Origin of the sequence: uncultured Aquimarina sp. (assembly GCF_947500065.1) — a bacterium.
Taxonomy (GTDB): Bacteria; Bacteroidota; Bacteroidia; order Flavobacteriales; family Flavobacteriaceae; genus Aquimarina.
In genome coordinates this window covers 1-57671 of sequence record NZ_CANMQT010000011.1, presented here as the reverse complement: position 1 = coordinate 57671, position 57671 = coordinate 1, and the positions used below count along the sequence as shown (strand labels likewise).

Here is a 57671-nt window from a genome sequence, read left to right as displayed (position 1 = left end):
TTCGTCTCATAAAAACCTATTTTTATAACTACAATTATTAGTTGTCAAAAACAAATGAAAATATCATATACTACAGTCTTATTTTGTGCTTTTTTCACTTTACTTTTTTCAAGCTGCAATAAGTCAGAAAAAGCAAAGTTGTTTGTTCTAAAAAATGCGAACGAAACATCTATAAACTTCTCTAATACTTTAACAAATACATCAGAGTGGAATGCATTGAATTATCTCTACTTCTATATTGGAGCTGGAGTAACTAGTGCAGATTTCAATAATGATGGTTTAGCAGATCTATATTTTGTTGCCAATATGGAAAGTGATAAATTATATCTAAACAAAGGGAATCTGGAGTTTGATGATATAACCGAATCATCCGGAATAAATAATAACGATGGATGGTCTTCTGGAGTAACTAATGTAGATATTAACAATGATGGGTTGTTAGATATTTATGTTTCTAAGTTAGGAAAGCACAGGAACAAAAAAGGAAAAAACTTGTTATATGTAAATCAAGGAATTAACAAAAACGGAATTCCTACATTTAAAGAAGAAGCTAAAAAATATGGATTAGATATTGTTGGCTTTTCTAATCAAGCCGCTTTTTTAGATTATGATCTTGATGGAGATCTCGATCTATATGTTTTACACTATTCTGTATATCCCAAAAGAACATATGGAGATGCAAAAAAACGCCTCGTTAAAGATTCTCTTGCGGGTGATAAATTTTTTATAAATGACAATGGAGTTTATAAAGATGCAACTGCCCAATCAAATATTTTTAGCAGTATTATTGGGTATGGCCTTGGTGTTGCTGTAAGTGATATTAACAATGATGGTTATCCAGATATTTATGTTGGAAATGATTTTTTTGAAAATGATTATCTATATATAAATCAAAAAAATGGAACTTTTAAAGATATACTATCTCAAGACTTCAAAAAACTAGGTCATACTACTAATTTCTCTATGGGTAATGATATTGCAGATTTTAATAATGATGGTCGCATGGATATCCTTTCTCTTGACATGCTTTCTGATGGTTTACAAAGTTTGAAGACCACTGAAAGTGATATGAATTATCAAAATTTCAATCAATATTTGCGCAAAGGATATCACCCACAATTTATCAGAAACACTTTACAAGTAAATACCGGCAACCTTAACTTTAGTGACATTTCGTATCAAGCCGGAATATCCGGAACCGAATGGTCCTGGGCAGGATTGTTTGCGGATTTGGATAACGATGGTTTCAAAGATATTTATATAACCAATGGAATCTACGGAGCTACTAATGACAAAGATTTTGTAAGCTTTATTTCTAATGGTATTATCTCTAATCAGATTAGCACAAAAATGTCAGAAAATGATTTGAAATTAGTAGATAAACTTCCTAAAAAGCATACACCTAATTATTTATTTCGAAATAAAAATGGATTTGATTTTGAAGATATTACAGAAACTTGGTTTGAAAAAAAACGTTCTTTTAGTAATGGAGCTGTATATACTGATTTAGATAATGATGGAGATTTAGATTTAGTCACCAATAATGTGAATGAACCTGCTATGATTATGGAAAATAAAAGTAATGTGATATTACCAGATCATAATTATCTATCTATTCAGTTTGAGGGCAACAAAAATAATCGGTTTGGAATAGGAACCAAAGTTATTGCATACCTGAAAAATCAAACTATTACTCAAGAAAACTATCCGTCAAGAGGATATATTTCTGCAGTTTCTCCTAATATGCATATAGGTCTGGGAAAAGATAAAGAACTGGATTCTTTAACCATAATCTGGCCAAGAGGATCTTTTCAAACATTAAAAAATGTTACGGGAAACCAATTACTAAAGGTTAATGAAAAATCTTCTAAGAATAACTTCTACAACTCCTCCAACAGAAATGAAATAAAATCGCTCCTTACCAATACTTCTCTAAAAATCTCTTATCGTCATAATGACAATAATTACAACGAATTTAATAGAGAAATCCTCATCCCATATATGAATACAAACCAAGGACCCGAAATTACAGTTGGTGATATAAATAATGATGGTAGAGAAGATTTTTTCATCGGTGCTGCCAAAGGAAAACCAGCTCAATTATTCACACAGCAAAATGATGGTTCTTTTGTAACATTAGAAATTCCAGAAATAGACGAAACCTTGCAATCTGAGAATACGGATAATATATTTGTTGATACGGATAATGATAATGATCTAGATCTTATTATTGTCAATGGAGGAAATGAACTCGGGACATCTTCTGATTATCTTTCTGTTTATTACTTCAGGAACCAAAACGGATCATTTATTAAAGACAATTACAACTTCAAAAACCTATCGCTTAATGCCTCTGTTGTTAAATCATTTGACTTTGACAAAGATGGTGACCAGGATATTTTAATTGGTTCAAATAGTATTCCAGGAGCTTTTGGCATGAATCCTCAGAATTATCTCTTTGAAAACGATGGCTCAGGAAATTATACCGATGTTACACAAAAAATAGCTCCAGAATTCAGATCCATAGGTTTGGTTCAAGATGTAGTCTGTTCAGATATAAACAATGACGGAAAAACAGATATGATCGTAGCTGGATATTGGATGCCTATTCAGATATTCATTAACCAAAACAACACTTTCAGATTAGATGAAAAAAGTAATCTAAAAAATACACTTGGTTTTTGGAATTCAGTAAAAACTAATGACATTGATAATGATGGAGATATTGACATTATTGCCGGAAACTGGGGATTAAACACCAGACTAAGAGCTAGTCAAAAAGAACCTATAACTCTTATGCTCAATGATTTTGATGATAATGGAAAAATGGATCCTGTAATTACACATTTTTACAAAGGAACAGAAACGGTATTTAATAATAAAGATGAACTTAGTAAACAAATGCCTATTATTAATAAAAGACATTTATCATATGCTAAGTTTGCAAAAGCTAGCTTCTCGGAGTATCTACCTCAACAAAAAATCAATACTGCTATCAAAAAAAGAGTAACTGAACTACAAAGTTGTTATTTCATAAATAATGGCGATGGTACTTTTGAAAAGAAATTTCTCCCAAAAGAAGCACAAATCTCCTGTGTCAACACAATGTATATAGATGATTTTAACAATGATAATTATAGCGACATTCTCTTATCCGGAAATAATTACGAATTAAACACACAACTATCTAGATTAGATGCATTTCATGGAATGTTGTTATTGAATGACCAAAAAGGAAACTTCACAAAAGACAATGAGAGTCTATTTGAAATTCAAGGTCCTGCCCGAGATATTGAAAAAATCAGTATTAAAAACCAACAACACTACTTAGTAAGTATCAATAATGATAGTATTTGCGTACTAAGAAAAGGTTCTCAAAAATAGTTTCAATGAATAAGACGGTAGTCGAATTTCATTAAAATTGAGGTTAGAAAGAAAGATCTATTCACTTGGAATACGCATACACAAAACTTAATCAAAGTAATGTTATTATAAATAAAAATGCTGAAGACATGTACATCTTCAGCATTTAAAAAAACAACTAACTTAATTTAGTAAAACTCCTTTTCTGTTTATTGGTATACTCTTACATAGTCTACTTCCATAGTAGCCTCTGTAAAATCGGCACTAACAGCACCACCAAAATCTCCTCCCATTGCTACATTTAGAATAAAGAAAAAATCATCTCTAAATGGCAATCCGTCGGTAATAGTAAACGTATTAAACTCTACACCATCTATCTTAAATACTATTTTATCAGTATCCCACTCAGCTCTAAAAATATGGAAACCACTATCCAAACCCTCTACATCCAAAAATCTTGATGTAGTATTATCAGCTCCTGTGTTCCCTGGAAAAAATACATTAGAATATGTACGAATAGGATTGCGCCCTACATATTCCATAATGTCAATTTCTCCACAAGTAGGCCATCCCACTTGATCAATATTAGCTCCTAGCATCCAAAATGCAGGCCAAGTACCTTGTCCTAAAGCTAATTTGATTCTAGCTTCCATGGTTCCAAACCTAAACTCACGCTTACCTTGTGTTTTTATTCTTGCAGAGGTATAGGCATTACCACCAAAATCTTCTGCTTTTGCGGTTATTTTTAACAACCCATCTTCTACTACAAGGTTATCACTTCTATCGGTATAGTTTTGTAATTCATTATTCACACCCAGATCACCAGTTTCATAAACCCAATTAGCGGTATTTAAATCTGCTCCGTCAAACTCATCAGACCAAACTAAAGATTGACCAGGAAGTGGTCCAGAAATTATAAGATCTCCATCCGTAGTGTCTTCTTGTTTCAGAATATTAATACTTTTAGTGCTTTTAGAGATTCCTCCTGACACACCGATTGCCTCAACTCTGATTTCATTTTCATTAACACCAATAGCTTCAAAAGTATGTGTATACGCACCATCTAATGTTGATGCTCTTTTCGTGTCGTTAATATAAAAATCATATTTTACAGCACCTGATGCTGTTGCTGTAATATTAACCATTCCAGATCCATTACCATTAGGCATAGCAGCAGTCTGCCCCACTATATCAATAGAAACAGATAAACTATTTGGTCTATCCGCCTGAAAGACTTCATTATCTCCACTACATGACATTAAAGAGAATGATATCAAGGCAAGTGTATATTTTATAATTTTTTTCATAATTATTTCTTTTTTTTTAGCAATTGGTATTAATTAGGTAATACGACCCCACAATCTGTAGCATCCTCTACAGCTCTGAATCTCAAATACCAGGAGTTATCTCTAGCTTCTTCATCATCAAAGAAAAATATCCTTAATGAAACTGTATTACAATCGATAGCAAGTATCTCATATTTACGAGTTGCATTACCAATATAAAGCCCCATAAAACCATCACCTCCAAGTTCTATAGCTTTATCTGTAGTGAACTCTGGTAACAGTTCTGAATTAGCATTAGTAATTGCTACCGAAACAGCAGGTGGAGCGGCATCAATACATTCTGCAGTATTACTACCTCCAGGAATCCCTGGTGTATAATCATCGTGATACCAAGTATCTCCCATATTATCTGTAGACATAGATAATGTAAAATTATTAAGATCAAAGCTAAATGTCAGTTCATCATTAAATAAACAATCTTCATTAAAATCAGCTGAAGTTGGAGCCCACCAATATACCAAATCACCATCGTTCTGTGGAAGGTTTGTACCTCCTGGTCCTACTCCATAAAAACCGGGTTCATCACCTGCATCAAGTTTCCATGTTTTAGAAGAATCGACTGTTGTGCTTCCTGATAATAATGCAAAAATTGTTTTGGTAGTTTCATCGAGATCTGTAAAAACAGTAACTTCTCCCGAGGTTGACGTAGTTGTACCACCTATACCAACTGCTACAATAGTATAATTATATGTATTAAATCCTGGTGCTGCATAGTTGATTGTTACTTTTGAATCTCCGTCAAACTTAAAAGATTGAGAACTTCCATTACCCGGATATATAATATAAGTTATTATATCTTCTCCTTGTAGATCAAATAATACATTTCCAGTACCATAATCCGCATCTCCTTGATTCGGGACACTTGCTGTTACAGAGCTAATTGTGGGAGCATTTACACTACCAAATTCAAACTCTTCTTCCTGACAACCACATAATATCATAAGGAAAGAAAGAACACTTATCCTGTATATCGTTTTAAAACTTTTCATATTCATATGTTGCATTAAATTATTGTCTAATGTTATCGAAATAGAACACTTCTCCCATTCCGGCAGTTCCAAAATCGAAAAACAAATCTACTTGTGTATACGCTATTGAACTATTGAAACCAGGTGCGCTACTTAGATCAAAGGTTAGTGTATGCCATGTATTAGCTTGTGTCGCCATCACCGAAATTTCTGCAGCATCACCGGTTCCATTTTCTACTTTAAATAATATTGGAATTCCAGCTCTCGGCACCCATACATCCACACTAATCATAGTAGAAGAAGTGAAATCTATAGAATATCCTTCTCTTAATGGAATAGCCACTCCAGACCAAACTTCGGAGCCTGCCGGTTTATTTAATGTAGCAACTCTTGTAGAAGTATTTATTCCTGATATATCTGGATTATCGATTACCTGACCGACTGCATCTTCTGTTGCTGTACCTCCAAATCCAAACAAATTAAAAGTACCTGCACTACTTTCAAAATCTATTGGCAATATAGGCAGCACCTCATCTAATGTTTGTTCTCCCTGAATAATATTATCAATGTAATATGTTACATCTCCTCCATCAGCACCAAAATTTGGAAACACTACCATGTTATTAGCCGCGTTACTAGCGAACTGTGCTGCATAATCTGTTGTAGAAAAATCGTATGTTAACACTTCCCACGCATTTGTGGTAGTAGTTAACACATCCACCTCTACCGCTGAACTAGGATCTGCAAGACTCTCAAACTTAAGTTTAAAAGGCGTTCCTGCGCTAGGAGACCATACTTTCATACTAAAAGTAGTACCTGATCCAAAATTAATACCATTGGATAAACTAATAGCTGCACCTGCCCATACTTCGCTTGGACTACCATCAATCCATTGCACAGCTTTAGGACTTAGATTCCCGAAAACATCTGGATTATCAACAATAGTCACTGTTTGATTCCCTCCGAATGTATTAAACGTGTACGTCTCATCTGGATCATCAAAAGTAATCTCCAATTCTTGAGGAGCTAACACCTCAATAGTTCCCATATCCTGAGTTACAGCGGCTCCTCCGCTATATGCTATAATAGTGATTGGATATTCCCCTTCTGCTTGATACGTATGAGAAACAATATCTCCAGGAGAAATTTGCACAAATTCACCTGTAAACTCTCCAAAATACACTTCGATATACGTAGCAAAATCTGCATCAGCCTGAACCGAATATGTTAGGAAATTATTGGGATCAGGAATCACCTGAAATGTTAAATTTTCTGGTGCTTTAAAAGATACATCTATACTCTCTTTATACTCGGTGATTTGACCAATAGCATTATATGCTAAAACTGTAACCTCATAAGTTCCTTCTGCGTATGTATGCTGTGCACTTTCCCCGTTTGTCAAGAATACAGAATTTGTATTCTCATCTCCAAAAAACAATTCAAATGACAACACATTCGTTCCTAAAGGTCTTATGGTTACATCTCCAGAATTGTCATCTGAAATACTAAATAGTACATCAGAAACAGAAGCCTCTTCAGCATCTCCTATAAATGCAGTACTACTATCATCTTGTTGGCAGCCCAAAAACACTACTAAAAATGTTATCATCACTGCTATTTTTACTTTTTTCATCAGTTATTATTTCTTGAGTTATCAATTACCATCCTTCGTTTTGTATCCAATTTCCTTTTGCAAATTCTATTTCATCCTGAGGAATAGGAAATAACATATGTTTCGCCTGAAATGTCCCTGCACCATAAATTGCATCAATAACTTGCTGAGCTTTTCCTGTTCTTAAAAGATCATAATACCTATGTCCTTCTCCAGCAAATTCTAACCTACGTTCTAGTTGAATCCTATCTTCCATTGATTGCCCTGACACAGATAAATCCACAACTCCTGTTCCGTGTGCTCTATCTACAACTTGTCTTAAATAACTTCTAGCAATATTATCTTCTCCCTTTTTATTATGAGCTTCTGCCAACATTAACAAAACATCTGCATATCTCAGATATCTATAATTATGAGAAGATCGACTAAACTCATTTTCACTTTCATAATCTACCGTTTTGGTAATAATTTTCTCAAAATAAAACCCTACATCGGTACTACATCCTTTTACCACTCCACCAAACTCAGTCTCCAATGCAGCTTCATCTGCAAAACCAGTAAATTCGAAAATATCTAATATTGTTGCTGCTTTTCTACTGTCTGTGGATTCGTATTTATCTACTAAATCTGCTTGTGGTAAATTAAAGCTATATCCTCCTGCATAGGTAGCATCTCTATATCTAGGACCAGAAAACCAGGCTCCTATATTTCCTTCTTCATCCAAGAAAGAAAAATCTCCCCAATTACCTACTTTAGCACTGGAAAACTGAATTTCAAAAACTGATTCAGGTCCGTTTTCTCCTGATGGTTGAAATACATCTGAATAGTTTGGAACTAAAGAATATCCCAGAGAGGTTACCTGCTCTAAATAGCGTATTGCATTGTCCCAATCATTCTGATATAAATATACTTTACCCAACAATGCTAAAGCAGCTCCTCTGGTAGCTCTACCGGCCTGTTCCTGAGTCGTAGGCAGATTAGGGATGGCTTGTTTTAACCAGTCTTCTATTCTACCATAAGTCTCTTCTACTGGTAATCTTGGAAATTTCTCAGCATCTCCTACCACAAAGGCAGAATCTTTAAAAGGAAGCCCACCAAAATTTCTGGCTAATTCAAAATAATAAAAGGCTTTTAGGAAAACAACCTCTGCAATCATCCCACTTTTACCATCAAACTCAATTCTGTCTGCATTATCCAAAAAGAAATCACATCTATATACTCCTGCAAAAAAAGAATCCCATCGATCTCCTATTGATGTATTAGAGGGTGTATGACTAAAACGTTCTAACTCTTGATATTGAGGCTGATCGGTACATCCAATTTCTCCAGCTATTAAGGAATTATCAGACATAAACTCTCCTACAAATTGAGTCTGCCATGTAGCTTGTAGTAAATCATATGCTCCAATCAATGCTTCAAAATAATCCTGCTCTGTCTGAAAGAATTCATCGATCCCTACTTCAAACTCTGGTTCTATATTGGTAAAATCATCACTACAGGATAATGATACCATGAAAAAAGACAAGCATACGCTTAATTTTCTCCAGTGATCTGTAAATTTAATCATAGCTTTTTTTTTAAAATTTTACGTTTAATCCTAATGTCATAGTTCGAACAGATGGATAAAACCCGTTATCCACACCTCTTGATATAACATCACCTCCAAGTGCAGCAGGATCATATCCCTTATATTCAGTAAAAGTGTATACATTATTCACTGTTCCATATACTCTAACTTTTTCTATTCTAAGTTTATCTAATACATCGGATGGTAAATTATAGCCTAATTGCACATTATTAATCCTGAAATAAGAAGCATCTTCTACATAAAAACTAGACAACACTCCATTATTATTAGCCTCTGTAGTTACTCTGGGGATGGTATTACTAGAACCAGGTCCAGTCCATCTACCAAGTACATAATCCAATTGATTTACTGCTGGATTATCTCGCTCATAAGATCGTAACAACTCATTACCAACGGAAGCATAGGTATAAACACCAAGGTCAAACCCTTTATATTCCAATGTTAAATTTATACCAAGTGTAAAATCAGGAAGCGGATCTCCGATATAGGTTCTATCATCCTCAGTAATTTCTCCATCATTATTAATATCTACAAATTTCAGATCTCCAGGAGCAACTGGGGCTCCAAGATTATATAATGCATGATTATCAATTTCTGCTTGTGTCTGAAAAATACCATCTGTTTGATATCCATAAAAAGATCCAATTGGCAGACCTTCTTGGAATCTCGTAGAAGCCTGATCTAATCTAAAACCTCTTCTTTCTATAAAACCTCCTTGATTTACTTTAGTAACCTCATTATCAATAGTAGTAAAATTACCTCCTATCGTAAGCTCTAAATTTTTACTAATCTGCTTATTATAATTAATAGAAAATTCGAATCCCTTATTAACTACTGTTCCTGCATTTTGAACAGGGAACGAAGAACCTGGAGCTGAACCTCCGGATAGTCCTGTATCATCTAATCCATCTACTAGCAGATCTTCTGTAGTTTTGTCAAAATAATCTGCTACGATACTTACCTTATTGTCAAACAATTCCAAATCAACACCTACATCAAATAGTTTTGCTTCTTCCCATTTAAGGTTTGGATTAGGCAAACGTCCTGGTGCCACTCCAAAAATCACTTGATTTCCACCTCCAATAGCGTAATCCGAAGTAGCATTTATATTAGACCTGAAAGCTCCTGAAATTTGACTTAAAGCAGCATCATTTCCTACAATACCATAACTACCTCTTAATTTCAAAAAGTTTACTGTATTACTATCGTTCAAAAACTCTTCCTCGGAAACTATCCATCCTGCGGTAAAAGAAGGGAAGAAACCTGTATTAAATTCTGGCCCGAACGATGAAGATTTATCAATTCTATATAGAGCTGATAATAAATATTTTCCCTTAAAGTCATATTGCAGTCTTCCAAAGAAAGCAGATTTTGTGTTTTCATATTCATACTTACCATTAAAGTTATTAGGATTAGGTCTCTCGTCAGGATCCAAGGATGGTGAAAAAGGTGTTCCATTAGCTACGGTTGCAAATTCCCAAGAGTTAAATGGCACATCAAATGCTGAAGCCGAAATTCCATATCCCCAAAACCTTTGTGCTGTTGTTCCTAAGGTCAATGTTACTTGATGATTTTCTACAAAAGTTTTATTGTAGGTTGCCACAAAATCAAATACGTAATTATTATTTACCCGAAATTGCTCTGAGACTGTATTTTCTTCGTCTGCAACATTGGCACTTTTAGAAGGCCCATAAAAAAACGAAGGTGTAAACTGTCTAGCCTTATCACTTTGATTGGTTATATTAAAACGTGGTTTTAATCTTAAATTTGGAAAAATTTTATAATCTAAAGCGATGTTACCCGAAACTCTGGATTGATCAAAATCATTGTATGAATTTTGAAGCTGAGTTACTGGATTATAAACCTCATTAGAACTATCAGAAGAACCAAGAGTAAGCACACCATTTTCATCTCTAACTGCTAAATAAGGTTCATTATTTAGAGCATTAAAAGTTACCGATCCTAAACCATTTGCAAATACACCTTTGTTATTAGTATGTAAGTAATTTACATCCGTGGACAATTTTAATGCTGGAGATAAATCAACATTAAGTTTTAACCTCACATTATCTCTTATGTATTTGGCTTTCTTTCCGCCTATAGCACCTTCTTGATCTAGATGAGCTCCACTTAATAAATAAGAGTATTTATCTCCTCCACCGGTAACCTGAAGTGAATGGTTAGTAATTGGAGCTTCGGTAAATATTTCTTCTTGCCAATCAGTACCTCTTCCTAATGAAGCTATATTCGCAAATCGAATAGCACCTCCTCCATTAATAAATTTTTCATTCTGTATCAATCCATACTCCGTGGCATTTAATACATTTATCTTTTTAGATACATTTTGGAAGCCCGTATATGTGCTGTAAGAAAAGCTAGCTTTTTTGTTTTTCTTTCCTGATTTAGTAGTAATCAATATAACTCCATTACCTGCAGAAACTCCATATATAGCTGCTTGCGCATCCTTAAGAACTGTAAAAGTTTCTATATCGTCTGGATTAATATTATCAAAATCTGACAATCCTCCATCAATAAAAACTTGTGGTTCATTATTCACATTAGAAGAAACCCCTCTAATAGCTATATTAAAAGCCGCTCCAGGATTACCTCCTTGTTGGGTAACTTGTACACCAGCTGTTGTCCCTCTTAAACCCTCAATAGCTTTTTGAGGTTGCAATTGATCAAGAACTTCTGCTTTTACAGTAGCTACAGCTCCTGTAACTTCTTTTTTTCGTTGTGTACCATAACCAATTACAACTACGGACTCTAATTCTGCAACATCTTCTTCTAATTGGATATCCAAAACCGTAGTATCTCCCACTACAATAATAATAGTTTTGAATCCTACTGAACTAAACTCCAATGTCTCCCCTTTCTCTGCTATTAATGAGAAAAGCCCATCAAAATCAGAAGTAGCTCCCGAATTGTTACTTTTATTAATTATATTAACAAAAGGTAATGGTTCACCAGAATTCGAATTAACAGTTTTCCCCGTTACTGTGTTTTCTTGAGCAACACATAACTGTGTTGTGATAATAAATAGATATAATAATATATTCCTCATTAGGTGTAAAATATTAGCTGAAAAACAAATGAATATTTAACTGTTTTTTCACATTTATTTTACCAAAACTACAATAAAACCAACCTAATATTAGCAATACAGCAATCTTAACATTACATATACAACGAGGATATTCTTCTTAATTTTCTTAAACTTAAAAAATTATTAAAAACTTGAAAATCAAATAATTAAAATAAAAAAAACACAAGCTATTTCCTTAATCACAAACCTAAACTTCGCTTTTACATATTATAGATTTTTTCAATACAGATAACTACATAACTGTTAATATTTCATGAAGAATATCATCAAAACTGAATGGAGATAAAAAGTATATTAGAATATTATCATTGGAGTTATTACATCTTCCTAATATTCATTAATATCATGTTGGGCTATGAAAAATTAATTTTCCTGAAGTTTTTCCACAGATATTCCTATTTCTTGGATTGCTTTAAAACCGCCTGCAATATCCACCAAATTATGAATTCCTCTACTTTTTAAAATAGAAGCAGCAATTACGGAACGATATCCGCCAGCACAATGAATATAAAAAGTTTTATCTTTTGGAAATTGAGCAAAATGTTTATTAATGAAATCAAGTGGAGTATTATCAGCATCTTTAACATGTGCAGTAGAAAACTCTGAAGGTTTTCTTACATCAAAAACCGGAACATTATCAGAAAGTTTCTATTTAAAAACATCCGCAGAAATAGAATCTAAAGTATCTATTTCTTTACCAGCCTTTTGCCAAGTATCAAAACCTCCTTTTAGACACCCTAAAATATTATCAAATCCTACTCTGGAAAGTCTGGTGATAGTTTCTTCTTCTCTTAGGTGTAATCAATAATATAGATTGTTTTACATCTCCTATTAATGGACCTACCCAAGGTGCAAAACCACCATCTAAACCAATAAAAATAGATCTCGGTATATGTCCACTTACGAAATCCACATGAAAATGAGTTTCGAAAATATATTTTATACTTGCATTATTCTCTTTTGACTTTTCAATATAAGGTTTTATCTCTCTAATCGGATCTATAATAGCTACCTCTCCTTTACTTTCTATATAATATGCTCCCTGTGAAAGACAACCTGTATACATTAGTTCAATTCTCATTTTTCCTTGAAATAAATATCAAATAATTTCTCAAAGACATGATTAATTAAAAATACCGCAACCTATAGCAGTTTTATTTAAATCAAAAAACAGAGACACTTATGAACGATGACACCTTTTTGTATCTAATCTGAAGTGATATTTATCATAAATTATGATCATAATACGTCATACTTTTATGTATATATAACTAGAAATATGCTTGACAGATACTTACCAATATTTATCATCCTTGCGATTCTTTCAGAAATATTAGGAACAGTAGGTGGGTTTGGATCTTCTGTATTCTTTGTTCCTGTAGCAAATTTCTTTTTAGATTTTCAATCAGTGTTGGGGCTCACAGCATTATTTCATCTTTCCAGTAACGTAACCAAAATTGCCTTGTTTAAAAAAGGATTGGATAAAAAACTAGTTCTCACATTAGGAGTTCCAGCGGTATTATTTGTTTCTGTTGGTGCTTATTTAAGTAAATATCTGGATCCGCAAATCTTGACTTGGTTTTTAGGTTTTTTTCTTATTGGTCTGAGTCTTATATTCTTAATTTTCAAGCAACTTAAAGTAAAATCAACCACAAAAAATGCTATAATCGGAGGCTCATTATCCGGGCTAAGTGCTGGAGTTTTGGGTACAGGTGGAGCCATAAGAGGTATTACCATGGCAGCTTTTAAAATGAATAAAGATAAATTTATTGCTACCTCTGCGATCATCGACTTAGGAGTAGATTTTAGTAGAACTATTGTCTACTATTTTAATGGTTATATGAAACAGGAAATTTTGTACTTAGTTCCTTTTTTAATTGTGGTAAGCATTCTTGGCACTTGGATTGGGAAGAAAATACTAAATAAAATATCTCAAGAGCAATTTAGAAAATTTGTATTATTTCTTATTCTGGCAATTGGGATTGCTAGTATCATTGCTAATTTATGATGGTAAGAGTTTCGGAAGATATTCTAAGGCTTTCTTGTCTCTTTTCTCAAAATATTCACTGGCATATTCAGGTAACCAATAGTTATCTATAAAATTGATGAATACAGACAATAAATGATTACTATATTGTTTTACTTCTACCTCTTTTCCGTTAGGAAGTCTGTGTAAATACGTTTTGTACTCACGATTATACTGAGGAAACTTTTCTTCCAGATATTTATCAAAGTAAAGTGCTACACTTATATCGGGTCTCATCTCTTTGCCATCTAATGCATAACTAGGTAAAATATATCCTTCCTGCTCAAAACGTCCGTATAAACGTATAAAAAGTTCGCTCAAAACGGAAAAATAGCCCGGTGAAACTCGATCCCAATTATCATTAAACCTAATTACAAAATTGGGAATTTCTAAACGTTTTGTATTATAATATCCCCTAACCCTAATCAAAGGCAACACTTGATTAGTAACCCATTTCCTGAATTTTTTCGCCTTTCTGGTATTACTTCGGAAGATCAAAGCGTATAAACCACCTTCAGAAATTAAATTCGCATTCTCCTTTTTACCATCTTTATATATTTCTGTAGCAAAACGCTCTTCTGGATCCAAAGAGTTCCATACTTCATTTACATTTTCAAGTTCTAAAACAGCTGTAACATCTTCTGCAATAAACCATATTTGATTATCGATTTCTATAGATGTTAATTGTTGGAAATAATTAGCACTTTCTTTTTTGGTGATTTGTGTATCCATTGTTTCCATTTTTGACTAATAATATCAAGAAGCTCCTACATATTTAAGAAGTTCGTACACCAAAAAAGCTGGCCAAACAATAGCCTTAAGAATTCCTAACACTCCCATCCAAAAAGTAGTGGCATTACTTATATAATAGATTAATGCTCCAATAATTCCTAAACCATACACAGTGTTCGACGAGGCTTTTTTTTGTACTTTTTCTTTCATTTTGAAGGTGTTTTTATAATGCTAACTCTTTTGTATTCTTCCGATAGCGCAACTGACATAAGATCTTGCTTTTCTACCCAGATTATTTCCATCATCAACTAAAGGGTATCCAAGTCTGGTAAGTTCTTTTTGGACAGTTTCTACTCCATCATCAGTATCATAACTAAAGGAAACTGTACAGTCATTAATGTTGACAGATATATCTCTAACTCCTTTAAGATCGTGTAATTTTTTCGCTATTGTACTTTCACAGCCACTACACTTTAAATTTTGAATTTCTACAGTTGTATTCATAATTATATTTTAATAGCATAAAAATAAGAGTACAGATATCCTTTAACTATGATAATTATCAGCCTTTAAGGTACGTAAATCTGATTAATATCATTTTTATTAGAAAACCGCAAATCTATCTTTATAGGCATATTTAGTACTACATCTATGACACAATCACTGAGAATAGTAGAAAGAACAAAAGCTTTTTTTACCGAAATTGGCGACTTGTCTTATTTTTCACTTCGTTTTTTCAAAGAAGTATTCACCAGACCTTTTGAATTTCAAGAATTATTGCGCCAATGCTATCATATAGGTAACCGATCTTTATTATTAGTTGGTGTTACCGGTTTTATTTTGGGCTTAGTATTTACACTACAATCCAGACCTACGTTAATGGAATTTGGGGCTGAATCCTGGATGCCTTCTATGGTAGGCATCTCTATTGTAAGAGAAATTGGACCTGTAATTACTGCATTAATTTGCGCAGGGCGAATTGGTTCTGGGATAGGTGCAGAATTAGGATCTATGAAGGTTACTGAACAAATTGATGCTATGGAAGTATCTGGAACAAACCCTTTTAAATATCTCGTTGTGACACGCATAACAGCTACGACACTAATGCTTCCACTGCTCATTATTTTTGGAGATGCTATTGCCTTATTTGGATCGGCTATCATAGAAAACATAAAAGGTGCGGTATCCTATCAACTGTATTTTAACCAGGTTTTTGATGCAATAAAATTCAGTGATATCATTCCTGCAACCATAAAATCATTCTTTTTTGGTTTTGCTATTGGGCTTGTGGGATGTTATAAAGGATATCATTGCAAAAAAGGAACTGCCGGCGTTGGAGAAGCATCTAATTCTGCAGTTGTTTATACGTCTATGTTGTTATTTGTGATTGACTTTATAGCGGTATTTGTATCAGATATTTTTTTTGAAATCTAACCTGATGAAAAACACCACAGACATATCACCCGTTTTAGAACTCAATGAATTACGAAAAAGCTTTGGCGATAATCACGTATTGAATGGTTTTAGTTTGCAACTATTTGAAGGAGAAAACCTAGTGGTGATGGGTAAATCGGGTTCGGGAAAATCTGTGATGATTAAATGTCTTGTGGGTTTAATGCAAGCTGATAGTGGAAGTATTAGAATTAAAGGTCAAGACATTACTATTTTAGGCCAAACTGAATTAGATCTATTACGCACGGAAATTGGATTTTTATTTCAAGGAAGCGCTTTATACGATTCAATGACCGTTAGAGAAAATCTGGAGTTTCCATTACGCAGACATAAGGAAAAACTAAAAATGAAAGAGACCACAGAGGCTTTGATCATTGAAGCATTAGAAAATGTAGGTCTAGCAGATGCTATAGATTTAATGCCGGCAGAACTTTCTGGTGGCATGCAAAGACGCGTGGCTTTAGCAAGAGCCCTTATTTTGAAACCTAAAATTATTCTATATGATGAACCTACCACAGGATTAGATCCTATAACTGCAAAAGAAATCATACAACTGATGCGTAACATTCAGGAAAAGTATGGTACATCATCCTTGATCATTACTCACGATGTAGACTGCGCTCGTGTGATTTCTAACAGAATCATTTTATTAGTAGATGGGATTAATTATGCACAAGGCACATATAAAGAGTTATCGCAATCAGATGACTTTCAGATAAAAGCTTTTTTTAAGCATTAGAGAACAAAGAAAATTAGTCATTATGCAAAAATCAATTTCACAAAAATTAAAATTAGGTGTTTTTACAGTTTTGGGAACATTATTATTGGTAACAGCACTTTATTTCGTTGGAAATCGGCAGAATTTATTTGGCAGAAGTATAAAACTTACATCTCAATTTACTAATGTAAATGGTTTACAACTGGGTAATAATGTTCGCTATTCTGGGATTGATGTTGGGACCGTAACTAAAATTCAGATGATAAGTGATTCTAAAATTATGGTAGAAATGATTATCCAGGAAAATATTAGAGAACATATTAAAAAAGATGCTGTCGCTACTATTGGTTCTGATGGATTGGTTGGTAATATGATTGTAAATATTATTCCCAGGGAGAGTAAATTACCATCCGTGATTTCTGGAGATACTATACAGTCATATAGTAGAATCGGTTCTGATGATATGCTTACTACATTGAACGTTACCAATGAAAATGCAGCTCTTCTGACCGCTGACTTATTAAAAATAACTACAGAAATTATTAAAGGTAAAGGAACACTAGGATTATTGATCAATGATTCAACGATGGCACAAGACCTAAAACAGACAATCTTTCAACTAAAAAAAACAAGTACTGGGGCATCAAAAGCCATTAATGAACTAAATGATATTATTTCATCTATTAACAAAAATGAAAGTGTTGCTGGTGTTCTGCTAACGGATAGTATATCTGGTCAAAAAATGAAGACGATCGTCGATAATTTACAACAATCCAGTGTAGATATAGGAGCAGTAACTAGAAATCTTGATTCGGTTTTAAAGGGAGTTGTTTCTGGAAAAGGTGCTTTGCATTATTTAACAGAAGATCAATCCTTAGTTAAGAATATAGATGCTACAATGAATAATATAAAAGAGGGAACAGATCGATTTAATCAAAATATGGAAGCGCTGAAACACAATTTCTTCTTCAGAGGATATTTCAAGAAACTAGAAAAAGGAGAAAAGAAAAAGAAGAATTAACCTAAAATCCTTGATATGAAAATTGAACATCTAGAAGAACGGGTAAATGATTATAGAACTTCTATTAAAATAGTTGTAGACAAAAGATTACTTTGGAAAACAAAAACCAAAGTATTTCTTCTTAAAACCCTAAAAACCATTGTAAAACTATATGATATTGGATGGAAGGTTCAGGAATTGAGCTGGATTCATAATAATGAGGCAGTTAATATTACTTTTGATTCTTTTCCTGAAGAATTGATGGATTGTACCAACCAGATACCTGCATTTCAGTTTTTGCCAGGCGGCGCATTAATCTTCTCTCAATCGTATAATGGGGATATCTACATTTTTATGCTATTTCCTGAGATTGAGAATACACCCCAGGAAAGCAATGTGATAGAATTAGGTATATACGCTCCGGAAATGATAACAGAAAAAGTAATTACAGAAAAAGTAGATGAATTTCTAAAACAAATGATCCAATGGGAAGTACCTTCTGCTAAAAAAAAGGTTGGGTATTAATGATTGCTCCTAAAAGATATTTATCACGCTAAAAAAGCAACAAACAGGTTATCAATAACTAATGCCTGATATTTTATAATCTACAATAGTTGCTTTAAAATATTCAAATTTTCGTTCTTTGAGATTCCAAATCGCAGTCATTGAATCTGGAATCAACAATCCATCATAATTTTTATATGTTCCAATTTCTCCAATAAAATTTTCTAGTGTAAAATTTCTATACCTTTTCGTTTCAAAACGATCTATGAGTCCATTCTTATTAAAAAAGAAAACACCATCTAGCGTAAGATCTCCTTTCACCATTATTACTTTTACGCTTTTAGCATCTATTATTTCCCAAAAAATATCAGGATCCAAAAACCCAATTGGAAACCATATCAACTCTCCCAAATATCTTCCTAAAGAGCTTTGATCTGCCTCTAAACCCGAAATTTGAGTTACATTTTTTAGGCCCAAAAAACTAACTTTCACCTCGCCTTTAGCGTTTATACTCTTATCTCTAATAAGCATTGGTAAACTTTTTGCTTTCCATATAAATCCAGGGTTAGTAGAAGACATATATTGAGTTGCCGTAAACTCTAACCAACTTTTATCAGGATTATTTCTAATTCTTCCCTTCTGATTGAATACTACATTACAGTGTTTTAATTTCCCCACTACTCCAACTTTAATTAGATAGTTTTTTATTAAATCAGGAAGTGTATCTAAATCTTCTAATAAAATCTTATCATCGGATTTTATGTTAGCATCAAAAAAAACTTCTTTTTCTTTTTCCACATTACTGTTAAATAATGAAATCCCAGCTATACTAACTAATGTCAGTAATATTACAATTCCAAAAACAATCGCTAAGACCATTTTAATCACTTTTTTCATTAGCACCTATTTTAGTTAAAGATATAGTCAGATATATTCAATCCAAATGAGGAAAATCATATATGCTCCAACGCACTGATTATAGACCTGACAGGTTTCCAAAACCTGTCAGGTCTGGTAATTAACATAATACATATCAATTAGTTATTAGATTAATTTACTGATTTATGTCATTTTTATTTTGGGTCTAATGTTATAGTTTCATTACAAAATATCACAAGTCATGAAAACTATTCTATATGCCACAGATTACACGGATCATTCTTTATCAGCTTTGCAGTATGCGTATGATCTTAGTACCAGAATAAAAGCACAATTGATTATACTTCACGTATTTGATATCCCTTCATTTCCAGGTACTACGATCATAAGTCCATTAAGTAAAACTGTAAAAAGAGCGTATGCGGAACAAAATTCTATCATAAAAACCTATTGCGCTAAGCATCTGGGAGATGATTTTGAAGATAATAATGTAAAAACCTCAGTGATCAAGCATATGTCCGTTGTAGATGGGATTTTAGAAAAAGGAAAAAGCTTGTCTACGGATATGATTATTATTGGAATAAAGGACGAAAACAGTACACGCGGATTGCTAGAAGGAGATATTGCAAAAACATTGATTACAAAAGCTCCTTGCCCTCTTCTGGTAATTCCTGATAATAGTAGTGCTAAACAAATAAAGAACTTGGTATATGCTACTGATTTTGAAGAAAGAGACATCTTTGCAATTGAAAAATTAGCGCATCTGGCATCTCCTTTTGACGCAGAAATCCACATTGTTCATATTTCCACAAAAGACACAGAAGAAGAGGAAAACAAAATGGCTTGGTTTAAAGAAATGGTAGAACAAAATGTAGATTATCCTAATCTGGATTTTGACAATTTGATATCGGATAGTATTTACGATAAATTAAACACCTATCTAAAAGATAAAAAAGCAGATCTTGTATCTTTACTGGAGCGTGAAGACAAAGGGTTATTCAAAAAACTATTTCATAGAGACTTGGTAAAAAAGGTAGAATCGCATACATCAATTCCTTTATTGAGTTTTAATTCTTAGAGAATTATCGTTATAATTAGATCTTACTTTTTTAGCATTTGTATATCCGATTCCAAAATTCGACCATCACCCATTTCTATGATTCGATCGGTTTTGTTTGCAAAATCAAGATCGTGTGTCACCACTAACAATGAAAGTCCTTGCTCGTCGCTCAATTGTTTGAAAATATTAAAAACATTATCAGAATTATAGCTATCAAGATTCCCCGTAGGTTCATCACCCATAATAATCGATGGTTTGTTTATTAAAGCTCTCGCAATAGCCACTCGTTGTTTTTCTCCTCCTGATACTCTGGAAGCTCTTTTTTTTGCCAAATGATCTATCTCTAAAATTCGTAGTTTTTCTATAGCATCGTGTTCGATTTCCTGCAGTGTTTTTTCTCCTAATTTTTTCGCGGGTAGCATTACATTTTCTAATACTGAGAATTCGGATAACAGATAATGAAACTGAAATACAAAACCAATATGCTTGTTTCTGATATAAGAAAGATACTCTCTTTCCTGTCTGGTAACAAGTTCATTGTTAAGGTACAATTCACCTTCATAATCTGTATCCATTGTAGATAATATATAAAGCAAGGTAGATTTACCACATCCAGATTTTCCCATGATCGAAGCAAACTCTCCCTCACGTACCTTGAAACTAATATCCTTAAGCACATGAAAAAGCACCGGATTTTTAAAATACTTATTGATATTCTTTGCCTCGAGAACTGTTTCCATCACATCTATTTATTGCCCCCTTATGATTCTAACTGGATCTATTTTTTTTGCTTTTCTGGAAGGTAAATACCCAGCTAAAAACGTCGAAATCATAGCAAATGTGATTCCAATAACATAGAACCATGGATTATGATTAATAGGATACGTCTCTACTGTAGGTAATGCTTCTGTCTGAAAAGGAACCTGATCAATAGCATTGGATAATATAAAACCAATTAGCAAACCTAAAATTCCGCCAACAACACCAATAATCATAGCCTGGCTCATAAAGATTAGCTGTACATCCTTACCAGAAAACCCAGTCGCTTTTAGGATAGCAATATCATTCATCTTCTCATAAATAAGCATATTAAGGATATTATAAATCCCAAATCCTGCCACAATTAACAACGTAATCGATACCGCGTAGGTAATTAAATTTCTGATCGTTGTACCCGTCTCAAACTGTGCATTAGCGGTATTAATATCGATTGCTTTGAGTTTAAACTGCTGTTCGATTTTCTTTGCTAAAGGAACAGCTTTATCGATGTTATATAGTTTTACATTGATATTGGTTATATAATTCTCAGCTTCTCCTAAAATTCGTTGCACCGTTTTTATATTCGTAAAACTCTGAATATTATCAATGTCTGCGATACCACTTTGGAATATCCCAACAATTTTAAGCGGAAAAACATCTCCTTTTATTGGGCTTATCTGAACCCTATCTCCAATATCCAGAGACATTTTATCTGCAATTCCCGAACCTAACAAAATACCATTTTCATTATTTTTTAGATCTTGGGGTTCTCCTTTTACGATATAGTCTTTAAAATTAAAAAGTTCTACCTCTTTCATGATATCGATTCCGGTAATATTGCCTCCTATTTCAATAGATCCTGCTATGTAAAAAGCTTGTGTTTTAATTTGAGGAATCGCACCTCGCACTTCGGGATCTTTATTCAAATAATTGATTATCGGAAGCACATTATGGATGCGCTTCTGACTTTGTTTCGGTTTGATAGAATGTACAATATTAAGTGTATTCTGAAATTCATCATACAGATCAACAGGCTGTTTTTCTGAAGGTTCTATTTCGTTATAAATATGAATGTGTGGTGTTTGATTAAGAATCAGATCATCTAACATTCCGTTAAGTCCTGTCATAAAACAAACCAGTGTAATATATGCGCCGATACCGAATGTCACTCCAAGTGCCGCAGTAGCTGTTTGCTTGATTTTGGTAATCAAATGTGTTTTGGCAATATTCAATATAACTTTCCAGTTGACCATCAATTCGATTTATAAATCCAAGTTTCTTCAGTAATTCCGGATATAATTTCTACGCTATCCATGCTTTGCAATCCGATTTCAATCTCAACGATCCCGTTTTCTGTTTTCACTTTAGAATCATCAATTACATATTGTTTTGGAATCGTTAGCACTTGTTTTTTATTCGCAATTATGATATTTGCCTCGCCGGATAAACCTGGATACAATACTTCAGGGCTTTCATCAAAAAGAGCTCCTACCATAAAAGTTTGGTTTCTTTCATCTTTTTTGGGGTATATTTTGCTGACTTTTGCTGTAAAAACCTTCCCATTATATGCATCAAGTGTTATAATGACTTTCTGACCTTTCTTTAATTGTACAATATCCACCTCATCCACCAACATTTCGATTAAAAAAACCGTTGCACTACCAATAGAAGCAATTGGTTCTTGCGTATTGACAATTTCTCCAGGGTTTTTATATAATGCATATACTTTTCCATTAATCTTACTATTAACTGTGAAATCTTTGGTAGTAGTCAATGAAGTTTTATAATTATTTTCTGCTTGTTTAAGTTGTGTTTTTAGTTCGTCCTTAGTTCTATCATATTTATTCTTTAAAAGGTCTAAAGATTTTGCAGAAAGCTCATATGTCAGTTTTCTGGTATCATATTCTACTTTAGAACCGATCTGTTGATCCCATAGATTCTTCTGGCGACAATAATTTATTGAATCATTGGTCATTTTAAGCGCCGCAGATTTAATTTCATCTTTGATTCCATTAAGAATTGCAGCATTTCCATTATAATTTTTCTGAGCAAGTTCTAACGATAGTTTCGCATTTTCGGTATTTAATTTTGGATTACTATTAATAATCTGTAATAATGGAGTTTCTTTTGCTACGACATCCCCTTCTTCGACTAAATTTTTATCCAAAATACCCTGTACCACTGCATGCACCTGATACAAACTATCCGGTTGAATAGTAACCGAAGAATATACACATTCTGTAATATCGCTAATTGATGGTTGAATCTTTTGATCCTTATCCTCACAAGAAATCAGAATAGAACAAAACAAGAACGTTATTACGAGCCTATGCATGATTTTATTTTTATTCAAATTTCATTGAAAACACTGTATTTAGGAATGACATTTATCATATTTAAAAACAAAGAGAGTTTCTATTTTTGAGGTAGATTTAAAATGATATAATAATGACAATAAACATTCAATTCGTACAAATGCCAACAAGCGAATACATGGAGGGTTATGTACAGGAAAAATTAGAAAAATTATATAAAAAATATGATTGGATTATCAAATCGGATGTGTTTTTTAAGAAAGAAAAAGACCCCAAAGGAAACGGAAAAATCTGTGATATGGAATTGAGTTTACCCGGTCCTAAAATATATGCAACCTCCAATGAAAAAAATTACGAGTTAGCTGTTAAAGAAACTCTTAGTGATCTGGAGAAACAACTCAAAAAAAGAAAACAGGAAATGAAACCTTATATTTAAAGTTAAAAAATCTAAAAACTGATATTTGTCATATTTAATGATCACCAAACGAGCTACTTTCGTATGGTAGTTAAATAATAGTTCTTTAGTATAATGATTAGTTAAAAAACAGGTTATTTTATTGTAGCAATATGATAAAAACCCTTAGAAGATATTAGAGATATTTTCAAACTGTATGGTAAGCTCTAGAATCACTTTAGTAATGAGGTGTCGTTTTAGGATTCAATTATAGTTTGATCATATTCTTAATATCTTTTATGAAACAGGGATACTTCGGCATCTCTTTTTCTATCTTTCATAGCAAAAGAACAGGTTGCTATTGTTGCAAGACAGCAGCAACTTAAACGGAGAAATTGACGACATTCTTTCAGGAAAATAACCTGATTTCGATATTTAGTAATAAATGGAACATTGAAGGTAATCGTATCGAAAAATAGAATTAATTTCTTTGTTGGAAACAGGTAAGTTTACGCTTACCTGTTTCTGTTTTTATAAAAAATATCTAGAAGCTTAATTACAAGTCTCATCCGTGATATTTATCATTTCATTTTACTCTAAAAACAATTACATTGATCTAGCTTATCAAATCATTAAACACTCTAGAAATGAAATATTATCTTAATAAATCCCTTAAAAACACAACTTTCGAAAAAGCCATTGCAAGAGTTACACATGAACTTAAAAATGAAGGCTTTGGAGTTTTAACAGAAATAGACATGAAAGCTACATTAAAGAAAAAACTGAATGTCGATTTTTATAATTATATGATTTTGGGAGCTTGTAATCCTCCTTTTGCTTATGAAGCACTACAAGCAGAGGATAAAATTGGTACTATGCTTCCCTGTAATGTGATTGTGCAGGAAAAAGAAAAGGGAACAATAGAAATATCAGCAGTAGATCCTGCAGCCTCTATGGTTTCTGTAGAGAATAAAAATTTAGCTGGAATAGCTAAAGAAATAAAAGGCAAGCTAAAAAGAGTCATAAAAAATTTAGACTAAAAAACATTTCCTATTAATATACCCTTGTTGTATCCCTGCTTCTAGTACTTCTACTTCTTGTTGTATTATTGGTTCTTGTTCCTCGATTTCTGGTTGTCGTACTTCTACTCCTTGTGGTTCTGCTTCTGTTATATCTACTTCTATTATCTCTATGATAACTTCGGATATTATCGCCATAATAATCCCGTATTCTTACATAACGCGATCTTCTTAAGTTAATGTTATTATATCTAGGAGGAAGTACACTAACCGTTATCCACATGCCATTATCCAGATATCTATAATTTCTTAAAGATAAATCATAATAAATCATATAATCAGGAAAATATACATAACGCACCATTTCTACCCTGTTAGGATAAAACCAAGGCGGTGGTGGAGTATCGGATCTTGATGAGATAATAACCGGCCCACAACTTTCTAATACAAATAAACTTGCTACTATAAGGAATCCTATATAAAACTTATATTTTTTCATCTTTTCTGAATTTGTTTACTACTTTCAAGTTAAGTCAGAATAGAGCAAATACCAATGACATTCGTCACTGATGTATAAGTACGAAGAAGATTATAAAAGTTGGTATATTTCTATATTATTTTTGTTGTTTCGATTTTCCAAAACCGTAAATAAGTTGACCAAAAAAGCTTTTAGGCACTTTCTCTTCTCCTGGAAAACCAATTTCAATAGTACCACTATCTTCGGGGATATAATTCGTTTTGAAAACATAATCCCAAAGACTCAAACTAATACCGAAATTCACCCCATAAGAATCTTTAGGTAACACATACGAATGATGATATAGATGCATTACTGGGTTATTAAGAATATACTTTAGTGGTCCCCACGTAATCTTAATATTGGCGTGATTAAAATGACCTATCGCTATCGCCAAAAAATGTACTATATAGGCTTGTTCCGGTTCAAAGCCACCCAGAATCATCACTCCAATCGTTTTTAAGGGTTTATAGAATATATTTTCCATCCAGTGGTAACGCAAATGCGCAGCAAACCCCATTTCTTTAACAGAATGATGAATCTTATGAAATTTCCAAAGGAATGGATATTTATGTAACAGCACATGCGTAAACCATTGTACGAAATCCAATATGATAAAAAAGACAATCAATTGGGCCCATTTTGGTAAAGCTGATATATCAATAACCGTTAAACTTTTTGCCGAAATTCCTACATCACCAAAAAACACTCCTAATAATTGATAAAAACCACTAATTACAATCGCGAAAACGAAAAAATTAAAAAACATATAAAACCCATCTAACCAAAAGTCTTTTCTAAAAATGGATTGTTCTTTTCTCCAGGGAAATGCTATTTCTAATCCCCAAACAAACAAGGAAATTACTATAAGACCCCAAAAATAATTGGTATACCAAGGAACATCGAATACGATGGAGCTCCAGGTCCATTCAATATTATTCATAAAAGCATCTGTAAATGCTTTGATATACTTTTCCATAACTATCTTTTTATTGTTGTTACACTATCTTGTTCATAAGGTAGCTCATCAAAATAGCTCCATTCTACCCATGAACCATCATAGTTTTTTACGTTTTTGTACCCGAGCAACTCAGTTAGCACAAAGGTAGTATGCGCTGATCGAACACCACTGTGACAATACGTAATTATCGCATCGTTTTTTGACACTGCCATTCTACTGTATATCTGTTCTAATTGATCAAAAGATTTAAACTTTTGTGTTCCATTATAATCAATCGCCACAGCCCAATCAATTAGTATACTATTAGGAATCTTGCCTGCTTTAGTTGCTCCAATTTTTTGTCTTTCTCCACTAAACTCTTCCATATTTCGGGTATCTAGAATAATATGATTTTTACCTGAAGTAAGTATATTGTTAGTCTCCTCTTTACCAATCCATAATCTAAAGGAACCATCCTCTGGAAGTTTAAAATTTGATGTAATAGTAGATACTTTTTCATCATTAGTAGGTCCTTCTACTTTTTTCCAAGCTTTCAAACCACCATTTAACAGTTTTACAGATTCAAAATCATAATTCTTTAATACCCACCATAAACGAGCTGCATCACAGGCCCCTCGATCATCATATAGTATCAATGTGTCCTTATTAGTAATTCCTAATTTACTAAATAATGCTTCAATTTGTTGCCTTTTGGCCATCATCCCTTTATAAGGGTACGATTTATCTTCAATATCAGTTCGCCAAATATTTATAGCACCACTAATATGTTCTTTATTGTAGTTCTGTTCTTTCCTGAAATCTATTACTTTTATATTTTCCTTTTCCAAGAGTGAAAACAACTCTTCTGCTTCAATAAGATGTTCCGAACTATAATACCTTTTTGTATTGATTTCAATTTCAGGAGTAAATTTTTCCTGAATTTTTTCTTTAGATTTATTACAAGAAAGTATAAATACTCCTAACATAATAATTATACTATTCCTGTAAATCATACCATTCTATATTGGTTAATATTTCTCTTCTTCCTTTTTTACCAGGAGGATAATTGGTAACAAGATAGCTCACTATAATGTCTTCATTCCCTCCAAGATCCCAAAGGTTTTGTGTTTCCTGCATCCATCGTATCGTAGCGATCCATCTTTCTTTATTCATTCGATTTTGTATGACCAGTTTTGATGAATGACAATTAGTACAATTGTTCACTACTTCCATCAACCCTTCTGCTTCAATTAATCCCGTTCTTAGATGTATTCCATTCTCTATTCTTTCCTCATCTTCCTCAGTTAGTATATATAATGATTCTGGTGTAGTTTTCTTAAACACTGATAATGTGGGATCTGTAATTAAATAAATTCCTGTAACGGTAACCAATCCAACCATAGAAAAAACGATTACCATAAGCCGATAAATGATTTTGGCTTGATATCTAAATTGCTCTTCTTTCTCCATTTACTTAACTTTTACAGCAATACGATGACAAGCATTATTAAGATATCCTTTTGGGTTCCAACCGGGTAAAATCATTGGTTGACTTCCTCTTCTTGTATCTGTTGCTCTCGCCCATACTTCATAATACCCTTTCTTTGGAAAGTCAACTGTAGCCGAAAAATGCTGCCACGCTAATCGATTGGCTGGTTTTTCTACAGAACATTTCATCCAGGTACTCCCAAAATCAATAGAGTATTCCATTTTAGCCACTTCTAGTTCTCCTGCCCAGGCATGTCCTCTAATCTTCAATTTTTTCCCTTTATTAATTATTGCTCCTGATTTGGGATAGGTTATTAATGATTTCACTGGCATAGATTCTATAATGCACATATCCTCATCCTTTACCTTTTCACCTGGTGCAACAGGATTACAGGGAACTCGATATGCAGTGCCTGTCATTTTAGTGCCGTCATGTATTTTATCCCGAATGCTGATGCTGTTTACCCATTTACCTGAAACCGAAGCTGGCCATCCACCCGCTACTAATCGTAGTGGGTATCCATGAGCCAACGGAATATCCTCTCCATTCATCTTAAACGCCAATAATGTTTCATCCTGTAGCGCTTTTCTCATAGGCGCACCACGTGATATTGGTTCCTTATCAGGATCTCCACTCAAATGTCTATCAGCAGCATGATATCCAATATAAACAGCAGTATCTTTTATACCTGCATCCTCCAAGACATCTCTTAACCTAACTCCTGTCCATTCTGCACAAGACACTGCGCCAACAGTCCATTGATTTCCTTTTGCAGGAGGATCAAATTCACTACGTCCATTACCTCCACATTCTAGGGTAAGTTGATATGTATATTGTTTGAATTTTGACTTCAATTCAGAAAGTGTATATATTTTCTTCTGTTTTACAGATTCTCCGTCAATGGTAAGCGTCCAACTATTTACATCAATATTTTCGGGAATGAGACCATTATTTCTAACAAACATATATTTATTAGGTGTGACCTTATCATCCAATAAATGAGCTTTAGCCTCAATATTCCATGGCTTATCATTAAGAACGACCATCTCTTTATCTTTGCCGAAAAGCTTAAATGGATCTGGATCCTGATGTAGCAGAGGTTCATATCCTTTAGGCATTACATCAGCAAAAACTATATGTACTCCAGCGATTGCAGCCGATACACCCAAAGCTGCTTTCTTAACAAAATCTCGTCTTTCCATTTTGAATAAAATACAAATTAGTGCTTAAAATCTTTAAATTTAGACTTTTTTAAAGCTTGTTTCGGTAACAAAAGTTACAATAATAGATTTTAAGAAATAACAGATAGATTATGTAAGGTGAAAACGAAAAAACAATATCAATCCAACTTCAAATCTTTTCTGGCCAGATAAAAGTCTACTTTTTCGCAAGATTCGTCCCGAATCCTGTCTTCCATTTCTGCTAAGGTTTTTGGTGGTGGAACAATTACTTTATCTCCTTTTCTCCAATTTAAAGGCAAAGCAACCTTATATTTATCCGAAATCTGTAACGCTTCCAGTGCTCTAAGGATTTCATCCATATTACGCCCCACATTTAATGGATAATACATGATAAGTCTAATTTTTTGATATGGATCTATAAAAAATACGGCTCTTACAGCTGCTGTTTCACTTTCATTGGGTTGTAGCATACCATATAATTTGGCTACCTTCATATCAATATCGGCTATGATTGGAAAATCTAAATATACTTTCGTTTTCTCCAATACATTATTTACCCAAGCCAAATGAGAATGAATACTGTCAATACTCAATCCAATGAGTTTCGTATTCAAATTTTCGAATTCTTTACTACGTTCCGCAAAACCACTTAATTCTGTAGTACATACAGGAGTAAAATCTGCAGGATGGGAAAACAATACTACCCACTTTCCTTCAGCAAATTCAGAAAACCTTAGTTTACCATGTGTAGTTACCGCTTCAAAATCCGGTGCATCATCTCCTATTCTTGGCATGATATTCATTTCTATGTCTGTTGTTTCCATGATTCTTTAATTTTTTTTAAAAGTTATACTAATTAGAAATAGATATTCCTTGTACACCCCTAAATTACTTTATGGTTATGTCAATTACAGTAACTCTTGTTACATAATAAACTTTCAGTAGTTCTTCTAACAAAAGCCTTCTAAAATTATCTTTTCGGTTGCTCTGGCGCAATGACAATTATCATCTTTTAAATTTGGTTTTGGCAGTATATTTATTTGGGCATTTACGATCTAAAAGTTATAAAAATGGAAACACTCAGCATCAAACAGCTTACAGAAGAAAATATTGCTGAAGAGCACATCTGTTGTGCAATTTCAGATAAAAAAAGTGCGGATGGTTACAATGCAAAAAAAGAATGGTTAAAAAAACAGTTTAAAGAGGGTTATGTATTCAAAAAACTAGATGTAAGAGGAAAAGTATTTATTGAATATTCACCCGCTGAAAAAGGATGGGTTCCGATTGATGCACCCAATTACATGCTTATCAATTGCTTCTGGGTTTCGGGTAAATACAAAAACCATGGACACGGTAAAGCTTTGTATCAGGAATGCGTGCAAGATGCTAAGGAAATGAATGGAATCGTAGTAGTGGTTGCAAATAAAAAACAACCTTTTATGTCTGAAAAGAAGTTCTTTCAGAAACAAGAGTTTGAATTGTGCGATACAGCAAAACCTTATTTTGAATTATGGTACAAACCATTCAAAAAGAATGCTCCAATACCAAAATTTAAAACCATTGCAAAAAATGGGGTATGTGATATCAAGGATGGATTAAGCGTTTATTACACAAATGCATGTCCATTCACAGAATATTACACACATGTAGAATTAAAAAGAGTTGCTGAAAGCAAAGGAATAAAACTTCAAATTACGAAGCTGGATACTCGTGAAAAAGCACAAAACCATTTCGTTCCTCATACCATTTATAGCATCTTTTATAATGGAAAATTTGTAACTCAGCATATTCTGAATGAAAAATATTTTGACCGTTTCATTACTCTTCAATAAAACACAAAATGAATAATGAAGAAATCATACAATGGCTTTTAGAAGGAGATGTATCTATACAATACCAAACCTATCGTGACGTGTTATCGACAGAACGTGAAGATCTAAGAAATAGAATACATCAAGAAGGTTGGGGAGCTCAATTTTTATCCAAACGAAATTCAAAAGGTCATTGGGGTAAAGCCTTCTATCAACCCAAATGGACCTCTTCGCATTACACTCTAATTGATCTCAGAAACCTATGCGTTTCGACCGATAATCAACTAATAAAAGAATCTATAGATAAAATCGCAAAAGAATGTAAAGCTGCTGATAGAGGGATATATCCGATGGCAAAAAAAAGTGATGGCTGTATCAATGGTATGTTTCTAAATTATGCCAGTTATTTTAAGACGGAAGAATATCATTTGAAATCTGTAATTGATTGCCAGTTACAAGAACTAATGCTTGATGGGGGTTTCAATTGTAGGTTAAATCGATCTGGCGCAAGACACAGTTCTCTGCATACTACACTTTCAGTTTTAGAAGGCTTTACCGAATATGAATATAATGGATATTCATATCGATTAGATGAAGTGAAGAAGGCCATACAATCATCCAAGGAGTTTATACTACTTCATCAATTGTATATTTCAGATAGGACGGGCGAAATCATTAATAAAGATTTTTTGAGATTGTCTTATCCCAGAAGATGGCGGTATGATATACTTAGTGCATTGGATTATTTTCAATATTCAAAAACTGAATGGGACGAAAGAATGCAACCTTCTGTTGATGCTCTATTGAATAAGCAAAATAAAAATGGTACCTGGAATGTACAAGCTAAACATCCTGGACAAACTCATTTTGACATGGAAAAAGCAGGACGACCCAGTCGTTGGAATACGTTGAGAGCCATAAGAGTATTGAATTACTACGAAATCCAATATTAAAATGTAAATGACATTCTAATTCTAAACAAATTTGATTGCAATTATACTTTAAAAATTTCTTTAAAAAGTTCCAAAAAAAAACACAATATGATCAAAATCATAGGTTTACACTTTTGATTTCATTTTCTTATCCAAAACTTACGTAATGGCTGTACCCCTTATTTTAATATCACTTTTTATTATAGCAATCTATATATTATTGTTGCCAATTGTGATATGTCTTGACACAAACACTAATGAATATTACATCCAATTAAAAGGTTTGGCAAAAGCTAGTATTGAAGAAGATAAAGAAGAAGTTATAAGAATAAAACTAAGGATGCTTTTCTTTAATTTTCATTTCTTTCCACTTAAAAAAGTAGGTTTAGGTAGAAAGAAAACAGTTAAGAAAAAAAGCACAAAGAAACCTAAGAATAGAATTAACATTCGAACTGGTTTACGACTACTGAATTCATTTAAGGTGAAAAAAATACTTTTGGATATAGATACTGGAGATTGTATTTACAATGCAAAATTATATCCGGTTTTCGCATTCTTAAAGTATTATACTAAAGGTAGTTTTAATATCAATTTTAATGGAAGAAATGAAATGGCCTTGTACATTCAAAACAGGCCTATTTATATAATTAAATCATTTATCAACTCTTAAAAAATAATATTATGGAATTACATTTTGAAGAATTATTAGGTAAAATTACAGATTTTATTAAATCTGAAGCAAAAACAGAAACTGTTGTTGGAGAACAATTTGAACTAGGAGAGTTCAAATGTGTGCCAGTAATAAAAGTAGGTATGGGATTTGGTTCTGGTGCCGGTGAAGGCGGACAAGCAAAAGGAAGCAAAGCACAAGGCGGTGGCGGTGGAGCTGGTATCGGAATAGAACCTATTGGTTTTTTAGTGAGTAAGGGAGAAGAAATTTCTTTCCTTGAAGCCGGAAAAACCCATGGACTAGCCGCAGCTTTTGAGAAAGTACCTGACCTTATCGAAAAGGTAATAGAAAGTAGAAATAAGGAAAAAGAAACTGTGTAAGGTTTTAATTAAATAGAAGGACAACGTATTTTTGATTACTTCTCAGAGAAATAATACTGAGTAGACTTATGATAAATCTACCCAGTATTATTTTTAAATCAAATAGCTCTTATTAGAACAATAGTAACATCGCTAGGCATTCATCCCTCCATCAATAACCTGCATTGTTCCCGTAATATATTTACTTTCATCAGAGGCCAGAAATAAAACCAGGTTAGCAATTTCATCAGCTTCTGCATAACGTCCAAAGGGAATATCTGCTTCAAAGCTTTTTTGTACCTCCTCTGGATTATCAGGAGCAATATCTTTTTCGATAGCTCTCATCATTCGAGTATTCACTGGTCCTGGATGTATCGTATTAACTCTGACTTTTCGATCTGCATTTTCTAATGCAGCAACTTTCATAACCCCAATAACACCGTGTTTACTGGCAACATATGCGCCTAATCCTTTAAATCCTTTTAGACCGGCTACAGAGGATGTAATAATGACACTACCTCCTTCTGTCATTTTAGGAATTACGTATTGGCATCCAAGAAACACACCTTTTAGATTTACTCCTATCACCTGATCAAAAATATCCTCTGTATATTCTGCAATGGATCTAGATGTACCTTCAATTCCTGCATTGTTAAAAAAGATATCAATTTCACCAAATCTTAGCAGTGTTTCTGATACATAGAATTTAGTATCATCAGATTTAGAAACATCCGCCACGCAATAATCTACATTTGTATTACGAAACTCTTCTACTACTTTTTTTAATTTACTTTCGGTTCTTCCCACCAACATTACTTTTGCTTCGTTTTCCAAAAAAAGTTTAGCTGTCGCTTTTCCTATTCCACCAGAACCACCAGTAATTATGGCTACTTTGTTTTTTAGATTATTCATTTTAGTATGGCTATATATTAATCAGAAGTACTCATCGGTTTCAATTTCCAACCATTACTTTTAGTCTTTACAGCAGCAAGACCAGGAGATACAAGATATGATTCAATGACAGGGCGCCATTTCATTTTTTCTTTAGTCAAAACAAGATGTTCCGGGCCCTGTAAATGCATTTTTATATTGCCCAAAGGGTCTATAACCACCTCGTCATAACTATAAGAAACTACTTTTTTATGCAATAGGTCATTTTTCCCTAATTCTTCTTTGGAAACCTTTAATACGATGGCATATCCTTTCTCAAAAGGAGTAGCATTTATATATTCTGGTTCAATAATGGTTTTCCCAGTTTTATCGATATATCCATAATAATAGATACCATTGATCATTTGTTTAATCAGACATCGTCCTTCATAAAAAGCCGGATAAGATATAGGTTCTTTATATAAATTCTTCTTTTTTGATTTTGGATCAACATCTGTAGACCAAACTAAGTCATCTCTATAACCTATTACGATTTCTCCATTGGTATTTATAAAAGCCCAGGTATTACCTTTTCTTACCGCTGCAAATTCTTCATGAAAAGGTGTGATCTTGTCAATATTTTCTATTATCTGTCCAACACTTAAATTAGGGAAGACAATAAGACATACAAATAAAATAAATACATTTTTCATTGTTTACTTATTTAGGTTTATCCTCTAAATGTATCACCAATTACAATGGTATAAAATGAGAATTATCATATACAAATCCGTTATCATTATTACTGATAAAATACTTTATCTATGATAATTATCATTTCAAAAAGGCTTCAAACACCATATATTAACTTCAACAACTAACAACTGTTAGTTAGGTATGCGTAACACAAAAAATATAACATTATGAAAAAATTAATTTTGGGTCTATTTGTTATCGGGCTGACCATTCCTTCTTTTGCACAAAAAGTAGAAAAACTTGAAGAAGTTATAGTAATTGCAACGAACTACAAATACCTTAACGAAGTAAATGAAGAAGCAGCTGATGTTCCTATAAAATTACTTGAGAAAAAGGTAGCTACTTATGACCTTAAAGGTTCAGATTTTTATCGGGATGAATACGATCTTTATTATGTATCATTTCACATCCCTGAAGGAAAAATTCTTGCTGCATATGACAAAGACGGAAATGTACTAAGAACCATTGAAAAATTTAAGGGTACTAATCTACCTCCAGCAGTTTATGCTGCCGTAACGGAAAGATTTCCTGGATGGGCAATTACCAAAGATGTATATTTAGTTAATTACCACAATAAAAAAGGGACAACTAAAAAATATAAACTAAGATTAGAAAATGGTGATAAAACAATGAGGGTAAAAACCGATGAGGATGGTAAATTCTTATAAACCCTATTAAAAAGAAGAACCAAAAGAGGAATTGTTTTACAACAGTTCCTCTTTTTATAAAATTTCAAAATATTCATAAAACAAAGGAATCCCCTCTTCTGTAGAAATGTCCAAAACCTCAGCAAACTTTGGACCTTCAGCACACCATTCTAAAAATGCTTTGAGCTGATTTTCATCTCCTTCTGCTTCAATATAAACACTACCATCTGATCGATTTTTTACAGTTCCTTTGATATTTAATTCTAGTGCTTTTTCTAAAGTACTTTTTCGATACCAGACTCCTTGAACTTTTCCTTTTATCGAAATCTTATAGTGTTTAATCATAAAAAAATATTTATAGTTATTTTGTTCAGTCCTGGATTTTGATTTTCAACAACATATAGCAGGTTTAAAGTTAGAAAAAACAATTAAACATTCATTGAATTGATAAAAATCAGTTATTAAAAAATAAGCTTTTTGTAAATTGTTTTTTTTCTAAAAATATTCAAATGATTTGATTTTTTTTTTTAACTTAGGAAGTAATTCGATTCTTACCCCTAAATTCTAAATTAACCTGCTTCATGGCATTGCAGACGCGCATAAAATCATGTAGGTAAATTCATTAGTTAATAACATTCTCTATATCGCTAACACTAATAATACAAAATGAAATATTCTGTTGTTATTGTAGAAAACCATATTTTACTTTCTCAGGCTCTAGCAGAATTGGTCAATGGATTTCCCAAGTTCAAGGTATTGTATTTATGTAAAAACGGAGAAGAGCTTATTTTAAAGCTTAAGTGTGATAAAAATATTCCTGATATCGTACTTATGGATATTAATTTACCCAGAATGAATGGAATTGAGATGACATCGTTTCTCAAAAAAGAATATCCACAGGTCAATGTCCTAGCTTTATCTACAGAAGGAAACACAAAAAAGATTCTTAACGTATTACGGGCTGGAGCTAAGGGATATTTACCAAAAGATACTGAAAAGAGAATTTTAGAAAAAGCGCTTATCGAAGTACAAGAAACAGGATTCTACCATACCAGAAATGTCAGTAACTTATTACTTGAATCTTTATACGCTAAGGAGAAAAACAGCAAAGTGCTTAAAGAACGTGAAATCGAATTCGTTAAACAGGCCTGTACTGAAAAAACCTATAAAGAGATTGCAAGCGATATGTGTCTGAGTCCAAAAACAATTGAAGGGTATCGAGATGCTGTATTCGAAAAATTAAATCTTAAAAACAGAACGGCTATGGTAATCTACGCCATTAGGAATGACATATTTACTCCATAATTAAATATAGATTTCTAATTTGGTTAAGAAACTATACATTAAAACTCATACAGAAAGAAGTTGTCCATTAGAAGAAAACATTATTAAAAATCATATCCTTAAGATTTTTGGGAAGCTCATCTCGAATGTCTTGCATCTCTCCTGGCGAAATATATTTTCTCAACACAAAAAATGTGGTATTGATATAGTGTTCCGCAATTTCATTGGATTCAAAATCATACACAGATGTTACTCCATCAAAAGACCTCACTAAATCAATAAATTCTTCCATATGCTTCACACGAGTCTTTTTTCTCTTAATAGACCATCCATTTACATAAACAGCTTTCAGAAACATTGGCAATTGTGCCATTAACTGTATGGATTCTTCTATAGAGATAATTTCTCTTAATCCGTGTAACACAGCTGATAAAATTCGTCCTGCTCTATCTTGATCATCGATCAAGTCCATTTCTTTAGCATAATCTTTTAAAAAAGTATTAGCTTCTACTGCGAATCGATTAAAATTAAGTGCCATAATGAATCATTTTATTTCTATATCTATTTAAATAATTGATACTTAAATCTATAGCCTTATCTTAAATATTAATATGACAATTATCATATTAATTCCTCGGAACATCATCTAATTTTGGTTTTGTAAAAACACGTAATCATGAAAAAAATCCTTGTACCAGTAGATTTTTCAGAGTATTCAGAATATGCATTAGAGATTGCCTCAGAAATTGCCAAGAAACAAAATGCGGAAATCATCGTATTACACATGCTTGGTTTATCAGAAGCTATTCTTACCAAAGATGAAGCGCAAGAAGCAGCAGAGGCTATTTACTATTTAAAACTAGCTGAGAAAAGATTTACTACATTCTTAGATAAAGATTATCTAAAGGGCATTAAAGTGACAGAAACCGTACAGAATTATAAGATATTTAGCGAAATAAATGAAGTCGCAATAGAAAATGAAGTAGACCTCATTGTTATGGGCTCTCACGGCAGTAGTGGATTGAGTGAAGTATTTGTCGGTTCTAATACTGAAAAAGTAGTTCGTACTTCTGATATCCCAGTTTTAGTTATCAAAAATCAGATTGACAAATTCAATATAAAAGAAGTAGTGTTTGCCTGCGATTTTAAAATGGAAAACATCCGCGCTTATCATAGTGCTAATAGATTATTCAATTTATTTAATGCCAATGTACATCTGGTATATGTAAATCTACCAGGTGATCGATTTAGGAGTTCCAATCAAATCGAAGAACGAGTAAAAGAATTTCTTTTCAAAGCAGATTCAGGCAGTTTGGAAAATTTTGATAAAGTCGTGGTTCAAGATGATTATTCTGTAGAGAGTGGTATTTTTAACTATTGCCAAAAAATAAATGCAGACGTTATCGCAATACCTACTCATGGCAGAAGAGGGTTATCACACTTTTTTAATGGAAGTATTGGAGAGGATATTGCTAATCACGCAAATAAACCAGTAATTACATTTAAAATCTAAGTTTTTAATTAATTACAAAATTGAGTTCATACGAAGTCATCTGAAAAGTAATTTTTGGATGACTTATTTTTTGTAACGATCTTACCTTAACAAATTAGACCTGTCAGGTTTTAAAAACCTAACAGGTCTTTTATTATAGGCTACACTTTATTTTACAAGGTTCCCAACGCTATTTCTATCATTTTACTAAAAGTAGTTTCTCTTTCTTGAGAAGTAGTTTTTTCGCCAGTAACTAGAGAGTCCGAAATTGTTAAAATCGCCAATGCCTTTACATTGAATTTTGCAGCGATAGTGTATAATCCTGCTGCTTCCATTTCCACGCAAAGTACTCCAAATTTTGCCCATTTTTTATAGGAATCAAAATCATCTTCATAAAATTCATCTGCAGATAAAACGTTTCCAGCCTTTATAGGAATATTATGTTCCCGAGCATATAAAGCAGCTTTCATAAACAATTCAAAATCCGCTGTAGGAGAATAATCAGAGTTGATAAATCTAGAGTTATTAATTCCCGAAGTAGAAGATGCTGCCATAGCAATCACAATATCTCTCAGTTTAACATCTTTCTGATAAGATCCAGAAGAACCTACTCTAATTAAGTTTTTTGCTCCAAAATCATTGATCAATTCATGACAATAAATTAATGAAGACGGAATACCCATTCCTGTTCCTTGTACAGAAACTCTCTTACCATGATAACTACCAGTATACCCCAGCATTCCGCGAACCTTATTATAGCATATCGGATCATCTAAAAATGTTTCTGCAATCCACTTTGCTCTCAAAGGATCTCCTGGTAATAAAACAGTTTCTGCTATCTCACCTTTCTTTGCTGCGATATGTGTACTCATATATTATTATTTTGAAGTTACTAAGGCCACTCCAGAAGAGGTTCCAAGTCGGGAGACGCCCATATTAATATATTGTTCGGCAGTCTCAATATCCCTAATCCCACCAGACGCTTTTATTCGTATATTATCTTTGGCTATAGCTTTCATTAACTTAATATCTTCTACAGTCGCTCCTCCATCTCCGAAACCTGTAGATGTTTTTATAAAATCTGCTCCTGCATCAATAGATAGTTGACAAGCAATTTTCTTTTCTTCATTAGTTAGATAACAGTTTTCAAAAATGACTTTTAATACATGATCGCCAATAGCCCTTTTAATCTCAGTAATTTCATCCTGAACAATTTTGTGATAACCAGACTTAAGCAATCCAATATTGAGAACCATATCTATTTCATTTGCTCCGTCTTCAATACATTGTTTTGCTTCAAATACTTTAGCCTTGATGGTCATTGCTCCTAAAGGGAAACCCACTACAGCTGCAATTTTTACATCAGTTTTCATTAGCTCACTACAAGCCAGACCAACATAAGCTCCGTTCACGCAAACCGAATAAAAATTATATTGTTTGGCCTCTTTACATAACTTTTTTATATCTTCTACAGTGGCTGTTGCTTTTAGAATAGTGTGATCAATATATTTATTAAGTTCCATAACTATTTGTGAGAATTTATGACTCCTACGATATCATTTTTCTGCAAAACCCCAGATTGTCTCCAGAGCTGCTTTCCTTCTTTAAAGAGCAACATGGTTGGCACTCCTTTTACTTGATATTTAGCCGCCAAGGGTTGATTTTTATCAACATCAATTTTTACAATCTTTATAGTAGAACCTAACTCATCTTTTACTTCTTTTAGGATTGGCGCTAATACTTTGCAAGGGCCACACCAATCTGCATAAAAATCTACCAGTACTGGTGTTTCCGAGTCAATAATATTGTTAAAACTATCTTTCATCTGTTTATAATTTATTGTTTTTTAAGAGTCACACTTCGACTCAGCTCAGTGCAAGGATGGAATCGCCAATTAATCATATCAATGGGTATAATCCAGATATTTATGGCTTATTTCATTTTTGGTTTCTATTTATAAGCTGAAAATACTCTTTTTTTGTAAAAACATATTCATAGAATTTAAAAGAATATAAGATCCATCCAAAAGCCATTATAAATATGCCTCGCTGATATAATCCTCTATAATCAGAATGAATAACCATTAAATAGGATAATATCAAAGCAATGACTCCAACCGATATGGCTAATAATTTTTGATTCTTCCATCGAGTAATAAAACTAAGAACAAGGCAGTAAGTACAAAATGAAATTCCTGTTATTGTTGAAGAAACCGAATGCATTTCATTCTGAAACGAATCGTAAACTACTCCACGATCGATAGGAGCGTGCATAAATATCCCTGTTAATACGAAAGAAAGGCAAAAAACCAAAAGCACGAATATTTGAACATGATGCTTTCCTATAACTTTGAAACCATTTATAAAAGTTACAAAACCCAATAGGATAAAAACAAAATTCATTATCCAATTATTAGGTGTGTTTTGAGCTCCTAATTCACTTAGTGTATTTTCGGATATCAAATATTCTGGATCCGAAAAAAAAGGTAATATGAATCCTGTTACTATCATCATGATGTATACTACCAAAAAAAGAACATAACTGTTTGCTAAAATTTTAGTATGCATGGTTACCCTATTAATGGTTGATCATTATATTTTTTAATCAGATGCATTATCTCTTTAATTGGAATTTCTATGGAATAGGTTCCCGTATAGGAAGGACAAATAATACAGTCATCAAAATAGAATTCTACAGTATTATCATTAACCACAAAATTGTTTTTATACACCTTAAAATCTCCTTCCGACAACTCCCAACATTCATAATACAATTCTCCAGAATTTATACCACTGGAGATTGTTTTATTTATAGTTGCAAGTAATTCTTTTTCAGAATTATCAATAAAAAAATCATTGTAATAAATGAATTTATGATTATCCAGATCAAAATTTAGACACTCAAACATATAGGTAGAATGTTTCATTCCAGAATAATAGTTCTCTTTATAAAGCAGTACACTGATAAGGTTACTTTTTACAGAATACACTTTATAATCAATTACTCTTTTGTCCATACATCTCCCGATTCCGAGAGAGTCACAAAATATTACTTTATCTTCCAGAATTTCATTTTCTGTAGCTTCTATATTTAAGTAGTTTTCAGTTAGGAAATCATTAAATTGAGCATTATTAACATCCATTTCTTCATTTAGATAAGGATATTTATAGTCTAAAATATAGAAATCCTCTTCCTTGTAGAATTTTTTAGCGATTACTAATTCTTGTAATTTATTCTTATCATCTTCTACAGTAATAAGACGTTCTACCTTTATTGATTTTGTTTTTTCCTGATTCAGTTCCAGCATTTCTTCTAATAAATATTGAGTACTATCCGTATTTTGATCAAGAAGCTGTTCGCTTTCTACAGGGCCTTTTTCAGGGTTTTCTTTGATTGGAGTTCTAGTATTGCACGCCATCAAACTTATTACAGCTACACTAATGATTAGGATTCTCATATGGTGAATTTTTATTTTATATAAATGTAGTTTTGCGCGTGCTCAAAAAAAATGATATCGCTCAGTTAGTAATTTTTAAAAATCCAAAGTAGGCCTACCTCATCGGTCAGAATTCGAAGTATTAGAATTAAGATCCCGCTAAAAAGGCAGGATTAGATCAACTAACTATTTTGAATACATTGCTTTGCAACTTTTTAAAACAAAGTTTCACTAATAAAAAGGCGAGTTCCTTCTTAAAGAAACCCGCCTAAATAGGTAAGTATATAAAATTTTAAAACAAGCCGTTCCCAATAATTATCAAACCATTTACCGCTAAACTCAAGATCAAAAGATCTAATACTAATTTAGGTTTCTGAACAGTTAATATAGCAGCATTATGCGCATTACATACCGCAACCGTTAGAAAAACTAAAAACATTTGTAAAAATCCATTTCCATCAAACAAAGTAGTCATAATGGCTATGGAACCTAAACAGGTGGATGCAATAATTGCCAAAGCAGAGTATCCAATATAGTTTTCAGAAAAATCAGCATTCATTTTTGCGTATAGTGTCATAGTAATTTGTTTTTTAATTTGGAGTAAAATTAGAAACACTATAGCTGTTAAAATATGACAAAAGTCAGGTTTTAGAAATACCCAGTGCAGAGTAATCAAATGTAAGCCGCTCTATTAAAATCAAAAATGAGGCTGTCTGAAAAATCAATTCTTCAGTCATATCGAGCGAAATCGAGAGAAAACAACCCTCGATTATCAATGTATTTCGACTCCGCTCAATGTGACAGTTTGTTCAAAAAAAGCTTATCAGACAACCTAAAATGATTTCTTTGTAGTATATATTAATAAACACCCTTGGTTAAATGTGGTTCAAAAATTTTCATACAAGTTCAATCTATTCTTAAGTATATTCATTTCACTCTGAATTTTATGAACTCTTTCCAGTAATCGGATAATCACCTCTACTCCTTCTAGATTAATTTCTAACTCTTTATGAAAAAGTAAAATTTGTTCTAGCCTTGGTAATTCTTCACAATTTATAAATGATGTCTGCTTAAACGTAACTATTTCTATCAACCCAAACTCCTGTAGCGTATGTATGAATGAGAATTCTACTTCATGACTTCTACAAAATTCTATAACTGGTATAAAATGTTCTTTAGACATAGCAACACGCATTTATAGGTTAGATAATTCTCTAAATAGTTCTTTTTGTTTAGAGGTTAAGTTTTTTGGTAATTTGATATTATAGGTAACATATAAATTTCCATACTGTCCTTCTTTCTTGTATATCGGAAAGCCTTTACCTTTTAGTTTGACTTTCGTTCCATTTTCCGTTTCGGGTTTTACGTTTAGTTTTACTTTTCCGTCAAGGGTATTGATCATTATTTCTCCTCCCAAAACAGCTGTATATAGGTCGATATCTTTATGTAGATATAAATCTTCTTTGTCCCTTTTAAAAGCTGTTGTATTCTCTATAATAAAAGTTATCAATAAATCTCCATTAGGACCACCACCAATTCCCTGACCTCCGTAACCTTTTATTTTTATAGTCTGTCCATTTTCTAAACCTGCCGGAATTGTAATTCTAATATTCTTTTCATTTACGGTTAGCGTTCTTTTATGAGTTTTATAAACATCCATTAAATCTAGATACAATTGAGCATTATAATCTTCTCCTCTATACTTTACCTTACTTCTCCTATAATCTCTCCCAGTTCCTCCAAACATAGACTCAAAAAAATCGGAAAAATCTCCTTCAGAAAAACCTCCTTGATATTGTTGACCTCTAGATCTAGCATATTGTCCTTGCGATTGCTTGGCTTTCTCAAACTCCTCAGCGTGTTTCCAATCGTTACCATATTGGTCATACTTCTTTCTGTTCTCAGCATTACTCAATACTTCATTGGCTTCATTAATTTCCTTAAACTTTTTTTCTGCTTCTTTATCATTTGGATTTAAATCCGGGTGATACTTTCTAGCGAGTTTTCTATATGCTTTTTTTATATCACTCTCTGTGGCATTTTTTGAAATACCTAATATTTTATAGTAATCAACAAATTCCATATCCAAAGGGAGAATTAATTCTTATTCTTCAAAAATCAATTGAAGTCTTCCAAGCATCATTAATTCAGATTTATTTTTACCTGAAAAAGCGTCTGCAATACTATTGGCTGTCTTCCAAATCAGTTGTTTTATTTTATTGGTAAAGAGTGATTTGTTTTCATTAAAAAATGAGGCGAAATCATTAAAACTAGCTTCTGCATTAAGTTCCGAATAATCTAACCAATCAAAAACAATCTCTATCTGGAAAGCTGCGTCTGCACCAAACTCATCTTCGAGATCATCAACAGCTAACCACTCCGATTTCACTAAATTTCTCAACGATGTATATTCAGTTTTCCGTACGATTTTATCGGATGCTGCAATAGCGTAAAATAATTTGCCTAAGCTTTGGTAAAACGTAATCCCTATTTTTTCAGTTGCATTCATTTTCTACAAAATTTATTGATTTATATGATAAATTTAATAAGTAGTCTTCACCTTTTTTATGATAAAAATCAGTTGTATTATCTGGTAATCAGATTAGATTGAATCAGCATGAATTCACTCATATTAGCAAGATCAATTGCTCCTGCAAGCTTATCATTGGTGGTAACAGCAAAAAAATCTCTTTTTTTTGCGTTAATTAACATAAAAACCTCTTTTAGCTCTGCTTTGGCATCGATTGATGCAAAAGATGTATCCATAACTTCTTTAACTTTAAGCTCTTTATTTTTGGATTTTGCAAGGATATCCTTGTGATGAAGAATTCCAACAATTTTAGCATGTTCAGTAACTATGAAATTTTTCTCAGTACTTTTAAGTAATACCTCGATAACATCTTCTATTGTATTATCTGGATGCAATACAGTGATATGAGTTAACATCGCTTCTTCTACTGTGTGTCCTTTTACAAGAGCAAGTTGCTGCACCAATTTATTCTCTGCATTAGCTCCAAAATAAATAAACAATGCGATAAGTATTAAGAATGGATTATACAACACACCAATAAGTAAGAAAACAAAAGCAATTATCTCTCCTAATCCTGCGGCCATAGCTGTAGCTCTGACCCTATCCATTCTCATAGCTAACAATGCTCTGAATACACGTCCTCCATCCATCGGAAATGCGGGTATAAAATTAAATAATGCCAGTATGATATTTACAGAAAATAGATATACAACAAGGTTTTGTATAGTAACATGATCTAATGTAGTTTCTAAAGCTCCAGAATCCTGACCAAAAAACATTTGTAGCGGAATAAAAAAAGCTAATAGTATTGCTATTACAATATTTACTGCAGGACCAGCTAGTGCAATTAGTAATTCCTCTTTGGGGTTTTCAGGTATCCTATCCATAGAAGCAACACCACCTATGGGTAATAAGGTGATTTTCTTGGTATTTACTCCAAATCTTCTGGCGGTAAGGATATGACCGAATTCGTGTAGAACTACGCAAACAAATACAAGAAGAATAAAAAAAATGCTTACTAGTACATTTTGCACATTTCCTCCACTTTTAAGCTCTAAGAATGTTACCCAGACAATAATTAATAAAAAGGTCCAGTGTACCTTAATTGCAACATTAAATACACTACCCAAATGAAGTGATCCTTTCATGATTCCTAATTTTTGGTTAAAGTATCTAAACAAGGGTTAATAAGAAATGACAGATATCATCATTTCTGGTTTTTTAGCCTATATTTGTTTAGTTATATTAGCTATCAACCACATTAATATTCTGTATAACAATAGTTAAACAATATCATTAACCTCCCCATGTTACAAACCAGCGAAAATACGTTTGACATTCTTGCGGAAGCTATCTCTGAAGGTGTTATTATCGTAGATGAAAATCAAACGATTGTTGCAACCAATACAGCAGCAGAGGAAATGTTTAATTATGATAAGGGAGAGCTAAAAAATCAACCACTTAATATTTTAATACCTCAAGAATATCGTAGTAATCATGGAGGTCATTTTAAGAGTTTTTTACACAAAAGTGAAAAACGACAAATGGGTAGAGGCCGGGACATCTATGGAGTTCGTAAATGTGGAAGTTCTTTTCCGGTTGAAGCAGGATTAAGTCCCTTTGAGATCTATGGTAAGACATTTGTTATGGCATTGGTTATGGATATTACCATACGCAAAAAAGCAGAACGAGAATTAAAACATTGGGCTACCATATTTGATGAATCACTGAATGAAATATTCATATTTGACGCGGAATCTCTAAAATTTGTAGATGTAAATCGTGGAGCACTAAAAAACATAGGATATTCTTTAGAAGAACTTAAAGAACTTACACCGGTTGATATTAAACCAAATTATAACGAACCTCAGTTTTTAGGATTAATAGAACCACTACTTCAAAAGATAGAAGAAAAGCTTCAGTTTGAAACGGTGCATCAACGGAAAGATGGAACCACCTATCCAGTAGAAGTGCATGTACAGCTGTCTACATTAGGAGATCAGCAGGTTTTTGTTGCTATTATTTTAGATATTACTGAAAGAAAACATTATACAGAAAATCTTGAACAAACAGTTAAGAAAAGAACCGAACAACTAACTGAAGCCTTAAAAAAAGAGCAACAGCTTAATGAACTAAAAACCAAGTTTCTTTCTCTAGTATCCCACGAATTTAAAACCCCACTAAGTGGAATTCTTACCTCAACAACATTGATTGGAAAATACACCAAGGCCGAGCAGCAAGAAAAAAGAGATAAGCATCTGGCCACGATCAAAAACAAGGTAAAGTATCTGGATAATATTCTAAATGATTTCTTATCCGTAGAACGTTTAGAAAGTGGTAAAGTGAATTATAAATTCACCGTATTTCCTCTTAGCAAAGTTATTAATGAGGTTGTCTATGATGCTAATATGCTTCTAAAAGATGGCCAAAGAATAAAATATCCTCAAGAAATCGATGACTACATTATAGATTTTGATGAAAAAATATTAGAACTAGTGTTAACCAATCTCATACGTAATGCTGTAAAATATTCTGGAGAGAACACTACGATTGACCTACAAGCTATTTTTGAGAATAACCTCCTTACCTTTCATATTATTGATGAAGGTATTGGTATCCCGGAAAAAGAGCAACAATTCATCTTTAATCGATATTTTAGAGCAGAAAATGCTTTGTTAGATCAAGGAACTGGAATTGGACTTAATATTGTGAAAACTCATTTGGAAAATCTGGGTGGGAGTATTACTTTTACTAGTAAAGAGAATCAAGGCTCTACTTTTACCGTACAAATACCTACTGCAAAACAATCATAATTCATAATGAAAACTATTCTACTAATAGAGGATGATACTGCACTTAGAGAAAATACTGCAGAACTTCTGGAGTTGTCAAACTATAATGTGATTACCTCTCCTAATGGCAAAATAGGAATTACCAAAGCAAAGGAAGAAAAACCCGACATCATTGTTTGCGATATTATGATGCCAGAAGTTGATGGCTATGGAGTTTTGGAAGCTTTATCACACGATTTAAATACAAATCAAATACCCTTTATTTTCTTATCTGCTAAAACGGAACACAAAGAAATACGAAAAGGAATGGATTTAGGTGCAGATGATTATCTAACCAAGCCTTTTGAAGAAGATGAATTGTTAAGCGCCATAGAAAGTAGATTAGCAAAAGCTCAGATTATTTCTAAAATACTAAAAGAACAATCCCAAACATTTAATGAGGATTCTGAAGGTGGTCTAAGAAGCTTGCACGAACTCAAAAACTTTTTTGATGATCATGGTACTATTTCCCAATGCAAAAAAGGGGAATCTATTTTTAAAGAAGGAGATCATTCTAATAATATCTATCTAATCCTAAAAGGTGTTGTAAAAACACATAAGATGGATGAAAACGGTAAGGAACTTATTACAGCATTGTTTAAAGAGGATGATTTTTTAGGCTTCACCTCATTTATGGATAATACACCTTATCAAGAATCAGCCACTGCAGTAAAAGATTCAGAACTGGCAGGTGTGTCAAAAACAGATCTGAAAAATATCCTGGAAAAAAGCAAAAATATTTCCTTAGAGCTCATGGAATTACTCAGTGATAATCTTTCTGAAATAAAAGAACAATTATTACAAATGGCATATAGCTCTGTGCGTAAAAAAACTGCACAAACCATTTTACAATTTGCTCAGGTATTAAATAAAAAACCAGAAGATAGCATTAAAATATCCAGAAACGATCTAGCCAGTGTTGCTGGTATAGCAACAGAAAGTTTAATCCGTACGCTATCTACCTTTAAAAAAGATGGACTTATCGAAATTGAAGGACGTAATATTAAAATTTTAGACCTTCCAGGACTTCAACTTATAGAATAAAAATAGCTAATCTGATTTTTGTCATACTTTTCATAAATACATCCTAATACATTTGTTATGTTAGAAAGTATTAAAAATGAAGAATATCCTTATTCCGACAGATTTTTCGGAAAACTCATGGAATGCGATTACATATGCTTTGTCATTTTTTAGAAAAGTAAATTGTAATTTCCATTTCCTGCATGTCTCTCCTTATCAAGAGGTGATAGGAAATGATTCTTTCTTCGAATCGAAAGATCAAGTTGTAGAAAAGGTTACTCGAAGTGATAAAGAACAAATGCAATTGCTTCTTAAAAGCATTCAAAAATTACCTCTAAATACTAAGCATCGTTTCTATACAGTTAATGAACATATCTTTTTTGTAGACACCATTAGAAAACAGGTCGAAGAAAAAAACATTGATTTCATAGTCATGGGTACCAAAGGTGCTTCAGGATTAAAAGAAAAAACTATCGGAAGTAATACCGGTGATGTTATTACCAAAGTAAAGTGCCCTGTTCTTGTAATTCCAGAAAAAGCAAAATATATTAAAATCAATGAGATTGCTTTCCCCACGGATTATAACATTTTTTATAAAAACCGTGTATTAAATACAATTACAGAAATCCTAACTTTAAATCACGCAGCATTAAGAGTATTGCACATCTCTAAAAAAGAACAAGAACTCACCGATTTACAAAAAAAGAACAAAGATTTCCTACATGATTATTTAACAGAAGATACGGAACATAGTTTTCATTTCTTATCAAATCCTAATATCGAACAAGCTGTACAATGCTTCGTAGAAAGCAGAGACATCAGTATGATCACAATGGTTGCTAAAAATCTTAATTTTTTTCAAAGAATCTTGTTTCATCCAACAGTAGAGAAGATAAGTTATCATATTAGCATTCCCTTTTTAGTATTACACGAGTAAAAATCCAATAAAAACTTTAAATAATGAATACTAATTTAATAGATAAATATAACGTTCCAGGTCCCAGATATACTAGTTACCCTACAGTTCCATACTGGGACAATGATACATTTTCATTAAAAAATTGGGTTGATTCGGTTCAAAAATCTTTTATACAAAGTAATGATTCAAAAGGAATAAGTTTATACATTCATTTACCTTTTTGTGAGAGCATATGTACTTTTTGTGGATGTAATAAACGTATTACTAAAAGACACAATGTAGAAATACCATATATCCATGCTGTTTTAAAAGAATGGCAATTATATCTTAATCTATTAGAAACCAGACCAAAAATCAAAGAATTGCATTTGGGTGGAGGAACTCCTACGTTCTTTTCTCCAGAAAATTTAGAATACCTAATCAAAGGATTGTTTTCATCGGCAAAATTGGCTGAAGCATGTGAATTTAGTTTTGAAGGGCATCCTAATAACACAACTCGAGAACACCTACAAGCATTATACGATGTAGGCTTCAGAAGAGTTAGTTTTGGTGTACAGGATTATAATGAAACTGTTCAGAAAGCCATTCATCGCGTTCAGCCATTCGAGAATGTAAAATATGTCACTGAAGTGGCCAGAGAAATTGGGTATACTTCCATCGGTCATGATATCATTTTTGGATTACCTTTTCAAACTGAAGAAGCGGTAATTCATACAATCAAAAAAACCAAAGAATTATTACCTGATAGATTAGCATTTTATAGTTATGCCCACGTTCCGTGGCAGAAAGGTAATGGACAGCGTGGATTTAATGAATCTGATCTTCCCACAGGAGAACAAAAACGAAGACAATATGAATTGGGTAAAGAACTATTATCCGAAGTTGGTTATAAAGAAATTGGAATGGATCATTTTGCCTTACAAAGCGATTCATTATATCAATCTATGAAGAATGAAAGCTTACATCGTAATTTTATGGGTTACACAGTCTCTAAAACTAAGATGATGATCGGTTTAGGTGTATCATCGATAAGCGATAGCTGGTACGGTTTTGCTCAAAATGTAAAAGGCATTGAAGAATATCAGAGTTTAGTTAATGAAGGTATTATTCCTGTATACAGAGGGCATATGTTAACTAAGAAAGATGAAATCATCAGACAGCACATAGTAAACCTTATGTGTCTTTTTGAAACAGATTGGAGTATAAATCTGCTTCATTTTGATGAGTTAGCAGAAGTGTCGATGCGTTTACGAGAAATGGAAAAAGATGGATTAGTAGAGATTACAAATCACAATATTAAAGTGACGGAAAAAGGAAGACCATTCGTTCGTAATATTTGTATGGCTTTTGATTTACGATTACAACATAATAAACCCGAGACTCAATTATTTTCTATGACGGTTTAAAATGCCTAAAAAGTATAAGTTTCGGGTCTTAATGTTTTATGTAGCCGAAGTGATCATTATTGGATCATTACATTTATATCTACTATATGTTTGCCTTCAGGATGTGTGCTAGGCTCATTTTTATAAGACTCATACATCATACCGGAAGGTACTAAGTTTTTGTTTTTTATATACTCAAAAACTTCATTCCAGGCACTTCCGTATTCGTTAGGCAAAATCTCAAAAGAACCTACAACATAGGATCCTTCAGGTATTTCCAGAATTTGAATATCATGATCTGCATTGGTATTTTCTGGAACTGTGAACCCTACACTTATTCTTTGTTGACTTTCTGGTACCGTTTCAGGATCATCATGATAAACAGTAATTGCTTCCACTTTTGGATCATTCATTAAACCTTTTTTTTGCACCCATTCCATTACAGAATTAAATAATCTGCCAAAAAGTTCTGTATCACCTTGATAAGGACCGACATATTTTATGTATGCCAATGTTTTTTTAGGTATTTTTTCTATACTAATATTTGATATGGTAATAGACATGATACTATATATTTTAGGTTAAAAGTAACTTGAATATAAAATTACAAAAGGTCAATATCTATGACTTTTCTCATCCTTTTATAAGAGGTCTTGACCTGCCATAATTAGATCAGTTATTCTTTAAATTAATGGCATTCAAAATTTGAAGATACTATTTCGACAGATTGCTTAGGCGAAACATATGGAATTCCTAATCCCATACCTCTTAAGATAAATAATAAACCAATCATTACTACAAACACAGGAATTGCTTTTTGGACATGTTTTCGTATCCATTTTCCTTTTAGCAAATTCCCAGCGTACACAACTATTGTCATTAGGGGAATAGTTCCTAACCCGAAAAAAAACACGTACATACTACTATCCATAATATTTCCTAAAGCAATAGCTCCAAAAACTGCCATATATACCAATCCACAAGGAAGAAAACCATTCAGAAATCCAATGGTTAGAAATGTATCAGGTGTTTTCTTTTTAAGCTCTTTTCCAAGCGCACTCTTCACTTTAGATATTATCTTATATATGGGTTTAGAAAAACTGTATTTCATAAACAATGATGATGGAATCAAAACCAGTAAAATCATCAAGATTCCTATACCTATAGATAGTCCCTGCTGTATTCCAAAAATATTCAAACTTTTTCCTATCAGCCCAAAAAACAATCCAATAATACTATATGCTAACAAACGACCTACATGATATAAAGAGATCTGAAAAAATTTATTCAAATAATTCTTATGATCTAAAGGCAACATAAAAGCAATGGGGCCGCACATTCCAATGCAATGAAAACTTCCTAAAAGACCTAATATGAATGCTGAAACTAACATTTAATACGTAAATGATTCTTTAAATAAATACGAGGTGTTTTTATACTGCCAATTAACGCTGATATCCCATCGTCCTTCTATCAATTGGTTCTTTGGAACTATTATCTCAGAACTCTGAAGAATAATCGGAATTTGGAAATCCAACTTCTTATTTGATGGGCGATATAAAGAAATAATTCCTGAAACTTCCGTAAAGTCTTTGTCTTTCGGAAACACTACTAGTAATCCTTCTGTATTTTTTTTAACTACTACATTATTTTTTAATGCATTCCCATTTTTCTCAGCATTGATTTCTTGTTGAAAAGCTAACTCTTTTTTGTAATAATCTTCTGTCACCAAATCGTGTTCAAACTTTTTGTCAGTATTCATTCTAACCACAAAGAATAGTATGAAACTGATAAATCCTATAAATACTAGTACAATAGCTGTACCCCAGTTTATTTTCATAATATATAGTTTTTGAGTACTTGAGTTTGTTAGAGGTGAGAGATTTCAATTTCTTAAAACCTACATACTAAAAAGTCAAATACAATTTTATCAAGATTTTTATATTTTAGTTCTTGACTAAATGAGTTTTTGAGAGGTGAGTAATCTATAGCTCATCGTCTTAGATTTTATTTTCTCCAGTACTCAATGACTCAGAAACTCAAATTCTTTATCTATAGCTTCTAGGCCCTAAAAAAGCAGTCGTTGTTGTTTCTATGAGTTCATCATTAGAATATACTCCTATCTTCAACTTATCTCTATCTCCGTTTAATGCGGATGCATTGATCTCAATAAATAAAGTTCCTTCTGCCAACCCTTGTTTAGGTACCGTGAAATTTTTATGCGTTACTAACTCAACAGTACCTGTATGGGATAATAATTCAAAATGAATATTTTCGATCTCGTCTATGGTTTTATTTACCAGTTTATAGGTGTATACATTACTGATGATATTATTGTCTTTTCGTTCATAGAGTTGCCCCGGCAATCTTAAAATATTAGCTTCTACATCATTTCTTAAAAAAGACATCCCCAAGAAAACACCTGTCAATATAATCAGCACCGCTGTATATCCCTTGAGACGTGGTGTAAACTTAAATTTCTCTTTTTTTGCAATATTATCTTCGCTAGCATAACGAATCAATCCTTTAGGTAGGTTCACACTTTCCATCATGTGATCACAGGCATCGATACATGCGGTACAATTCACACATTCTAGTTGGGTGCCATTACGAATATCTATCCCTGTTGGACATACATGAACGCACTGAAAACAATCAATACAATCTCCTTTTCCAGTAGTAGGTCTGTCTTCATTTTTTTTAAATTTAGCACGTCCAGCTTCTTTTTCTCCACGTTTATAATCGTAGGCAACTACCACCGATTTAGAATCTAACAATACTCCTTGTAATCGACCATATGGACAGGCTATGATACAAACTTGTTCTCTAAACCAAGCGAACACAAAATAAAAGACTGCAGTAAATATGAGTAATGAGATTAATGTACTCACATGCTTAAAAGGGCCGTCTATAAAAATATACTGAATAAGTTTATCACTACTGATTAAATAAGCTAAAAACACATTAGCAATTAAGAAAGAGATAATAAAAAAAACCACCCATTTAAGTCCTCTCTTTTTTATTTTATCAGCATTCCAGGGCTGTTTATCCAGACGTATTTGTTTTCCCCGATCTCCTTCTATCCAATATTCTATTCTACGGAAAACCATTTCCATAAAAATCGTTTGCGGACATATCCAACCACAAAACAGCCTACCAAAAGCTACTGTAAACAAGGTGACAAAAATGACTCCAATGAGCATCGAAATAACAAAAAGGTGAAAATCCTGTGGCCAGAACGGTGCTCCAAAAATATTGAAACGACGTTCCAAAACATTGAACAAGAGAAACTGGTTCCCGTCAATTTTAATGAATGGCGCGGAAAACAAAAAAATCAACAACCCATAACTTACCCATTTTCGGTACTCATAAAATTTACCGCTAGGTTTTTTAGGATATACCCAGGCACGTTTTCCTTCTTCGTTTATAGTACCGATAGAATCTCTGAATGTTTCGTTTTCTGGTGTTTCCAATTGGGTTTATTTTCTACTGTTTAATTTTATTATTCTATCAGTTCGAGCGCAGTAGAGAACTATTTAATCTACTAAGGATAAAAATATCTCGACTCCGCTCGATGTGACGGTTGGTTTGTTTACTTAAAGGTGTTATAAAATTATCTCTGACAAAAGAAGGTTAGAATTAAGTGTATTTACTAACACCTTCACCTTAATCCTCTCCCTCAAGGGAGAGGAAACACTTCTCGGTTTTGTTTTTATTCATTTGAAGCTACCACCGCGGTCGAATCTGTAACCGTTTCTGGAATTTCTTCTTTCGGAACGTCTTCTTTTGAAGCATCTGGATCAATCCAAATATCTCCTTGAGCTTCTTTAGGCTCCGCAGGAGTAGTTCCTCCTAGTGTAATCACATAACTTGCTACTTGAGCCATTTCTGCGGGTTTCAAAGTTTGTTTCCAAGCCACCATTCCTTTTCCATCTCGACCTCCTTCAGAAATAGTACGGAATATATTCTTTATCCCTCCACCCAAAATCCAATTCGGATCTGTTAAGTTAGGTCCAATACCTCCTCCTCCATCCGCTTTATGACAGGCTACACAATTTGTAGTGAAAATCGCTTTTCCGGCACTGATATCTGAAGCTTCTGTTAGTAATACTACGGTATTTACATCCACCAGATCTTTGGCTGTTTTTTTATACGCTTCTATTGCTACCAATGCTTCAGCAATTTCAGTTTCATATTCTTCTGTTTGAGTATAATCATTGAACACATGAAAACGTGCTAAATAAACAACTCCAAATAAAATAGTCGCATAAAAACCATATACCCACCACGGTGGAAGATTATTATCCAACTCTTTGATACCGTCGTAATTATGATCTAGAATAATCTCACCTTCCTCTTCTACTGGTTTACTATCCAATAACTTTAGATAAATATCTTTAATCCATCGGAATTGCTTCTCTTTTCTAGCATTCTCTATTAACACATAGCGTTCCTGAGCTTCTGGTTTCAGTGATTTAAATAGTACGCCTCGTAAAGCCTCTACGCAAATCTCTATAGCTACTGCAAATAATAAAATTACCCCCATAGCTACCCAAGTCAGCGGTTCTGTGATAAACGCTGATTCTTCTCCGGATTCCACTGCCCATTCTATTAAAAAATAGGCTACTAATAGAAAGATAATGACTCTTATATAGGATACTGTACTTCTCATAGTATTAGCTCGTTTTCGTTTTCTGATTCAAATGGAATCTCACTTACTTCTTTAATGTGTTCTTTTTTAGCTGTAAATACCCACCAGAATAATGCAGCAAAAAAGAAAAAAAATATGAGTAAGGATATCATTGGATATATCTCTATACCTTCGATATTTTCCATATGACCTTTTATAAATTTTAGCATGGTTTATTTTGTTTAGTAAAACTTAATTATAACTATTGAGTTTCCTCTCCCTCTGGAAGAGGATTAAGGTGAGGGTTTCTGATTTAAAATCCCCTCATCCTAACCTTCTCCCCAAGGAGAAGGAACTATATTTATCTTTATTCTGAACTTACAGTTTCATTTTTAACCTTGATATCGGTTCCTAATCGTTGTATATAAGCGATCAGTGCAATCACCTCTCTATCTCTCATCTCTATAAAATCCAATCCGTTCTCTTTTGCATATTTTTTATCTGCTTCGTAAGTCTTCGCAAAATCTGGATCATCATACAGATTTTTCTCAATTTGAGTCGCTTGCTCATCCATCCATTTCTGAGCTCTTGCTATTTCTTCTGAAGTATATGGAACTCCTAAAGTAACCATCACTTCCATTTTGGTTTCTGTATCGGATCGATCCAATTCATTTTTAAGTAACCACTTATAACTAGGCATTATCGAACCTGAAGAGGTGCTTTGCGGATCATAAAAGTGATTCAGATGCCAATTGTCAGAGTATTTACCTCCAATTCGCATTAAATCAGGGCCGGTACGTTTACTTCCCCAAAGGAAAGGATGGTCATATACATATTCACCTGCCTTAGAATATTCTCCATATCGTTCTACTTCACTTCGGAAAGGTCTGATCATCTGAGAGTGACACGATACACAACTTTCTCTGATATAGAGATCCCTGCCTTCTAATTCTAATGGTGTATATGGTTTCACACTAGTGATAGTAGGAATATTAGAATCTATCATCAACGTTGGTACAATCTGTACAGCTCCACCAATTAGAATTGCAATCGTTGCAAAAATTGTTAACTTCACTGGTCTTCTTTCTAACCAAGTGTGATATCCTTCTTTTGCGGTTCTATGTTTGGTTACTTTTGTTAATGCTGCAGCTTCTGCTAATTCATCGGTCACCGTATTACCAGCTTTGATCGTTTTAATCACATTGTACACCATGATAAACATTCCGAAGATGAACATACTACCACCAATGGCACGCATCCAATACATTGGAATAATTTCATTTACGGTTTCTAAGAAGTTACCATATACTAAACTTCCGTCAGGATTAAACTGTTTCCACATAGAAGCTTGAACAAATCCTGCCACATACATTGGTAAAGCATACATAATGATACCTAATGTGCCTATCCAGAAATGTGCATTTGCTAATCCTGTAGACCATAGTTTGGTTTTAAATAATTTAGGAATTAACCAATATGCCATTCCAAAAGTGAAGAAACCATTCCAGGCTAAAGCTCCTACGTGTACGTGAGCAATTACCCAATCACTGAAATGCGCAATCGCATTTACATTTTTTAAGGACAACATAGGGCCTTCGAACGTAGCCATACCATATCCCGTAATCGCAACTACCATAAATTTTAATACAGGATCTGTACGCACTTTATCCCAGGCGCCACGCAACGTTAATAATCCATTGATCATACCACCCCACGAAGGTGCTATTAACATAATAGAGAAAGCAACACCAAGGTTTTGCGCCCAGTCTGGTAATGAAGAATATAATAAATGGTGTGGTCCTGCCCAGATATAAATAAATATCAAAGACCAAAAGTGAACAATAGATAATCGATAAGAATATACAGGTCTATTTGCTGCTTTTGGAACAAAATAATACATCAACCCTAAGAACGGAGTAGTCAAGAAGAATGCTACTGCATTATGTCCGTACCACCATTGCACTAAAGCATCCTGAACACCTGCGTATACCGAATAACTTTTTAGGGCACTAACCGGTAACGCCAAACTATTAAAAATATGCAATACCGCAACCGTTACTACTGTCGCCAGATAAAACCATATCGCAACATACAGATGACGTTGTCTACGTTTTAGAATGGTACCGATCAGGTTCCAACCAAAAACTACCCAAATCACTGCGATAGCAATATCAAAAGGCCATTCTAGCTCTGCATATTCTTTAGAACTTGTGTATCCTAAGGGCAATGTAATGGCTGCTCCTACGATGATCAACTGCCAGCACCAGAAATTAATGTTACTAAGGGTATCATTAAACATCCGTGTTTTTAGCAATCGCTGGGTAGAATAATATACCCCCGCAAATATAGCATTCCCCACAAAGGCAAAAATTACCGCATTAGTATGTAGAGGACGTAATCGCCCAAAACTCAACCAGGAGATGCCATCGGTAAGATTTGGAAATAAAAACATAAATGCCAACAGCAATCCGACTGACATCCCAACAATACCCCAAAGTAATGTGGCGTACAAGAATTTTTTTACGATTTTATTATCGTAATAGAATTGTTCCATTTTCATATTATACTTGATTGTTATTAGTGGGTGCTGAAGATTTTTCTTTAGATTTTTTGGATTCTTTGACTAGCTCATCATCAAAAAGCATTCTGACCGATGGTGTATAGGTATCGTCATATTGTCCATTTTTTACGGAAAGAATAAAAGCCACAAAAAACACAATAGCTACAACGATACTAATGGTTAGCAAAACATAAATAACACCCATATTAGCATTTAATTATGCTTCAAAAGTATGTGCGAACATTTTCTTAAAAAATGACATTTATCAGCTTTTGATCCCATAGTTTGTAGTAGGAATTCACACAGCCCAATGTATCAATCATTATGACAGAAAAAAAAGGGTAGCGAACAAGTATATGAGTTAGAATTTTTGTCTTATGGAAATTTTTAGTTTCTTTAAGTACTATGAAACATAGCCGTATAGTTACACGTTTGTAAACAGTTTCAATCAACTATAGAAAAGAAATATACCCAATTGGGTATATTCGCATGTTAGGTGCAATTGTCCATTTTGATCGGACAATTTTTTCGGAGGGATACGCTGGAATTATGGAGTTTTATTCTGATA

Annotated in this window: 60 protein-coding genes and 1 pseudogene; 20 read left to right on the top strand and 41 right to left on the bottom strand. The window is 33.1% G+C overall.

All coding sequences use genetic code 11. From position 1 onward, the window contains the following. The first annotated feature begins 54 nt into the window (after positions 1-54). Positions 55-3384, top strand: coding sequence for a VCBS repeat-containing protein (locus tag Q0975_RS23335; protein WP_299441494.1), 3330 nt, complete (start codon positions 55-57; stop codon positions 3382-3384). A gap of 188 nt (positions 3385-3572) precedes the next feature. Here Q0975_RS23335 and Q0975_RS23330 read toward each other — a convergent pair whose 3' ends face one another. The 6 genes and pseudogenes from Q0975_RS23330 to Q0975_RS23305 all read right to left on the bottom strand — a co-directional run bounded on the left by Q0975_RS23330 (position 3573) and on the right by Q0975_RS23305 (position 13064). Continuing rightward, positions 3573-4670, bottom strand: coding sequence for a glycoside hydrolase family 16 protein (locus Q0975_RS23330; protein WP_299441491.1), 1098 nt, complete (start codon positions 4668-4670; stop codon positions 3573-3575). A 29-nt stretch (positions 4671-4699) separates the two neighbouring features. Further along, positions 4700-5698: a hypothetical protein gene (locus tag Q0975_RS23325; protein ID WP_299441488.1), complete on the bottom strand. Its 999-nt coding sequence runs from the start codon at positions 5696-5698 to the stop codon at positions 4700-4702. Positions 5699-5717: 19 nt separating this feature from the next. Beyond that, on the bottom strand, positions 5718-7310 hold the full coding sequence (locus Q0975_RS23320) for a hypothetical protein (RefSeq protein WP_299441485.1): 1593 nt from the start codon (positions 7308-7310) through the stop codon (positions 5718-5720). Positions 7311-7335: 25 nt separating this feature from the next. Then, positions 7336-8856 (bottom strand): RagB/SusD family nutrient uptake outer membrane protein, encoded by a 1521-nt coding sequence (locus Q0975_RS23315; protein ID WP_299441482.1) that lies wholly within the window; start codon positions 8854-8856, stop codon positions 7336-7338. A 10-nt stretch (positions 8857-8866) separates the two neighbouring features. Continuing rightward, positions 8867-11941, bottom strand: a complete 3075-nt coding sequence (locus Q0975_RS23310) for a TonB-dependent receptor (RefSeq protein WP_299441479.1) — start codon at positions 11939-11941, stop codon at positions 8867-8869. Positions 11942-12346: 405 nt separating this feature from the next. Further along, positions 12347-13064 (bottom strand): annotated as a pseudogene (locus Q0975_RS23305) (rhodanese-like domain-containing protein). A 198-nt stretch (positions 13065-13262) separates the two neighbouring features. Between Q0975_RS23305 and Q0975_RS23300 the strand changes: the two are divergent. Beyond that, the gene (locus Q0975_RS23300; RefSeq protein ID WP_299441476.1) at positions 13263-13991 is read left to right on the top strand and encodes a sulfite exporter TauE/SafE family protein; all 729 of its coding nucleotides are present in this window, start codon (positions 13263-13265) and stop codon (positions 13989-13991) included. On the opposite strand, the gene Q0975_RS23295 is transcribed toward Q0975_RS23300, so the two are convergent. From Q0975_RS23295 to Q0975_RS23285, 3 genes are read right to left on the bottom strand one after another with little or no spacing between them, the layout of a single operon-like run. Beyond that, positions 13986-14741, bottom strand: coding sequence for a Bro-N domain-containing protein (locus Q0975_RS23295; protein ID WP_299441473.1), 756 nt, complete (start codon positions 14739-14741; stop codon positions 13986-13988). The genes Q0975_RS23300 and Q0975_RS23295 overlap by 6 nt on opposite strands. 24 nt (positions 14742-14765) lie before the next feature. Continuing rightward, on the bottom strand, positions 14766-14951 hold the full coding sequence (locus Q0975_RS23290) for a hypothetical protein (RefSeq protein WP_299441470.1): 186 nt from the start codon (positions 14949-14951) through the stop codon (positions 14766-14768). Positions 14952-14972: 21 nt separating this feature from the next. Beyond that, on the bottom strand, positions 14973-15245 hold the full coding sequence (locus Q0975_RS23285; RefSeq protein WP_299441467.1) for a heavy metal-associated domain-containing protein: 273 nt from the start codon (positions 15243-15245) through the stop codon (positions 14973-14975). Positions 15246-15392: 147 nt separating this feature from the next. Between Q0975_RS23285 and Q0975_RS23280 the strand changes: the two genes are divergently transcribed. From Q0975_RS23280 to Q0975_RS23265, 4 genes are read left to right on the top strand one after another with little or no spacing between them, the layout of a single operon-like run. Then, positions 15393-16175 (top strand): ABC transporter permease, encoded by a 783-nt coding sequence (locus tag Q0975_RS23280; protein WP_299441464.1) that lies wholly within the window; start codon positions 15393-15395, stop codon positions 16173-16175. A 4-nt stretch (positions 16176-16179) separates the two neighbouring features. Further along, on the top strand, positions 16180-16932 hold the full coding sequence (locus Q0975_RS23275) for an ATP-binding cassette domain-containing protein (RefSeq protein WP_299441461.1): 753 nt from the start codon (positions 16180-16182) through the stop codon (positions 16930-16932). 22 nt (positions 16933-16954) lie between these two features. Then, positions 16955-17932 (top strand): MlaD family protein, encoded by a 978-nt coding sequence (locus tag Q0975_RS23270; protein ID WP_299441458.1) that lies wholly within the window; start codon positions 16955-16957, stop codon positions 17930-17932. 15 nt (positions 17933-17947) lie between these two features. Further along, positions 17948-18436, top strand: a complete 489-nt coding sequence (locus Q0975_RS23265; RefSeq protein ID WP_299441455.1) for a hypothetical protein — start codon at positions 17948-17950, stop codon at positions 18434-18436. Between the two features lie 51 nt (positions 18437-18487). Here Q0975_RS23265 and Q0975_RS23260 read toward each other — a convergent pair whose 3' ends face one another. Continuing rightward, complete coding sequence (locus Q0975_RS23260; RefSeq protein WP_299441452.1) at positions 18488-19312, bottom strand: DUF6544 family protein; 825 nt, start codon at positions 19310-19312, stop codon at positions 18488-18490. A 223-nt stretch (positions 19313-19535) separates the two neighbouring features. Between Q0975_RS23260 and Q0975_RS23255 the strand changes: the two genes are divergently transcribed. After that, positions 19536-20372 (top strand): universal stress protein, encoded by an 837-nt coding sequence (locus Q0975_RS23255; RefSeq protein WP_299441449.1) that lies wholly within the window; start codon positions 19536-19538, stop codon positions 20370-20372. Between the two features lie 23 nt (positions 20373-20395). Here the strand turns inward: Q0975_RS23255 and Q0975_RS23250 are convergent, their stop codons facing one another. The 3 genes from Q0975_RS23250 to Q0975_RS23240 are packed head-to-tail and all read right to left on the bottom strand — an operon-like array spanning position 20396 to position 23448. After that, positions 20396-21094 carry an ABC transporter ATP-binding protein gene (locus Q0975_RS23250; protein WP_299441446.1) on the bottom strand — a complete coding sequence of 233 codons (699 nt, stop codon included), beginning with the start codon at positions 21092-21094 and terminating at the stop codon, positions 20396-20398. A 9-nt stretch (positions 21095-21103) separates the two neighbouring features. Then, positions 21104-22366 carry an FtsX-like permease family protein gene (locus tag Q0975_RS23245; protein ID WP_299441443.1) on the bottom strand — a complete coding sequence of 421 codons (1263 nt, stop codon included), beginning with the start codon at positions 22364-22366 and terminating at the stop codon, positions 21104-21106. Next, a complete protein-coding gene (locus tag Q0975_RS23240) occupies positions 22366-23448 on the bottom strand; it encodes an HlyD family efflux transporter periplasmic adaptor subunit (protein WP_299441440.1) in 1083 nt (360 codons plus the stop codon). Before Q0975_RS23240 ends, Q0975_RS23245 begins: the two co-directional genes overlap by 1 nt. 113 nt (positions 23449-23561) lie before the next feature. Between Q0975_RS23240 and raiA the strand changes: the two genes are divergently transcribed. After that, a complete protein-coding gene (gene raiA / locus Q0975_RS23235) occupies positions 23562-23864 on the top strand; it encodes a ribosome-associated translation inhibitor RaiA (RefSeq protein WP_299441438.1) in 303 nt (100 codons plus the stop codon). Positions 23865-24469: 605 nt separating this feature from the next. After that, a complete protein-coding gene (locus Q0975_RS23230) occupies positions 24470-24862 on the top strand; it encodes a DUF302 domain-containing protein (protein WP_299441435.1) in 393 nt (130 codons plus the stop codon). A gap of 13 nt (positions 24863-24875) precedes the next feature. On the opposite strand, the gene Q0975_RS23225 is transcribed toward Q0975_RS23230, so the two are convergent. The 6 genes from Q0975_RS23225 to Q0975_RS23200 form a co-directional block, all read right to left on the bottom strand. After that, positions 24876-25340 (bottom strand): hypothetical protein, encoded by a 465-nt coding sequence (locus Q0975_RS23225; protein ID WP_299441432.1) that lies wholly within the window; start codon positions 25338-25340, stop codon positions 24876-24878. 115 nt (positions 25341-25455) lie between these two features. Then, entirely contained in the window at positions 25456-26337 is an 882-nt protein-coding gene (locus Q0975_RS23220; protein WP_299441429.1) for a sterol desaturase family protein, read from the bottom strand. Between the two features lie 2 nt (positions 26338-26339). Continuing rightward, entirely contained in the window at positions 26340-27284 is a 945-nt protein-coding gene (locus Q0975_RS23215) for a sulfurtransferase (RefSeq protein ID WP_299441426.1), read from the bottom strand. A 10-nt stretch (positions 27285-27294) separates the two neighbouring features. Continuing rightward, on the bottom strand, positions 27295-27768 hold the full coding sequence (locus tag Q0975_RS23210; protein ID WP_299441423.1) for a monoheme cytochrome C: 474 nt from the start codon (positions 27766-27768) through the stop codon (positions 27295-27297). Beyond that, positions 27769-28989 carry a sulfite oxidase gene (locus tag Q0975_RS23205; RefSeq protein ID WP_299441421.1) on the bottom strand — a complete coding sequence of 407 codons (1221 nt, stop codon included), beginning with the start codon at positions 28987-28989 and terminating at the stop codon, positions 27769-27771. It lies immediately after the preceding gene. Positions 28990-29126: 137 nt separating this feature from the next. Further along, positions 29127-29792 carry a peroxiredoxin gene (locus Q0975_RS23200; protein ID WP_299441418.1) on the bottom strand — a complete coding sequence of 222 codons (666 nt, stop codon included), beginning with the start codon at positions 29790-29792 and terminating at the stop codon, positions 29127-29129. A 246-nt stretch (positions 29793-30038) separates the two neighbouring features. On the opposite strand from Q0975_RS23200, the gene Q0975_RS23195 reads away from it, so the two are divergent. The 4 genes from Q0975_RS23195 to Q0975_RS23180 all read left to right on the top strand — a co-directional run bounded on the left by Q0975_RS23195 (position 30039) and on the right by Q0975_RS23180 (position 32761). Continuing rightward, the gene (locus tag Q0975_RS23195) at positions 30039-30800 is read left to right on the top strand and encodes an N-acetyltransferase (RefSeq protein ID WP_299441415.1); all 762 of its coding nucleotides are present in this window, start codon (positions 30039-30041) and stop codon (positions 30798-30800) included. An 8-nt stretch (positions 30801-30808) separates the two neighbouring features. Continuing rightward, complete coding sequence (locus Q0975_RS23190) at positions 30809-31732, top strand: hypothetical protein (RefSeq protein WP_299441412.1); 924 nt, start codon at positions 30809-30811, stop codon at positions 31730-31732. Positions 31733-31877: 145 nt separating this feature from the next. Beyond that, on the top strand, positions 31878-32381 hold the full coding sequence (locus tag Q0975_RS23185; protein ID WP_299441408.1) for a hypothetical protein: 504 nt from the start codon (positions 31878-31880) through the stop codon (positions 32379-32381). 11 nt (positions 32382-32392) lie between these two features. Further along, complete coding sequence (locus Q0975_RS23180) at positions 32393-32761, top strand: spore germination protein GerW family protein (protein ID WP_299441405.1); 369 nt, start codon at positions 32393-32395, stop codon at positions 32759-32761. Between the two features lie 132 nt (positions 32762-32893). On the opposite strand, the gene Q0975_RS23175 is transcribed toward Q0975_RS23180, so the two are convergent. Further along, positions 32894-33652: an SDR family oxidoreductase gene (locus tag Q0975_RS23175; RefSeq protein WP_299441402.1), complete on the bottom strand. Its 759-nt coding sequence runs from the start codon at positions 33650-33652 to the stop codon at positions 32894-32896. A gap of 17 nt (positions 33653-33669) precedes the next feature. Continuing rightward, positions 33670-34323: a WG repeat-containing protein gene (locus Q0975_RS23170; protein ID WP_299441399.1), complete on the bottom strand. Its 654-nt coding sequence runs from the start codon at positions 34321-34323 to the stop codon at positions 33670-33672. A gap of 210 nt (positions 34324-34533) precedes the next feature. Here Q0975_RS23170 and Q0975_RS23165 point away from each other — a divergent pair, with 210 nt between their 5' ends. After that, a complete protein-coding gene (locus Q0975_RS23165; protein ID WP_299441396.1) occupies positions 34534-35034 on the top strand; it encodes a nicotinate-nucleotide adenylyltransferase in 501 nt (166 codons plus the stop codon). A 54-nt stretch (positions 35035-35088) separates the two neighbouring features. Here Q0975_RS23165 and Q0975_RS23160 read toward each other — a convergent pair whose 3' ends face one another. Then, the gene (locus tag Q0975_RS23160) at positions 35089-35358 is read right to left on the bottom strand and encodes an acylphosphatase (protein WP_299441393.1); all 270 of its coding nucleotides are present in this window, start codon (positions 35356-35358) and stop codon (positions 35089-35091) included. 321 nt (positions 35359-35679) lie between these two features. Between Q0975_RS23160 and Q0975_RS23155 the strand changes: the two genes are divergently transcribed. After that, the gene (locus tag Q0975_RS23155) at positions 35680-36318 is read left to right on the top strand and encodes a response regulator transcription factor (protein WP_299441390.1); all 639 of its coding nucleotides are present in this window, start codon (positions 35680-35682) and stop codon (positions 36316-36318) included. A 67-nt stretch (positions 36319-36385) separates the two neighbouring features. Here Q0975_RS23155 and Q0975_RS23150 read toward each other — a convergent pair whose 3' ends face one another. Continuing rightward, entirely contained in the window at positions 36386-36835 is a 450-nt protein-coding gene (locus Q0975_RS23150) for a DUF2267 domain-containing protein (RefSeq protein ID WP_299441387.1), read from the bottom strand. 138 nt (positions 36836-36973) lie between these two features. Here Q0975_RS23150 and Q0975_RS23145 point away from each other — a divergent pair, with 138 nt between their 5' ends. Further along, positions 36974-37810, top strand: a complete 837-nt coding sequence (locus Q0975_RS23145) for a universal stress protein (protein WP_299441384.1) — start codon at positions 36974-36976, stop codon at positions 37808-37810. A gap of 152 nt (positions 37811-37962) precedes the next feature. Here the strand turns inward: Q0975_RS23145 and deoD are convergent, their stop codons facing one another. The 10 genes from deoD to Q0975_RS23095 form a co-directional block, all read right to left on the bottom strand. Continuing rightward, positions 37963-38661, bottom strand: a complete 699-nt coding sequence (gene deoD, locus Q0975_RS23140; protein WP_299441381.1) for a purine-nucleoside phosphorylase — start codon at positions 38659-38661, stop codon at positions 37963-37965. A gap of 6 nt (positions 38662-38667) precedes the next feature. After that, positions 38668-39312, bottom strand: a complete 645-nt coding sequence (gene deoC, locus Q0975_RS23135) for a deoxyribose-phosphate aldolase (protein WP_299441378.1) — start codon at positions 39310-39312, stop codon at positions 38668-38670. Positions 39313-39314: 2 nt separating this feature from the next. Continuing rightward, positions 39315-39614, bottom strand: a complete 300-nt coding sequence (gene trxA / locus Q0975_RS23130) for a thioredoxin (protein ID WP_299441375.1) — start codon at positions 39612-39614, stop codon at positions 39315-39317. 112 nt (positions 39615-39726) lie between these two features. Then, the gene (locus tag Q0975_RS23125) at positions 39727-40356 is read right to left on the bottom strand and encodes a DUF998 domain-containing protein (protein WP_299441372.1); all 630 of its coding nucleotides are present in this window, start codon (positions 40354-40356) and stop codon (positions 39727-39729) included. 2 nt (positions 40357-40358) lie between these two features. After that, on the bottom strand, positions 40359-41246 hold the full coding sequence (locus Q0975_RS23120) for an RsiV family protein (protein ID WP_299441368.1): 888 nt from the start codon (positions 41244-41246) through the stop codon (positions 40359-40361). A gap of 271 nt (positions 41247-41517) precedes the next feature. After that, the gene (locus tag Q0975_RS23115; RefSeq protein ID WP_299441365.1) at positions 41518-41802 is read right to left on the bottom strand and encodes a hypothetical protein; all 285 of its coding nucleotides are present in this window, start codon (positions 41800-41802) and stop codon (positions 41518-41520) included. Positions 41803-42111: 309 nt separating this feature from the next. Continuing rightward, the gene (locus tag Q0975_RS23110) at positions 42112-42408 is read right to left on the bottom strand and encodes a chaperone modulator CbpM (RefSeq protein ID WP_299441362.1); all 297 of its coding nucleotides are present in this window, start codon (positions 42406-42408) and stop codon (positions 42112-42114) included. Between the two features lie 12 nt (positions 42409-42420). Further along, positions 42421-43308, bottom strand: a complete 888-nt coding sequence (locus Q0975_RS23105; RefSeq protein WP_299441359.1) for a J domain-containing protein — start codon at positions 43306-43308, stop codon at positions 42421-42423. Positions 43309-43329: 21 nt separating this feature from the next. Further along, positions 43330-43734 (bottom strand): hypothetical protein, encoded by a 405-nt coding sequence (locus tag Q0975_RS23100; protein WP_299441356.1) that lies wholly within the window; start codon positions 43732-43734, stop codon positions 43330-43332. A gap of 77 nt (positions 43735-43811) precedes the next feature. Further along, positions 43812-44903, bottom strand: a complete 1092-nt coding sequence (locus Q0975_RS23095) for a site-2 protease family protein (protein WP_299441353.1) — start codon at positions 44901-44903, stop codon at positions 43812-43814. Positions 44904-45062: 159 nt separating this feature from the next. Between Q0975_RS23095 and Q0975_RS23090 the strand changes: the two genes are divergently transcribed. The 4 genes from Q0975_RS23090 (at position 45063) to hemN (ending at position 49934) form a co-directional block, all read left to right on the top strand. Further along, a complete protein-coding gene (locus Q0975_RS23090; RefSeq protein WP_299441350.1) occupies positions 45063-46568 on the top strand; it encodes a PAS domain-containing sensor histidine kinase in 1506 nt (501 codons plus the stop codon). A 6-nt stretch (positions 46569-46574) separates the two neighbouring features. Continuing rightward, the gene (locus Q0975_RS23085; RefSeq protein WP_299441347.1) at positions 46575-47630 is read left to right on the top strand and encodes a response regulator; all 1056 of its coding nucleotides are present in this window, start codon (positions 46575-46577) and stop codon (positions 47628-47630) included. A gap of 76 nt (positions 47631-47706) precedes the next feature. Beyond that, complete coding sequence (locus Q0975_RS23080) at positions 47707-48546, top strand: universal stress protein (protein WP_299441344.1); 840 nt, start codon at positions 47707-47709, stop codon at positions 48544-48546. Positions 48547-48569: 23 nt separating this feature from the next. Continuing rightward, a complete protein-coding gene (gene hemN, locus Q0975_RS23075; RefSeq protein ID WP_299441341.1) occupies positions 48570-49934 on the top strand; it encodes an oxygen-independent coproporphyrinogen III oxidase in 1365 nt (454 codons plus the stop codon). 56 nt (positions 49935-49990) lie between these two features. Here the strand turns inward: hemN and Q0975_RS23070 are convergent, their stop codons facing one another. The 8 genes from Q0975_RS23070 to ccoS all read right to left on the bottom strand — a co-directional run bounded on the left by Q0975_RS23070 (position 49991) and on the right by ccoS (position 57308). Continuing rightward, a complete protein-coding gene (locus Q0975_RS23070) occupies positions 49991-50476 on the bottom strand; it encodes a GyrI-like domain-containing protein (protein ID WP_299441338.1) in 486 nt (161 codons plus the stop codon). A 125-nt stretch (positions 50477-50601) separates the two neighbouring features. Next, the gene (locus Q0975_RS23065; RefSeq protein ID WP_299441335.1) at positions 50602-51306 is read right to left on the bottom strand and encodes a sulfite exporter TauE/SafE family protein; all 705 of its coding nucleotides are present in this window, start codon (positions 51304-51306) and stop codon (positions 50602-50604) included. Continuing rightward, positions 51307-51753, bottom strand: coding sequence for a FixH family protein (locus Q0975_RS23060; RefSeq protein ID WP_299441332.1), 447 nt, complete (start codon positions 51751-51753; stop codon positions 51307-51309). It lies immediately after the preceding gene. A 208-nt stretch (positions 51754-51961) separates the two neighbouring features. After that, positions 51962-53386 carry a cytochrome c oxidase accessory protein CcoG gene (gene ccoG, locus Q0975_RS23055; protein WP_299441329.1) on the bottom strand — a complete coding sequence of 475 codons (1425 nt, stop codon included), beginning with the start codon at positions 53384-53386 and terminating at the stop codon, positions 51962-51964. Between the two features lie 239 nt (positions 53387-53625). After that, positions 53626-54585: a cbb3-type cytochrome c oxidase N-terminal domain-containing protein gene (locus Q0975_RS23050; protein ID WP_299441326.1), complete on the bottom strand. Its 960-nt coding sequence runs from the start codon at positions 54583-54585 to the stop codon at positions 53626-53628. Then, complete coding sequence (locus Q0975_RS23045) at positions 54582-54773, bottom strand: CcoQ/FixQ family Cbb3-type cytochrome c oxidase assembly chaperone (protein ID WP_299441323.1); 192 nt, start codon at positions 54771-54773, stop codon at positions 54582-54584. The genes Q0975_RS23050 and Q0975_RS23045 overlap by 4 nt, the downstream gene beginning before the upstream one ends. A gap of 137 nt (positions 54774-54910) precedes the next feature. Next, on the bottom strand, positions 54911-57103 hold the full coding sequence (gene ccoN / locus Q0975_RS23040; protein WP_299441321.1) for a cytochrome-c oxidase, cbb3-type subunit I: 2193 nt from the start codon (positions 57101-57103) through the stop codon (positions 54911-54913). A 1-nt stretch (position 57104) separates the two neighbouring features. Further along, positions 57105-57308 carry a cbb3-type cytochrome oxidase assembly protein CcoS gene (gene ccoS, locus Q0975_RS23035; protein ID WP_299441318.1) on the bottom strand — a complete coding sequence of 68 codons (204 nt, stop codon included), beginning with the start codon at positions 57306-57308 and terminating at the stop codon, positions 57105-57107. Positions 57309-57671: the final 363 nt, after the last annotated feature.

Bases quoted from the DNA above. Each gene is read 5' to 3' on its own strand.
- Q0975_RS23335 (WP_299441494.1), top strand. From the start codon at position 55: ATGAAAATATCATATACTACAGTCTTATTTTGTGCTTTTTTCACTTTA.
- Q0975_RS23330 (WP_299441491.1), bottom strand. From the start codon at position 4,670: ATGAAAAAAATTATAAAATATACACTTGCCTTGATATCATTCTCTTTA.
- Q0975_RS23325 (WP_299441488.1), bottom strand. From the start codon at position 5,698: ATGAAAAGTTTTAAAACGATATACAGGATAAGTGTTCTTTCTTTCCTT.
- Q0975_RS23320 (WP_299441485.1), bottom strand. From the start codon at position 7,310: ATGAAAAAAGTAAAAATAGCAGTGATGATAACATTTTTAGTAGTGTTT.
- Q0975_RS23315 (WP_299441482.1), bottom strand. From the start codon at position 8,856: ATGATTAAATTTACAGATCACTGGAGAAAATTAAGCGTATGCTTGTCT.
- Q0975_RS23310 (WP_299441479.1), bottom strand. From the start codon at position 11,941: ATGAGGAATATATTATTATATCTATTTATTATCACAACACAGTTATGT.
- Q0975_RS23300 (WP_299441476.1), top strand. From the start codon at position 13,263: ATGCTTGACAGATACTTACCAATATTTATCATCCTTGCGATTCTTTCA.
- Q0975_RS23295 (WP_299441473.1), bottom strand. From the start codon at position 14,741: ATGGATACACAAATCACCAAAAAAGAAAGTGCTAATTATTTCCAACAA.
- Q0975_RS23290 (WP_299441470.1), bottom strand. From the start codon at position 14,951: ATGAAAGAAAAAGTACAAAAAAAAGCCTCGTCGAACACTGTGTATGGT.
- Q0975_RS23285 (WP_299441467.1), bottom strand. From the start codon at position 15,245: ATGAATACAACTGTAGAAATTCAAAATTTAAAGTGTAGTGGCTGTGAA.
- Q0975_RS23280 (WP_299441464.1), top strand. From the start codon at position 15,393: ATGACACAATCACTGAGAATAGTAGAAAGAACAAAAGCTTTTTTTACC.
- Q0975_RS23275 (WP_299441461.1), top strand. From the start codon at position 16,180: ATGAAAAACACCACAGACATATCACCCGTTTTAGAACTCAATGAATTA.
- Q0975_RS23270 (WP_299441458.1), top strand. From the start codon at position 16,955: ATGCAAAAATCAATTTCACAAAAATTAAAATTAGGTGTTTTTACAGTT.
- Q0975_RS23265 (WP_299441455.1), top strand. From the start codon at position 17,948: ATGAAAATTGAACATCTAGAAGAACGGGTAAATGATTATAGAACTTCT.
- Q0975_RS23260 (WP_299441452.1), bottom strand. From the start codon at position 19,312: ATGAAAAAAGTGATTAAAATGGTCTTAGCGATTGTTTTTGGAATTGTA.
- Q0975_RS23255 (WP_299441449.1), top strand. From the start codon at position 19,536: ATGAAAACTATTCTATATGCCACAGATTACACGGATCATTCTTTATCA.
- Q0975_RS23250 (WP_299441446.1), bottom strand. From the start codon at position 21,094: ATGGAAACAGTTCTCGAGGCAAAGAATATCAATAAGTATTTTAAAAAT.
- Q0975_RS23245 (WP_299441443.1), bottom strand. From the start codon at position 22,366: ATGGTCAACTGGAAAGTTATATTGAATATTGCCAAAACACATTTGATT.
- Q0975_RS23240 (WP_299441440.1), bottom strand. From the start codon at position 23,448: ATGCATAGGCTCGTAATAACGTTCTTGTTTTGTTCTATTCTGATTTCT.
- raiA (WP_299441438.1), top strand. From the start codon at position 23,562: ATGACAATAAACATTCAATTCGTACAAATGCCAACAAGCGAATACATG.
- Q0975_RS23230 (WP_299441435.1), top strand. From the start codon at position 24,470: ATGAAATATTATCTTAATAAATCCCTTAAAAACACAACTTTCGAAAAA.
- Q0975_RS23225 (WP_299441432.1), bottom strand. From the start codon at position 25,340: ATGAAAAAATATAAGTTTTATATAGGATTCCTTATAGTAGCAAGTTTA.
- Q0975_RS23220 (WP_299441429.1), bottom strand. From the start codon at position 26,337: ATGGAAAAGTATATCAAAGCATTTACAGATGCTTTTATGAATAATATT.
- Q0975_RS23215 (WP_299441426.1), bottom strand. From the start codon at position 27,284: ATGTTAGGAGTATTTATACTTTCTTGTAATAAATCTAAAGAAAAAATT.
- Q0975_RS23210 (WP_299441423.1), bottom strand. From the start codon at position 27,768: ATGGAGAAAGAAGAGCAATTTAGATATCAAGCCAAAATCATTTATCGG.
- Q0975_RS23205 (WP_299441421.1), bottom strand. From the start codon at position 28,989: ATGGAAAGACGAGATTTTGTTAAGAAAGCAGCTTTGGGTGTATCGGCT.
- Q0975_RS23200 (WP_299441418.1), bottom strand. From the start codon at position 29,792: ATGGAAACAACAGACATAGAAATGAATATCATGCCAAGAATAGGAGAT.
- Q0975_RS23195 (WP_299441415.1), top strand. From the start codon at position 30,039: ATGGAAACACTCAGCATCAAACAGCTTACAGAAGAAAATATTGCTGAA.
- Q0975_RS23190 (WP_299441412.1), top strand. From the start codon at position 30,809: ATGAATAATGAAGAAATCATACAATGGCTTTTAGAAGGAGATGTATCT.
- Q0975_RS23185 (WP_299441408.1), top strand. From the start codon at position 31,878: ATGGCTGTACCCCTTATTTTAATATCACTTTTTATTATAGCAATCTAT.
- Q0975_RS23180 (WP_299441405.1), top strand. From the start codon at position 32,393: ATGGAATTACATTTTGAAGAATTATTAGGTAAAATTACAGATTTTATT.
- Q0975_RS23175 (WP_299441402.1), bottom strand. From the start codon at position 33,652: ATGAATAATCTAAAAAACAAAGTAGCCATAATTACTGGTGGTTCTGGT.
- Q0975_RS23170 (WP_299441399.1), bottom strand. From the start codon at position 34,323: ATGAAAAATGTATTTATTTTATTTGTATGTCTTATTGTCTTCCCTAAT.
- Q0975_RS23165 (WP_299441396.1), top strand. From the start codon at position 34,534: ATGAAAAAATTAATTTTGGGTCTATTTGTTATCGGGCTGACCATTCCT.
- Q0975_RS23160 (WP_299441393.1), bottom strand. From the start codon at position 35,358: ATGATTAAACACTATAAGATTTCGATAAAAGGAAAAGTTCAAGGAGTC.
- Q0975_RS23155 (WP_299441390.1), top strand. From the start codon at position 35,680: ATGAAATATTCTGTTGTTATTGTAGAAAACCATATTTTACTTTCTCAG.
- Q0975_RS23150 (WP_299441387.1), bottom strand. From the start codon at position 36,835: ATGGCACTTAATTTTAATCGATTCGCAGTAGAAGCTAATACTTTTTTA.
- Q0975_RS23145 (WP_299441384.1), top strand. From the start codon at position 36,974: ATGAAAAAAATCCTTGTACCAGTAGATTTTTCAGAGTATTCAGAATAT.
- deoD (WP_299441381.1), bottom strand. From the start codon at position 38,661: ATGAGTACACATATCGCAGCAAAGAAAGGTGAGATAGCAGAAACTGTT.
- deoC (WP_299441378.1), bottom strand. From the start codon at position 39,312: ATGGAACTTAATAAATATATTGATCACACTATTCTAAAAGCAACAGCC.
- trxA (WP_299441375.1), bottom strand. From the start codon at position 39,614: ATGAAAGATAGTTTTAACAATATTATTGACTCGGAAACACCAGTACTG.
- Q0975_RS23125 (WP_299441372.1), bottom strand. From the start codon at position 40,356: ATGCATACTAAAATTTTAGCAAACAGTTATGTTCTTTTTTTGGTAGTA.
- Q0975_RS23120 (WP_299441368.1), bottom strand. From the start codon at position 41,246: ATGAGAATCCTAATCATTAGTGTAGCTGTAATAAGTTTGATGGCGTGC.
- Q0975_RS23115 (WP_299441365.1), bottom strand. From the start codon at position 41,802: ATGACACTATACGCAAAAATGAATGCTGATTTTTCTGAAAACTATATT.
- Q0975_RS23110 (WP_299441362.1), bottom strand. From the start codon at position 42,408: ATGTCTAAAGAACATTTTATACCAGTTATAGAATTTTGTAGAAGTCAT.
- Q0975_RS23105 (WP_299441359.1), bottom strand. From the start codon at position 43,308: ATGGAATTTGTTGATTACTATAAAATATTAGGTATTTCAAAAAATGCC.
- Q0975_RS23100 (WP_299441356.1), bottom strand. From the start codon at position 43,734: ATGAATGCAACTGAAAAAATAGGGATTACGTTTTACCAAAGCTTAGGC.
- Q0975_RS23095 (WP_299441353.1), bottom strand. From the start codon at position 44,903: ATGAAAGGATCACTTCATTTGGGTAGTGTATTTAATGTTGCAATTAAG.
- Q0975_RS23090 (WP_299441350.1), top strand. From the start codon at position 45,063: ATGTTACAAACCAGCGAAAATACGTTTGACATTCTTGCGGAAGCTATC.
- Q0975_RS23085 (WP_299441347.1), top strand. From the start codon at position 46,575: ATGAAAACTATTCTACTAATAGAGGATGATACTGCACTTAGAGAAAAT.
- Q0975_RS23080 (WP_299441344.1), top strand. From the start codon at position 47,707: ATGAAGAATATCCTTATTCCGACAGATTTTTCGGAAAACTCATGGAAT.
- hemN (WP_299441341.1), top strand. From the start codon at position 48,570: ATGAATACTAATTTAATAGATAAATATAACGTTCCAGGTCCCAGATAT.
- Q0975_RS23070 (WP_299441338.1), bottom strand. From the start codon at position 50,476: ATGTCTATTACCATATCAAATATTAGTATAGAAAAAATACCTAAAAAA.
- Q0975_RS23065 (WP_299441335.1), bottom strand. From the start codon at position 51,306: ATGTTAGTTTCAGCATTCATATTAGGTCTTTTAGGAAGTTTTCATTGC.
- Q0975_RS23060 (WP_299441332.1), bottom strand. From the start codon at position 51,753: ATGAAAATAAACTGGGGTACAGCTATTGTACTAGTATTTATAGGATTT.
- Q0975_RS23050 (WP_299441326.1), bottom strand. From the start codon at position 54,585: ATGAGAAGTACAGTATCCTATATAAGAGTCATTATCTTTCTATTAGTA.
- Q0975_RS23045 (WP_299441323.1), bottom strand. From the start codon at position 54,773: ATGCTAAAATTTATAAAAGGTCATATGGAAAATATCGAAGGTATAGAG.
- ccoN (WP_299441321.1), bottom strand. From the start codon at position 57,103: ATGAAAATGGAACAATTCTATTACGATAATAAAATCGTAAAAAAATTC.
- ccoS (WP_299441318.1), bottom strand. From the start codon at position 57,308: ATGGGTGTTATTTATGTTTTGCTAACCATTAGTATCGTTGTAGCTATT.